Annotated in this window: 43 protein-coding genes (1 of these 43 running past the window's edge); 13 read left to right on the plus strand and 30 right to left on the minus strand. The window is 68.8% G+C overall.

From position 1 onward, the window contains the following. Nucleotides 1-406 precede the first annotated feature (406 nt). The 8 genes from ruvC to AC1DYK_RS25360 are packed head-to-tail and all read right to left on the minus strand — an operon-like array spanning nucleotide 407 to nucleotide 7,986. On the minus strand, nucleotides 407-955 hold the full coding sequence (gene ruvC / locus AC1DYK_RS25325; protein ID WP_478156946.1) for a crossover junction endodeoxyribonuclease RuvC: 549 nt from the start codon (nucleotides 953-955) through the stop codon (nucleotides 407-409). Between the two features lie 17 nt (nucleotides 956-972). Further along, entirely contained in the window at nucleotides 973-2,037 is a 1,065-nt protein-coding gene (locus AC1DYK_RS25330) for a phosphatidate cytidylyltransferase (protein WP_478168796.1), read from the minus strand. Next, entirely contained in the window at nucleotides 2,038-2,814 is a 777-nt protein-coding gene (locus AC1DYK_RS25335; RefSeq protein WP_478168797.1) for a lysophospholipid acyltransferase family protein, read from the minus strand. Between the two features lie 31 nt (nucleotides 2,815-2,845). Then, nucleotides 2,846-3,595 (minus strand): transglycosylase domain-containing protein, encoded by a 750-nt coding sequence (locus AC1DYK_RS25340; RefSeq protein ID WP_478168798.1) that lies wholly within the window; start codon nucleotides 3,593-3,595, stop codon nucleotides 2,846-2,848. Further along, nucleotides 3,592-4,437, minus strand: a complete 846-nt coding sequence (gene aroE, locus AC1DYK_RS25345) for a shikimate dehydrogenase (RefSeq protein WP_478168799.1) — start codon at nucleotides 4,435-4,437, stop codon at nucleotides 3,592-3,594. Before aroE ends, AC1DYK_RS25340 begins: the two co-directional genes overlap by 4 nt. A 13-nt stretch (nucleotides 4,438-4,450) precedes the next feature. Next, on the minus strand, nucleotides 4,451-5,305 hold the full coding sequence (locus AC1DYK_RS25350; RefSeq protein WP_478168800.1) for an energy transducer TonB: 855 nt from the start codon (nucleotides 5,303-5,305) through the stop codon (nucleotides 4,451-4,453). Further along, complete coding sequence (locus AC1DYK_RS25355; protein WP_478168801.1) at nucleotides 5,302-7,359, minus strand: ribonuclease catalytic domain-containing protein; 2,058 nt, start codon at nucleotides 7,357-7,359, stop codon at nucleotides 5,302-5,304. The genes AC1DYK_RS25350 and AC1DYK_RS25355 overlap by 4 nt, the downstream gene beginning before the upstream one ends. A gap of 36 nt (nucleotides 7,360-7,395) precedes the next feature. Continuing rightward, nucleotides 7,396-7,986 (minus strand): YqiA/YcfP family alpha/beta fold hydrolase, encoded by a 591-nt coding sequence (locus tag AC1DYK_RS25360; RefSeq protein WP_478168802.1) that lies wholly within the window; start codon nucleotides 7,984-7,986, stop codon nucleotides 7,396-7,398. Nucleotides 7,987-8,065: 79 nt separating this feature from the next. On the opposite strand from AC1DYK_RS25360, the gene rodA reads away from it, so the two are divergent. The 3 genes from rodA (at nucleotide 8,066) to AC1DYK_RS25375 (ending at nucleotide 12,377) form a co-directional block, all read left to right on the plus strand. Beyond that, complete coding sequence (gene rodA / locus AC1DYK_RS25365; protein WP_478168803.1) at nucleotides 8,066-9,220, plus strand: rod shape-determining protein RodA; 1,155 nt, start codon at nucleotides 8,066-8,068, stop codon at nucleotides 9,218-9,220. 376 nt (nucleotides 9,221-9,596) lie between these two features. Next, entirely contained in the window at nucleotides 9,597-11,057 is a 1,461-nt protein-coding gene (tldD, locus tag AC1DYK_RS25370) for a metalloprotease TldD (RefSeq protein ID WP_478091722.1), read from the plus strand. A gap of 201 nt (nucleotides 11,058-11,258) precedes the next feature. Continuing rightward, a complete protein-coding gene (locus AC1DYK_RS25375) occupies nucleotides 11,259-12,377 on the plus strand; it encodes a 3-deoxy-7-phosphoheptulonate synthase (RefSeq protein WP_478168804.1) in 1,119 nt (372 codons plus the stop codon). Between the two features lie 46 nt (nucleotides 12,378-12,423). Here AC1DYK_RS25375 and AC1DYK_RS25380 read toward each other — a convergent pair whose 3' ends face one another. Together AC1DYK_RS25380 and mpl are read right to left on the minus strand one after the other, a co-directional pair. After that, on the minus strand, nucleotides 12,424-12,924 hold the full coding sequence (locus tag AC1DYK_RS25380) for a cupin domain-containing protein (protein WP_478168805.1): 501 nt from the start codon (nucleotides 12,922-12,924) through the stop codon (nucleotides 12,424-12,426). Nucleotides 12,925-12,928: 4 nt separating this feature from the next. Next, nucleotides 12,929-14,332, minus strand: a complete 1,404-nt coding sequence (mpl, locus tag AC1DYK_RS25385) for a UDP-N-acetylmuramate:L-alanyl-gamma-D-glutamyl-meso-diaminopimelate ligase (RefSeq protein WP_478168806.1) — start codon at nucleotides 14,330-14,332, stop codon at nucleotides 12,929-12,931. A 67-nt stretch (nucleotides 14,333-14,399) separates the two neighbouring features. Between mpl and AC1DYK_RS25390 the strand changes: the two genes are divergently transcribed. The 7 genes from AC1DYK_RS25390 to AC1DYK_RS25420 all read left to right on the plus strand — a co-directional run bounded on the left by AC1DYK_RS25390 (nucleotide 14,400) and on the right by AC1DYK_RS25420 (nucleotide 20,985). After that, nucleotides 14,400-14,999 carry a hypothetical protein gene (locus AC1DYK_RS25390; protein ID WP_478168807.1) on the plus strand — a complete coding sequence of 200 codons (600 nt, stop codon included), beginning with the start codon at nucleotides 14,400-14,402 and terminating at the stop codon, nucleotides 14,997-14,999. Beyond that, nucleotides 14,996-15,532, plus strand: a complete 537-nt coding sequence (locus AC1DYK_RS25395; RefSeq protein WP_478156939.1) for a TlpA family protein disulfide reductase — start codon at nucleotides 14,996-14,998, stop codon at nucleotides 15,530-15,532. Before AC1DYK_RS25390 ends, AC1DYK_RS25395 begins: the two co-directional genes overlap by 4 nt. A 115-nt stretch (nucleotides 15,533-15,647) precedes the next feature. After that, nucleotides 15,648-16,109, plus strand: a complete 462-nt coding sequence (gene accB, locus AC1DYK_RS25400; protein ID WP_478168808.1) for an acetyl-CoA carboxylase biotin carboxyl carrier protein — start codon at nucleotides 15,648-15,650, stop codon at nucleotides 16,107-16,109. A gap of 72 nt (nucleotides 16,110-16,181) precedes the next feature. Beyond that, nucleotides 16,182-17,531: an acetyl-CoA carboxylase biotin carboxylase subunit gene (gene accC, locus AC1DYK_RS25405; RefSeq protein ID WP_478156937.1), complete on the plus strand. Its 1,350-nt coding sequence runs from the start codon at nucleotides 16,182-16,184 to the stop codon at nucleotides 17,529-17,531. Nucleotides 17,532-17,764: 233 nt separating this feature from the next. After that, nucleotides 17,765-18,655, plus strand: a complete 891-nt coding sequence (gene prmA, locus AC1DYK_RS25410) for a 50S ribosomal protein L11 methyltransferase (RefSeq protein WP_478168809.1) — start codon at nucleotides 17,765-17,767, stop codon at nucleotides 18,653-18,655. Between the two features lie 137 nt (nucleotides 18,656-18,792). Then, nucleotides 18,793-20,031, plus strand: a complete 1,239-nt coding sequence (locus tag AC1DYK_RS25415) for a zinc-ribbon and DUF3426 domain-containing protein (RefSeq protein WP_478168810.1) — start codon at nucleotides 18,793-18,795, stop codon at nucleotides 20,029-20,031. Between the two features lie 45 nt (nucleotides 20,032-20,076). After that, nucleotides 20,077-20,985 (plus strand): carbohydrate kinase family protein, encoded by a 909-nt coding sequence (locus tag AC1DYK_RS25420; protein ID WP_478168811.1) that lies wholly within the window; start codon nucleotides 20,077-20,079, stop codon nucleotides 20,983-20,985. A 199-nt stretch (nucleotides 20,986-21,184) separates the two neighbouring features. On the opposite strand, the gene AC1DYK_RS25425 is transcribed toward AC1DYK_RS25420, so the two are convergent. From AC1DYK_RS25425 to AC1DYK_RS25460, 8 genes are all read right to left on the minus strand, one after another. Continuing rightward, nucleotides 21,185-21,691: a histone H1-like DNA-binding protein gene (locus AC1DYK_RS25425; RefSeq protein WP_442284989.1), complete on the minus strand. Its 507-nt coding sequence runs from the start codon at nucleotides 21,689-21,691 to the stop codon at nucleotides 21,185-21,187. A 199-nt stretch (nucleotides 21,692-21,890) separates the two neighbouring features. Beyond that, nucleotides 21,891-23,117, minus strand: a complete 1,227-nt coding sequence (locus tag AC1DYK_RS25430) for a ribonucleotide-diphosphate reductase subunit beta (RefSeq protein WP_478168812.1) — start codon at nucleotides 23,115-23,117, stop codon at nucleotides 21,891-21,893. A 149-nt stretch (nucleotides 23,118-23,266) separates the two neighbouring features. Beyond that, nucleotides 23,267-26,191, minus strand: a complete 2,925-nt coding sequence (locus AC1DYK_RS25435; protein ID WP_478156931.1) for a ribonucleoside-diphosphate reductase subunit alpha — start codon at nucleotides 26,189-26,191, stop codon at nucleotides 23,267-23,269. A gap of 350 nt (nucleotides 26,192-26,541) precedes the next feature. Then, entirely contained in the window at nucleotides 26,542-27,153 is a 612-nt protein-coding gene (gene ampD / locus AC1DYK_RS25440) for a 1,6-anhydro-N-acetylmuramyl-L-alanine amidase AmpD (protein WP_478168836.1), read from the minus strand. A gap of 277 nt (nucleotides 27,154-27,430) precedes the next feature. Further along, entirely contained in the window at nucleotides 27,431-28,960 is a 1,530-nt protein-coding gene (locus AC1DYK_RS25445; RefSeq protein ID WP_478168813.1) for a sigma-54-dependent transcriptional regulator, read from the minus strand. A gap of 4 nt (nucleotides 28,961-28,964) precedes the next feature. After that, nucleotides 28,965-30,653, minus strand: coding sequence for a sensor histidine kinase (locus AC1DYK_RS25450; protein ID WP_478168814.1), 1,689 nt, complete (start codon nucleotides 30,651-30,653; stop codon nucleotides 28,965-28,967). Nucleotides 30,654-30,675: 22 nt separating this feature from the next. After that, the gene (locus AC1DYK_RS25455) at nucleotides 30,676-30,912 is read right to left on the minus strand and encodes a PP0621 family protein (protein WP_478168815.1); all 237 of its coding nucleotides are present in this window, start codon (nucleotides 30,910-30,912) and stop codon (nucleotides 30,676-30,678) included. Beyond that, nucleotides 30,909-31,718, minus strand: a complete 810-nt coding sequence (locus tag AC1DYK_RS25460) for a cytochrome C assembly family protein (RefSeq protein ID WP_478168816.1) — start codon at nucleotides 31,716-31,718, stop codon at nucleotides 30,909-30,911. The genes AC1DYK_RS25455 and AC1DYK_RS25460 overlap by 4 nt, the downstream gene beginning before the upstream one ends. A gap of 81 nt (nucleotides 31,719-31,799) precedes the next feature. On the opposite strand from AC1DYK_RS25460, the gene ffh reads away from it, so the two are divergent. Beyond that, nucleotides 31,800-33,185, plus strand: a complete 1,386-nt coding sequence (gene ffh, locus AC1DYK_RS25465) for a signal recognition particle protein (protein ID WP_478168817.1) — start codon at nucleotides 31,800-31,802, stop codon at nucleotides 33,183-33,185. A gap of 63 nt (nucleotides 33,186-33,248) precedes the next feature. On the opposite strand, the gene mdoH is transcribed toward ffh, so the two are convergent. From mdoH to AC1DYK_RS25500, 7 genes are all read right to left on the minus strand, one after another. Next, nucleotides 33,249-35,258: a glucans biosynthesis glucosyltransferase MdoH gene (gene mdoH, locus AC1DYK_RS25470; RefSeq protein ID WP_478168818.1), complete on the minus strand. Its 2,010-nt coding sequence runs from the start codon at nucleotides 35,256-35,258 to the stop codon at nucleotides 33,249-33,251. Between the two features lie 5 nt (nucleotides 35,259-35,263). After that, nucleotides 35,264-35,467 (minus strand): hypothetical protein, encoded by a 204-nt coding sequence (locus AC1DYK_RS25475; RefSeq protein ID WP_478168819.1) that lies wholly within the window; start codon nucleotides 35,465-35,467, stop codon nucleotides 35,264-35,266. A 195-nt stretch (nucleotides 35,468-35,662) separates the two neighbouring features. Further along, entirely contained in the window at nucleotides 35,663-37,000 is a 1,338-nt protein-coding gene (locus AC1DYK_RS25480; protein ID WP_478168837.1) for a sigma 54-interacting transcriptional regulator, read from the minus strand. 89 nt (nucleotides 37,001-37,089) lie between these two features. Next, nucleotides 37,090-37,734, minus strand: coding sequence for a hypothetical protein (locus tag AC1DYK_RS25485; RefSeq protein ID WP_478168820.1), 645 nt, complete (start codon nucleotides 37,732-37,734; stop codon nucleotides 37,090-37,092). A gap of 32 nt (nucleotides 37,735-37,766) precedes the next feature. Beyond that, on the minus strand, nucleotides 37,767-39,194 hold the full coding sequence (locus AC1DYK_RS25490; RefSeq protein WP_478168821.1) for a sensor histidine kinase: 1,428 nt from the start codon (nucleotides 39,192-39,194) through the stop codon (nucleotides 37,767-37,769). Beyond that, entirely contained in the window at nucleotides 39,194-40,531 is a 1,338-nt protein-coding gene (miaB, locus tag AC1DYK_RS25495; RefSeq protein WP_478168822.1) for a tRNA (N6-isopentenyl adenosine(37)-C2)-methylthiotransferase MiaB, read from the minus strand. Before miaB ends, AC1DYK_RS25490 begins: the two co-directional genes overlap by 1 nt. A gap of 146 nt (nucleotides 40,532-40,677) precedes the next feature. Further along, nucleotides 40,678-41,175, minus strand: a complete 498-nt coding sequence (locus AC1DYK_RS25500; protein WP_478168823.1) for a hypothetical protein — start codon at nucleotides 41,173-41,175, stop codon at nucleotides 40,678-40,680. A gap of 216 nt (nucleotides 41,176-41,391) precedes the next feature. Here AC1DYK_RS25500 and AC1DYK_RS25505 point away from each other — a divergent pair, with 216 nt between their 5' ends. Together AC1DYK_RS25505 and AC1DYK_RS25510 are read left to right on the plus strand one after the other, a co-directional pair. Beyond that, complete coding sequence (locus tag AC1DYK_RS25505) at nucleotides 41,392-42,621, plus strand: efflux RND transporter periplasmic adaptor subunit (protein ID WP_478168824.1); 1,230 nt, start codon at nucleotides 41,392-41,394, stop codon at nucleotides 42,619-42,621. Beyond that, nucleotides 42,618-45,758, plus strand: a complete 3,141-nt coding sequence (locus AC1DYK_RS25510) for an efflux RND transporter permease subunit (protein ID WP_478168825.1) — start codon at nucleotides 42,618-42,620, stop codon at nucleotides 45,756-45,758. The genes AC1DYK_RS25505 and AC1DYK_RS25510 overlap by 4 nt, the downstream gene beginning before the upstream one ends. 52 nt (nucleotides 45,759-45,810) lie before the next feature. Here the strand turns inward: AC1DYK_RS25510 and AC1DYK_RS25515 are convergent, their stop codons facing one another. The 5 genes in view from AC1DYK_RS25515 to AC1DYK_RS25535 are tightly spaced (at most 10 nt apart) and all read right to left on the minus strand, a layout consistent with a single transcriptional unit that may run on beyond the window. Beyond that, the gene (locus AC1DYK_RS25515) at nucleotides 45,811-46,770 is read right to left on the minus strand and encodes an alpha/beta hydrolase (RefSeq protein WP_478168826.1); all 960 of its coding nucleotides are present in this window, start codon (nucleotides 46,768-46,770) and stop codon (nucleotides 45,811-45,813) included. Then, nucleotides 46,763-47,569 carry an alpha/beta fold hydrolase gene (locus AC1DYK_RS25520; protein ID WP_478168827.1) on the minus strand — a complete coding sequence of 269 codons (807 nt, stop codon included), beginning with the start codon at nucleotides 47,567-47,569 and terminating at the stop codon, nucleotides 46,763-46,765. Before AC1DYK_RS25520 ends, AC1DYK_RS25515 begins: the two co-directional genes overlap by 8 nt. Beyond that, entirely contained in the window at nucleotides 47,566-48,288 is a 723-nt protein-coding gene (locus tag AC1DYK_RS25525; protein ID WP_478168828.1) for a 4'-phosphopantetheinyl transferase family protein, read from the minus strand. Before AC1DYK_RS25525 ends, AC1DYK_RS25520 begins: the two co-directional genes overlap by 4 nt. 10 nt (nucleotides 48,289-48,298) lie before the next feature. After that, the gene (locus AC1DYK_RS25530) at nucleotides 48,299-53,266 is read right to left on the minus strand and encodes an amino acid adenylation domain-containing protein (protein WP_478168829.1); all 4,968 of its coding nucleotides are present in this window, start codon (nucleotides 53,264-53,266) and stop codon (nucleotides 48,299-48,301) included. A gap of 2 nt (nucleotides 53,267-53,268) precedes the next feature. Continuing rightward, nucleotides 53,269-57,671: the 3' portion of an amino acid adenylation domain-containing protein gene (locus tag AC1DYK_RS25535; RefSeq protein WP_478168830.1), read on the minus strand. It continues 2,791 nt past the right edge of the window; the window shows 4,403 of its 7,194 coding nt (coding positions 2,792-7,194); its start codon lies off the right edge, out of view; its stop codon occupies nucleotides 53,269-53,271.

Here is a 57,671-nt window from a genome sequence, read left to right on the forward strand (position 1 = left end):
CCGCTGCGCTCCACTCAAACAGTCGCGAGCCCTGATCCGCGCACCGCTGCGCTGCTCGGCGGTGCCTCAACGGCCGGCCCGGGGCATACCGCCCACCGCCGTGGACAGGTTGGGGTTGCATTGGCGTTGGAGACGCCGCCGGTGATCGAACACCCCCCGAGCCCGGCATGCGGTGCGGGACGGGCGATCCCCTCTGCGCCGCTGAGGAGCGCAGCCTTTCGCGGATCAGGGCTCGCGACTGTTTGAGCCGAAGGCGAGTTTGAGCGAGACCCCGCGAAAGGCGAGCACCGCAAGGCAGCCCGAAGGGCCGGCGCAGTGGGGTCGACTGGCCCGTACCGCGTGCCGGGCGGGCATAGCAAGCGTGCACGTTCTCTTTCGAATACGCCCGTTGCCGTTGCCGTTGCCGCTACCGCGTCCGCCCGTCCCGATACCGCCCGCTGGTACTGCGCCCGAGCACGGTCGCCTGTCCCAGCCGCGCCAGCGAGGCGCCCACGTGCGCATGCGTGATCGCGATCCCCAGCGCGTCCGCGGCGTCGCTCCCGGGCAACCCGGGCAGGTGCAGCAGCCGCTTCACCATCTCCTGCACCTGCGCCTTGGCGGCCCGGCCATGTCCGGCCACCGCCTGCTTCATCTGCAGCGCCGTGTATTCCGAGACCGCGAGGTTGCGGGTCACCAGCGCCGTCAGGCAGGCGCCGCGGGCCTGCCCCAGCAGCAGCGTGGACTGCGGATTGACGTTGACGAAAATGATCTCCACCGCGGCCGCGTCGGGCTGGTAGCGGGCCGTGATCTCGCCGATGCCGTCGAACAGCACCTTGAGCCGCGCCGGCAGCTCGCCGGTGCCCAGGTGCCGCGTGCTGATGGTGCCGCTGGCGACATAGCGCAGCGCGTGGCCGTCCACGTCGACCACGCCGAAGCCGGTGGTCTGCAGTCCGGGGTCGATGCCGAGGATGCGCATGCGTCGGGTCCGGGCCTTCAGGCGTCGAAGTACCAGCGCACCGCGTGGAAGAACACGGGCGCCGCGAAGCAGAGGGCATCGACCCGGTCGAGCAGGCCGTTGGCGCCGGTCACGCCGACGCCGCGCCGGCCCCAGTTGGGAATGCCGCGGTCGCGCTTGAGCGCCTTCATCACGAGATGCCCCATCGAGCCGGCCACGCAGGCGATCAGCGACACCGCGAGCGCCTGGCCGAATTTGAAAGGCGTGATGAAGGAGAACAGCGCCCCGACCACGCTCGCGATCGCCATGCCGAGCGCCCAGCTGGTCCAGTTGAAGCTGCGGCTCACGTGCGGCGCGAAGGGCTCCTGCATGAAGAGGCGGTGCCGGATCGCGCCCAGCCAGCCCGGGGGCTGGGGCGGTGGCGGCGCGCCTTCCGGCGGCATCGCCTTGCGCCGCGAGACCAGGTGCTGCACCAGCATGCAGGTCTGGACCACGAACACCAGGAAGAACACCAGGAAGGCGCTCTTGCCCTCGTAGCCCGGGAACGACAGCAGCAGCAGCGCCGGCACGTGGCTCATGCCGTAGACGCAGACCATGATGCCCCACTGCAGCTTGGCGTTGCGCTCGAGGAAGTGGCTCGGGTCGTCGGCCAGCGCGCTCACCACCGGGATCGCGAGGAAGACGTAGACCGGGATGAACACCGTGAAGAGGTTGAAGTGTGCGGTCGCGACGAGCCAGAACTGGATCGGCAGCACCACGAAGAAGGCCAGGATCAGGCTTCGGTGGTCGCCGCGCCGGGTCGGCGACAGGGTGATGAACTCGCGCAGCGCCAGGAAGGCGATCAGTGCGAACAGCAGCGTCGCCACGGTCTCGCCCAGGGCCCAGCCGATCCAGAACACCACCGCCATGAACCAGGTGGTGCGCAGCAGCGTGCGGAAATGGTGCAGCTCGCGCTGCCAGATCTCGTCGTGGACCGGATTGCGGCGCTCCCTGAAGCTCAGCATGAAGGCCACCGTGCTGACGATGACGAGCAGACCGAAGACGATCACGAACAGCGCTGCGACCTGGTGGGTCGGAGAAAGGTTGCGCAGGTACTGGTTCATCTAGACATCCCGCAGCGCGACCACCGCTGCGCGCGCCCGGTCGAGGAAGGGGCGGCGCTCCTCGCCGTCTTCGAGGCGGATCGGCGCGCCGAAGGTGACCGAGCACAGGATCGGCACCGGCACCACCTCGCCCTTGGGCATCACGCGCTGCACGTTGTCGATCCAGGCCGGCACCAGCACCGCCTCCGGGAACAGCTGGGCCAGCGTGAAGAGGCCCGACTTGAACTTCTGCGGCTCGCCCGTGTGGCCGCGCGTGCCCTCGGGGAAGATGATGATCGAGTCGCCGCTCTGCAGCGCCTCGATCAGCGGCTGCAGCGGGGCGAGCGCCTCCGCGCTGCCCGGGGGGGCGGGAGGCGGCTCGGGTGCGGGCGTTGGCCCGGGTTCGGGCATCGGCTGCAGCAACGGCATCTCGAGCTGCGCGGCATGCCCCGGCGCGTCGTCGAACGATGGCTCGATCCGCTCGGCGGGCGGTGCCGTGGGCGGCACCGTTGCCGCGCCACCGCCGCGCTCCACATAGATCGCGTTGAACACCTCGGTCGTGATCCAGCGCTTGAACGGCGTGTTGGCCCAGTAGTCGCGCGCCGCGATCGGCCGCGTGATGCTGCGTAGCTCCTCGGGCAGGGCGGCCCAGATCATGACCAGGTCGAGATGGCTCTGGTGGTTGGCGAAGTAGATGCGCTGCTCGGCCTTGGGGGGACAGCCCCACCAGCGCGCCTGGGCGCCGGTGAGCAGCCGGATCAAGGCCAGCAATCCCCACCCCGTGAACTTTGCAAGCATGTTGCCGATGATACGGGCCGGGTGCCGCGGCTCAGGGCAGTTCTGCGGACGGCATGCGCGCGGCGATCGTGCCCGATCGGCTCGCAAGATAGGCCGAGCCTTGCCGGCGCTCGAAGAATTTCGGGCTTGGGAGCATCACCGCGAGACGCGCCGCCTCTTGCGTGCCGAGCCGCGAAGCAGGCTTCCTGAAGTAGTGCTGAGCGGCAGCCTCGGCACCGAAGATGCCTTCGCCCCATTCGACGTTGTTGAGGTAGATCTCGAGGATCCGCTCCTTCGACAGCAGCACTTCGAGCGCGGTGGCCAGCACCAGCTCCTGGCTCTTGCGCAGCATCGTGCGCTCGCCCGAGAGCAGCAGGTTCTTGGCCAGCTGCTGCGTGATGGTCGAGCCGCCGCGCAACTGGGCCGGGCGCGGCTCCTTGCCGCGGGCGCGCAATTGCGCGGCGCGCCTTGCGGCGATTTCCTCGGCCTTGGCATTGCGTTGGCGGGCGCGCTCGATCGCCTCCCACTCCACGCCCTGGTGGTAGACGAACTCGCTGTCCTCGCTGGCGATCACGGCGCGCTTGAGCGAGTCCGAGATCTGGCTGTAGGGCACCCACTGCTGGCGCCATTCGCGTTCGCCGTTGCTGCGCCCCCGGGTCGCGAGCTGCCAGGCTTCGGAGCGCTGGAACGCGGTCGACTGGGGGTCGATCACCGCCATCGCGGCAATCCGCAGGATGAAGAAGAGCTGCAGCGCGAAGGCTGCGATCAGCACGCAGCCGAACCAGCGCAGAACGGCCCTCACCGGGCCTCGACGAGAGCGCGCAGTTCGGCCAGCACCGGTGCGGTCGGCGGCCGCACGCCGCGCCAGATCTCGAAGGCCTCGGCCGCCTGCTCGACCAGCATCCCGAGTCCGTCGCGCGGCACGGCACCGTGGGCGCGCGCCCAGTCCATGAAGCCCGCCGCGGCCGGCCCGTACATCATGTCGACCGCCAGCGCGCCCGGCTTCAACACGCTGGCCGCCACCGGGACCTCGCCGCCGGCCAGGCTCGAGGCCGTGGCATTCACCAGCACGTCGAAGCGGCCCGGCACGCCGTCGAGCGCCTGTGCCTCGAGCGTGACGTGGTGCTGCAGCGCCAGCGCCGCGTGGCGCTGCACCAGCGCGATCGCCTTGGCCAGCGTGCGATTGGCCACCACGACCCGGCGCGGGCCGGCTTCCAGCAGCGGCCCGAGCACGCCGGCCGCGCCGCCGCCCGCGCCCAGCAGCAGAAGTTCGCTGCCTGTGAGCACAACGCCCGCGTGGATCCGGATGTCGTTGACCAGGCCGATGCCGTCGCTGTTGTCGCCGTACACGCCGTCGTCGCGAAAGCTCAGCACGTTGACCGCCTTCGCCAGCGCGGCGCGCGGCGTCAGGTGCTGACACAGCGCGGCGGCCTCGAACTTGAACGGCACCGTGACGTTGCAGCCGCGCGCCGTGCCTGCGGCATCGGCGCGGAAGGCCGCCACCGCGCCGGCGAAATCGTCGAGCGGCGCCAGCCGGCGGCCGTAGTCCAGGGCCTGGCCGGTCAGTTCGGCGAAGCGCGCATGAATCCAGGGCGAGCGGCTGTGCTCGACCGGATGGCCCATCACGCAGTACAGGTCGGTCATGTCGGGTTGCTCGTTATCTGGACGAGAGCTGGGTCTCCAGCGTCTCGTCGCGGGTGAACTTGAAGCGCGAGGGCAGCACGATCTGGTCGGTCTGCCGGCGCATCGCGTCGGTGAACTTGCCGAAGCCGCCGATGCTGCGCACGATCGCCTGCGCGCGCCGGTCCAGCGTCCGGTCGCCCGAGCTCTCGACGATGTCGGTCGAGAGGATCTTGCCGTCGTGGTTGACGGTCACCATCATGGTCAGTTCGCCGTACAGCTTCTTGCCGGCGGCCTCGGGGAAGTTCTCGGTGCCGCGCACCTCGATCTTGCGGCGCAGCGCGTCCACGTAGGCCGCATAGGCCGCCTCGCGCGTGGCCGGGCTGATGTAGCGCTTCTTGGGCCGGGCGTTCTCCTCGTTCACGCGGCGTTCGATCTCGGCCAGCAGCTCGACCAGCTGGCGCCGCTTCTCCTCGCGCGCCGCGGCTTCGCTCGGGTTGCCCTGGGCGCGCGGATCGGGCACCGGCATACTGGCCAGCTGCTGCTTGATCTGGGCCAGCAGCATCATCTGCTGCTGCTGCATCGCCTCGACCTGGCGCTGGGCGTCCTCCGTCGCGTCGCCGATCGCGGTGAAGGTGGACGGCGGCAGCGGGCTGGTGGCGCGCCCGCGGTCGAGGTCGCCGCCGCCGGCCAGCGAGGCCTGGGCGATGGCCTTGGCCTTGTCCGGGCGCTCGTTGCTCCTGGCGTTGACCAGGATCACCTCGAGCGGCGTCTCCTTGAAGACGCGGTTGAAGGACTCCGGGTCGACGATGCGGACCGCCAGCAGGACCGCGTGCGCGACGATCGACACGCCGAGCGCGATCTGCAGCGTGCTGAGGTCGCGCAGGTTCATGCCGGCGCGTTCTCCGGTGCGGCCTCGCTGTCGGCCAGGTCGACAGCGATGGCGATCGGGCCGGCGACTTCCTCGTCCTCGCCGCTTTCGTCCTCGGCCTGCGCATCGGCGGGCGCGGCATCGAGGCGCTCGATGACCGTGCCGTGGACGTCGAGCGCGATCTCGTCGACCTCGCCGAGCCGCACGCGCACCCGCGCGCCGCGCTGCAGCCCCTGCGTGCCGGTCACCATGAGCACCAGCGGCAGCGTGTCGGCCCGCGCCAGCGCGCCGTTGGGCACGTCCTTGATCAGCGTGGCCTCGAGTTCGGTGATGCCCTGCTGCTGCAGGTACTTGAGCGTCCAGAAGCGCTCCATGCCGCCCTGGTGCGCGTTGTAGGTGCTGTAGGCGGCGTCGAAGCCCGACAGGATCGAGAACAGGTCGGCGTCCTTGGGCTTGAACGGCGCCGCCAGCGCGGCGGTCTTGCCGTGGCGCGCGGCCGCGATGATCTGCCACTGGTTCACGAGGTCGGTGTAGCGGCGCAGCGGCGAGGTGCTCCAGGCGTAGCTCTTCACGCCGAGGCCGGCGTGCGGCAGCGCCCGCGTGCCCATGCGCACCTTGATGCCGGGCGCCAGGCTGGCCTGGCTGCGGTAGAGGCCGGGTACGCCGAGCTCGCCGAGCCAGCCGCCCCAGCTGCTGTTGGCCAGGATCATGGCCTCGGAGACGATCAGGTCCAGCGGCGCGCCGCGCTGGCGGGTGCCGATCTGCACCGGCTCGTTGCCGGTCGGTTCGCCGTCGTTGCCGACCAGGCGGAAGGTGTAGTCGGGCCGGCTGAAGTTCTCGGGCTTGCCGCGCACCACCTCGCGCTGCGCCTTCAGCTGCTTCGCCAGCCGGAACAGGAAGGACAGCGGCGCGCGCAGCGGGGCCAGCATCGCGGGCGTTTCCGCGGCGCCGGCCGAAGCGTCTTCCAGCCAGGGCTGGGTGATGACCGTGTCGAGCTGGTCATGGCGCAGGTTGGCGACGATCGGCACCCGTTCGAGCCGGGTTTCGGTGCCCTTGAGCGCCAGCGTCTGCTCGTCGAAGGTCGCGTAGAGCGAGACCGCCGGGCAGTCACGCCCTTCCTGCAGCGTGTAGGCCTCGACCACGTGGTCGGGCAGCATCGTGATCTTGTGGCCCGGCATGTAGACGGTCGACATGCGGGCGCGCGCCACCTGGTCGATCGCGCTGCCGGGCACCAGGGCCAGCCCCGGCGCCGCGATGTGGATGCCGACCACCACCGTGCCGCTGCCAAGCCCCTGCACCGAGAGTGCATCGTCGATCTCGGTGGTGTGCGAGTCGTCGATCGAGAAGGCCTGCACGTCGGCCAGCGGCAGTTCGTCGGCGATGACCGGCGGCTGCAGCGACGGGAAGCCGGTGCCCTTGGGGAAGTTCTCGAACAGGAAGCGGCGCCAGTGGAACTGGTAGGCCGAGTCGATGGCGCCGGCCTGCTTCAGCAGCTCGAGCGGCGGGCGCTGGGTGGCGCGGGCGGCATCGACGACGGCCTTGTATTCGGGCGCGTTCTTGTCGGGGCGGAACAGGATCTTGAACAGCTGCTCGCGCACCGGGGCCGGGCAAACGCCGGCGGCCAGCTGGCCGGCCCATTCGGTGATCTGGGCCTGCACGAGCTTTTTCTTCTCGATCGCGGCCAGCGCCTGCTGGATGATCTCGGCCGGCGCCTTCTTGAAGCGGCCCTTGCCGGCGCGGCGGAAGTAGTGTGGCGCCTCGAACAGGGCCAGCAGCGCCGCCGCCTGCTGCACCAGCGTCGGACGGGCCTGGAAGTACTCTGTGGCCAGCTCGTCGAAGCCGAATTCGCCCTCGGGCGCGAACTCCCAGGCCAGGTCGAGATCGACCGTGGCCGCGAGCGCGCGGCCCTCGGCGATCAGCTCGGCCGGCGAGGGTTTCTCGAAGCGCAGCACGATGTTGGCGCCCTTGACCTTGACCCGCTTGCCGGTCTCGAGCTCCACCTGTGCCGAGGCTTCGGCCTCCGACAGGACGCGGCCGCCCAGGTATTTGCCGGCTTCTTCGAACAATACAAACATGGGGCGGATTCTCCCATGCGCGGCTGCGGCGGGCCGTCAGGCCGGTTCGATGAAGGCAAGGACCTCGTCCAGGTGCTGCGTCTCGAAATCCGACAGGGCATGGTCGCCGCCCTCCAGGATCTTCAGCCGGCTGCCCGGATAGCGGTCCGACATGTCGCGCCAGTCGAGCACCTCGTCGCCCTTGGCGATGATCGCGAACACCTGCTCGGGCCGGTCCAGCGGCCCGACCTCGAGCGCGCGCAGCTCGCCGATGTATTCGGGCCGGAAATGGAAGTGCTCCGCCGGATCGTGCCAGAGGGTCTGATCGCCGATGTGGCGCACCAGGTCGCGCGCCGGGTCCACCGCCGGGTTGAGCAGCACCGCCCGGCAATAGGTGGTGGCTGTCACATAGGTGGCATAGAAGCCGCCGAGCGAGGAGCCGACGACCGCCATCGAGCTGCGCGGCCAGCCGGCGATGCCACCCATCACGAGCGCGATCGCCTCGCGCGGCGAAGGCGGCAGCTGCGGGCACCACCAGTGCAGGTTCGGGTGCTGGCTGGCCACGCGCCGGGCCATCTGGCTGGCCTTGGTGGACCGGGGCGACGAGCGAAAGCCGTGCAGATAGAGCAGGTGGGTGGTGGGCGGCATGTCGCGATTATCCGGAACTCGGCCGAAAATGGCCCCTGGAGCCCGTCGGCGAGGCTCCGGGCGTCGATAATCGCGGCCCATGTCGGCCGTCTTCCATCAACCTTCGCTCGCGCGGCGCCTGTTGCCCGTGTTCCAGGGCTTCGACGGTTTTCTCGCCTTTGCCGTGCTGCTGCTGGCCTGCGCCGGCATGCTGACCATGTATTCGTCCGGCTACGACCATGGCTCCCGCTTCGTCGACCACGGTCGCAACATGCTGCTGGCCGGCTTCATCATGTTCGTGGTGGCGCAGGTGCCGCCGCAGCGCCTGATGACGCTGGCGGTGCCGATCTACACCTTCGGCGTGGCGCTGCTGGTGGCGGTGGCGCTGTTCGGCATCACCAAGAAGGGCGCCCAGCGCTGGATCAACGTCGGTGTCGTGATCCAGCCCAGCGAGATCCTCAAGATCGCGATGCCGCTGATGCTGTCCTGGTGGTTCCAGCGTCGGGAGGGGCAGCTGCGGCCGCTCGACTTCGTCGTCGCGACGGTGCTGCTGGCGGTGCCGGTCGGCCTGATCATGAAGCAGCCCGACCTCGGCACCGCGCTGCTGGTGCTGGCCACCGGCCTGTCGGTGATCTTCTTCGCCGGCCTGTCGTGGAAGCTGATCGTGCCGCCGGTCCTGATCGGCATCGTCGCGGTGGCGCTGATCGTCGGCTTCGAGTCGACGCTGTGCGCCAACGGTTTCGACTGGAAGATCCTGCACGAATACCAGAAGCAGCGCGTCTGCACGCTGCTGGACCCGACCAAGGACCCGCTCGGCAAGGGCTTCCACATCATCCAGGGCATGATCGCGATCGGCTCGGGCGGCCTCGGCGGCAAGGGCTTCATGCAGGGCACGCAGACGCATCTGGAGTTCATTCCCGAGCGCACCACCGACTTCATCTTCGCGGCCTACTCCGAGGAGTTCGGGCTGGCCGGCAATCTGGCGCTGATCGCGGCCTTCATCTTCCTGATCTTCCGCGGACTGGCGATCGCGCTCGATGCGCCGACGCTGTTCTCCCGGCTGCTGGCCGGCGCGGTCACGATGATCTTCTTCACCTATGCCTTCGTGAACATGGGCATGGTGAGCGGCATCCTGCCGGTGGTGGGGGTGCCGCTGCCTTTCATCAGCTATGGCGGCACGGCCATGGTCACGCTGGGGCTGGGGCTGGGCATCCTGATGTCCATCTCCCGCGCCAAGCGAATGATGCAGAGCTGACCCCCAGGTTGGCTCACTGCGTGTAGCCGCCCACCCCCTTTCAGGGGGCGCAGTCAGCGGCCCGGCAAAGCCGGTTCCGCGGCAGCCCCCGAACAGACGCGCCGCGCGCAGCCGTCGAACAAACACAGCGCCAGTATTCACCGGCCGGCGCAGCCCGGCCCGTTGGTGAAACACCGCGGAACCGGCTTCGCCGGGCCGCTGGTGTTGCCCCCGGTAGGGGGTGGGCGCCCCGACACGAAGTGCGGGGCAACCTGGGGGCGAGCAACAGTGCCACCGCGGAACCGGCTTTGCCGGGCCGCCGGTGTTGCCCCCGGCAGGGGGTGGGCGCCCGGACACGAAGTGCCGGGCAACCTGGGGGGGAGCCTAGAATGTTCTGATGATTTCCCGCGAACCCACCATCGAGCGCCTCGCCACGGCGCAACAGCTCCTGCTCACGCCCTTCGGCCTCGACGAATCGCACCTCTCGCGTGCGCTCGCGGAGATCAAGGCGCACCAGGTGGACGACGCCGACCTCTACTTCCAGTACACCCGCAGCGAGGGCTGGAGCCTCGAGGAGGGCATCGTCAAGACCGGCAGCTTCAGCATCGACCAGGGTGTCGGCGTGCGCGCGGTCAGCGGCGAGAAAACCGCCTTCGCCTATTCGGACGACATTTCGGAAGCTTCGCTGCTCGATGCCGCGCGCACGGTGCGCAGCATCTCGGCCGCCGGCAAGACCGCGCGGGTCAAGGCGCCGACGCGCAAGATCGCGGCCAGCCGCTCGCTCTACAACGGCGTCGACCCGATCTCGACGCTCGACAGCACCGCCAAGGTCAAGCTGCTCGAGAAGGTCGAGCAACTTGCGCGCTCGCGCGACCCGCGCGTGGCCCAGGTCATGGCCGGCCTGGCGAGCGAATACGACGTGGTGCTGGTGGCGCGCGCCGACGGCACCCTGGCCGCCGACGTGCGGCCGCTGGTGCGGCTGTCGGTGACGGTGATCGCTGAGCAGAACGGTCGCCGCGAAGTCGGTTCCGGCGGCGGCGGCGGCCGTTTCGGCCTGGCGTACTTCGATGACGAGCACATCGCGGAATATGTGGACCAGGCCGTCAAGTCGGCGCTGACCAACCTCGATTCCCGGCCCGCGCCGGCGGGCGAGATGACGGTGGTGCTCGGCCCGGGGTGGCCGGGCATCCTGTTGCACGAGGCTATCGGCCACGGGCTCGAAGGCGATTTCAACCGCAAGGGGTCGAGCGCCTTCTCGGGGCGCATCGGCCAGCGCGTCGCGGCCAAGGGCGTCACGGTGCTCGACGACGGCACCATCGCCGACCGCCGCGGTTCGCTCAATGTCGACGACGAGGGCAACGCGACCCAGCGCAACGTGCTGATCGAGGACGGCATCCTCAAGGGCTACATCCAGGATTCGCTCAACGCCCGGCTGATGAAGGCCAAGCCCACCGGCAACGGCCGCCGCGAGAGCTACGCCCATGCGCCGATGCCGCGCATGACCAACACGTACATGCTGGGCGGCGACCGCGTCCCCGCGGAAATCGTCGCCAGCATCAAGAAGGGCCTCTACGCCACCAACTTCGGCGGCGGCCAGGTCGACATCACGAGCGGCAAGTTCGTCTTCTCGGCCAGCGAGGCCTACTGGGTCGAGAACGGCAAGATCCAGTACCCGGTGAAGGGCGCGACGATCGTCGGCAACGGCCCCGACGCGCTCACGCGGGTCACGATGATCGGCAACGACATGGCGCTCGATTCGGGCGTCGGCACCTGCGGCAAGGAGGGCCAGAGCGTGCCGGTCGGCGTCGGCCAGCCAACGCTGCGCATCGACGGATTGACAGTCGGCGGAACGGCCTGAGCATTTCCTGTGCTAAAGTTGCCGTCCATGTCTGCCTCCCGCGCTTATTACTTTGCCTTCTTTTGGTTCCCGGTTTCCGGCGGACGAGAGGCGCGCGCGTAAAGCAAGCAGACAAGCAGAACCTCCCAGAACCGCCGGTGCCACAAGCCCGGCGGTTTTTTTATTGCCTCACGAAATCCAGACCTCTCCAAGGAAGCACAGATGAGCACGAAAGCCGCCCCGCCCAGCGACACCTGGTATGCGAACGTCGAAAAAACCAGCAGGACCGACGACGAACGCATCAAGGACATCACTGTGTTGCCTCCCCCCGAACATCTGATCCGCTTCTTCCCGATCGCCGGGACGCCGGTGGAATCGCTGATCACCGGCACCCGCCACGCGATCCACAACATCATGGCCGGCAAGGACGACCGGCTGCTGGTGATCATGGGCCCCTGCTCGATCCACGACCCGGCCGCCGCGCTCGACTACGCGCGCCGCCTGAAGGCCGAGCGCGAGAAGTACGCCGGCACGCTCGAGATCGTGATGCGGGTCTATTTCGAGAAGCCGCGGACCACGGTGGGCTGGAAGGGCCTGATCAACGATCCCTACCTCGACGAGAGCTTCCGCATCGACGAGGGCCTGCGCATCGCGCGCCAACTGCTGATCGACATCAACCGCCTGGGCCTGCCGGCGGGCAGCGAGTTCCTCGACGTGATCTCGCCGCAGTACATCGGTGACCTGATCTCCTGGGGCGCCATCGGCGCCCGCACCACCGAGAGCCAGGTGCACCGCGAACTGGCCTCGGGCCTGTCGGCGCCGATCGGCTTCAAGAACGGCACCGACGGCAACATCCGCATCGCCACCGACGCCATCCAGGCGGCGGCGCGCGGCCACCATTTCCTCTCTGTGCACAAGAACGGCCAGGTGGCGATCGTGCAGACCAAGGGCAACAAGGATTGCCACGTGATCCTGCGCGGCGGCAAGGCGCCCAACTACGACGCGGCCAGCGTCGCGGCGGCCTGCAAGGACCTCGAGGCCGCCAAGCTGCCGCCCAAGCTGATGGTCGACTGCAGCCACGCCAACAGCAGCAAGCAGCACCACAAGCAGATCGACGTCGCGCGGGACATCGCCGACCAGATCGCCGGCGGCAGCCACAGCGTGTTCGGCCTGATGGTCGAGAGCCACCTGAAGGCCGGGGCGCAGAAGTTCACGGCGGGCAAGGACGCGATCTCGGCGCTGGAATACGGCCAGAGCATCACCGACGCCTGCCTGGGCTGGGAAGATTCGACCCAGGTGCTGGAGCTGCTGGCGCACGCGGTCAAGAAGCGCCGACGCTGAACGTCGGCCGCCCGGTGGCGGCCCGGCGCCGGTCTGGATCAGGGGATCAGATCAGCGCCGCCAGATCGGGCCAGTGGTGGCGCAGCAGCGCCGCCTCGTCGCCATCGGGCCGCATGAAGGCGAAATCGTCGAAGTCGAAGCCCGGACCCACGGTGCAGCTCACCAGCGTGTAGTCGTCGCCCGCCGCTGCCACGATCGGCCGTGCTGCCTGCCACTGGCCGGCCGGCACGGTGTGCTGGGGCCGCGTGCCGTGGACGTCCACCGGTCCGAGCCGCAGATGAGCGGGCGGTGTACGCAGCGCCGCATCGCTGGTCCACAACGCCAGGGGTGCGCCCTCGAGGTGGATCCAGACCTCGTCGGACTGCGCCCGGTGCCAGCGCGAGTGCTGCTGTGCTTCGAGCAGGTAGTAGATGGTGGTGAGCGCATCGCGCGCCGGCCGTCCGTCGGCCGGCAGCACCTGCGCGGCCGAGCGGAACATCTCGCGGAACCAGCCGCCCTCGGGGTGGGGCTGCAGCTGGAGGGTCTCGATGAGCTGGCGGGCGCGCATGGCCTCATTCTCGCGCGCGGAGAGCGGAAATGAGCTTTTCGTGCACGCCGCCGAAGCCGCCGTTGCTCATGCAGACGATGTGATCGCCGGCGCGTGCCGCCGCCGCCGCCTGCGCGACCAGCGGATCGATGGCATCCGCCACCTGGGCCCGGTCGCCCATCGGCGCCAGCGCCGCCGCTGCGTCCCAGTCGAGACCGCCGCTGTGGCAGAACGACAGGTCGGCCGCCTCCAGACTCCAGGGCAACTGGGCTGCCATGGTGCCGAGCTTCATGGTGTTGCTGCGCGGCTCGAAGACCGCAAGGATGCGATCCTGCTTCCGGCCGGCGGCATCGAGCTTCTGGCGCAGGCCGTCGAGCGTGGTGCGGATCGCGGTCGGGTGGTGCGCGAAATCGTCGTAGACCGTGATCGTTCCGGGGGCGCGCTCCACGCTGCCGCGCAGTTCCATGCGCCGGCGCACGTTGCGAAAGCTCGCCAGGGCATCGGCCGCGGCCGCGGGCGCGACGCCCACATGCTCGGCGGCCGCGATCGCCGCCAGGCCATTCATCTGGTTGTGCAGGCCGGACAGCGCCCATTCGACCCGGCCCACGCGCTCGCCCCGGCGCAGCACGTCGAAGGCATCGTGCGGGCCCGAAGCCTGCCATTCGCCGCCGGCGCCGAAGCGCGCGAGCTCGCTCCAGCAGCCCTGGGCCAGCACGCGCTGCAGGCTCTCCTCGGTGGCGTTGACCACCACCCGTCCCTGGCCCGGGACCGTGCGCACCAGGTGATGGAACTGCCGCTCGATCGCCGCCAGGTCGTCGAAGATGTCGGCGTGGTCGAACTCGAGGTTGTTCAGGATCGCTGTGCGCGGGCGGTAGTGGACGAACTTGCTGCGCTTGTCGAAGAACGCCGTGTCGTATTCGTCGGCTTCAATCACGAAGGGAGCAGCCACATCCGCGCCCAGCCGCGCCGAAACGCCGAAATCCAGCGGCACGCCGCCGACCAGGAAACCGGGCGCCCGACCGGCGCGCTCGAGGATCCAGGCCAGCATCGAGGTGGTGGTGGTCTTGCCGTGAGTGCCGGCGACGGCCAGCACGTGCCGGCCCTGCAGCACGTGCTCGGCCAGCCATTGCGGCCCGCTGGTGTAGGCGGCGCCGGCGTCGAGGATGGCTTCCATGAGCGGGAACTTCGGCCCGCCGTCGGTCTGCCGGACGCGGGAAACCACGTTGCCGACCACGAAGATGTCCGGCTTCAGGGCCAGCTGGTCGGCGCCGAAGCCCTCGATCAGGTCGATGCCGAGCGCCCGGAGCTGGTCGCTCATCGGCGGATAGACGCCGGCGTCGCAGCCGGTCACCCGGTGGCCGGCTTCGCGCGCAAGTGCCGCCACACCCCCCATGAAGGTGCCGCAGATGCCGAGAATGTGAATGTGCATCGGTCGATTCTAGGGATGCGCAGGGGCCATCCGTTTGCAAGCGGCGCAGAGCGGGCAAAATGGTCCGATGGACACGTCGAAGCAGGAAATCGCCGCCGTCGCGGCCCGCCTCGTGGTCGAGGAGGGGCTGGAATACGGGCCCGCCAAGCGCCGTGCGCTGCGCGACCTCGGGTTGCCCGTGCGCACCGCGCTGCCGAACAACGATGAGGTCGAGGCCGAAGTCCGCGACTACATCCAGCTCTTCTGCGCCGATACCCAGCCGCAGGAGCTCCACGCGCTGCGCCTGCTGGCGCTCGAATGGATGGAACGCATGGCGCAGTTCCGGCCGCACGTCGGCGGCGCCGTCTGGCACGGCACGGCGACCCGGTTGTCCGACATCTACATCCAGCTGTTTTGCGACGACTCCAAATCGGCCGAGATCGCGCTGATCGATCACCACGTGGACTACGAGCCGCGCATGGTCACCGGCTTCCACGGCGAGCAGGTGGAGGCGCTCAGCGTGCATGCGGCCAGTCGGGCGCTGGGCGAGGAGATCGGGGTCCACCTGCTGGTCTACGATCTGGACGACCTGCGCGGAGCGCTCAAGCCCGACACCCAGGGGCGTGTGCCGCGCGGCAACCTCGCGGCATTGCGGCGCCTGATGGAAAAAGAAAAGGATGGTGGATGAGTTCGAACCCTACACGCCGTGGCTGGCTCTACGGTGGCGTGGCTGCAGTTGCGGCCGCCGCCGGGATCGGCGGCGCCTGGTGGCGGCAGCATCGGGACGAAAAGGGCGACGGGAAGCGGCTCGACGAGGCGTTCTGGGCGCAGCGTTTCGAGCGGCCCGAGGGTGGGGAACTGCTGTTCGAAGGGCTTCGCGGCAAGCCCCTGGTGCTCAATTTCTGGGCCACCTGGTGCCCGCCATGCGTCGAGGAAATGCCGGTGATCGACGCTTTCTTCCGCGAAATGCGCGGCAACGGCTGGCAAGTGGTGGGTTTGGCCATCGATCAGCCCAGCGCGGTGCGCAAGTTCCTGCTCAAGACGCCGGTCAGCTATCCGATCGGGCTCGCCGGCCTGCAAGGCACGGAGCTGGTCAAGCAACTGGGCAATACTGCGGGTGGCCTGCCCTACACCCTGGTGGTGGATTCGGGCGGCGCGGTCGTCGCGCGTAAAATGGGCCAGCTCGACGCCGGCGACCTGCAGTCGTGGCGGCGGGCCTAGTTCGCGGCTAGAATCCAGCCCCTACAAATCCGGTAGTTGGCGTTGAAACGCCGAAATAACCGGATCTTCAGGCGAGTTAAATTCAAATGACCGGCAAAGCCGGCGCTGGAGTCCCATGGATCTACGCAAGCTCAAGACACTGATCGACCTGGTGTCCGAATCCAATATTTCCGAGCTGGAAATCACCGAAACCGAGGGCAAGGTCCGCATCGTCAAGGGCGGCATCGCGGCGCCGGTTCAGTATGTGCAGACGCTGGCAGCGCCTGCAGCGGGCCAGCCTGCCGCTGCGCCGGCCGCCGCTGCCGCCGCGCCCGCTGCCGCTCCGGTGGAAGCCGTGGTCACGGGCCATGCGATCAAGTCGCCCATGGTCGGCACCTTCTATCGCTCGTCCAGCCCCGGTGCCCCGGCCTTCGTCGAGATCGGCAGCCAGGTCAAGGAAGGCGACACCGTCTGCATCATCGAGGCGATGAAGATCCTGAACGAAATCGAGGCCGACAAGTCCGGCACCGTCACGCAGATCCTCGCTGAGAACGGCCAGGCGGTCGAATACGGCCAGCCCCTGTTCATCATCGAGTGACCATGTTCAAGAAGATACTGGTCCCGAACCGGGGTGGTCGCGCGTTGGCGCGATCGAGCCGCGAGGGCGCTCATGTTTAAGAAAATCCTAGTCGCCAACCGCGGGGAGATCGCGCTGCGCATCCAGCGCGCCTGCAGCGAACTCGGCATCAAGGCCGTGATGGTCTATTCCGAGGCCGACCGCGACGCCAAGTACGTCAAGCTGGCCGAAGAAGCGGTGTGCATCGGCCCGGCCTCTTCGTCGCAGAGCTACCTGAACATGCCCGCCATCATCTCGGCGGCGGAAGTGACCGACTCGGAAGCCATCCACCCGGGCTACGGGTTCCTGAGCGAGAACGCCAATTTCGCGGAGCGCGTGGAACAGAGCGGCTTCCAGTTCATCGGCCCATCGCCCGAGTCGATCCGCATCATGGGCGACAAGGTGTCGGCCAAGCAGACCATGATCAAGGCCGGCGTGCCCTGCGTGCCGGGTTCCGAGGGCGAGCTGTCCGACGACGCCAACACCAACAAGCGGATCGCGCGGGCGATCGGCTACCCGGTCATCATCAAGGCAGCGGGCGGTGGCGGTGGGCGCGGCATGCGCGTGGTCCACACCGAGGCGGCGCTGGTCAACGCGATCCAGATGACCAAGGCGGAAGCCGGCGCGGCCTTCAACAATCCGGCCGTCTACATGGAGAAATTTCTCCAGAACCCGCGCCACATCGAGATCCAGATCCTCGCCGACAAGCACAAGAACGCGGTCTACCTGGGCGAGCGCGACTGTTCCATGCAGCGGCGCCACCAGAAGGTGATCGAGGAATCCCCGGCACCGGGCATCCCGCGCAAGCTGATCGAGAAGATCGGCGAGCGCTGCGCGGCCGCCTGCAAGAAGATCGGCTACCGCGGTGCCGGCACCTTCGAGTTCCTCTACGAGAACGGCGAGTTCTACTTCATCGAGATGAACACCCGCGTGCAGGTGGAGCATCCGGTGACCGAGTTCACCACCGGCATCGACATCGTGAAGACGCAGATCATGGTGGCGGCCGGCGAGAAGCTGCCGTTCACCCAGCGCCAGATCGAGATGCGCGGCCACGCGATCGAGTGCCGCATCAACGCCGAGGATCCGTACAAGTTCACGCCCTCGCCGGGCCGCATCACGATGTGGCATCCGCCGGGCGGACCGGGCGTGCGGGTCGATTCGCATGTCTACACCAACTACTTCGTGCCGCCGAACTACGACTCGATGATCGGCAAGATCATCGTCTACGGCGACACGCGCGAACAGGCGATGGCGCGCATGCGTACGGCGCTGAACGAGACGGTGATCGAAGGCATCCAGACCAACATCGCGCTGCACCGCGAACTGATGGTGGACGCCAAGTTCATGAGCGGCGGCACCAACATCCACTACCTCGAAGAGTGGCTTGCTTCGCATAAGAGGTGATCTCCCCCAGGTTGGCTCACTGCGTGTAGCCGCCTCGAGTCGCTGCCAGAGGCAGCGGCTCTTCGGGCCGTCCAAGCCTGCGTCGGCAGGCTTGGAGCCGCGGCCCTCAGCCCCCTCGCCGGGGGCAACACCGGCGGCCCGGCGGAGCCGGTTCCGCGGTGTTCCACGAGGGGGCTTCGCTTCGCTTGCCGGATTGCTGCTCGGGGCGCAGTGGAAAACTGAGAGGAATTGCTGTGTTCGAACTACGCCTGCTGGCACCTGAAGACCTGGTCGAGACGGTCAGCGACGCGCTCGATGCGCTCGACGCACTGAGCGTGTCGGTCGAAGATGCCGATGCGCAGACCGATGCCGAGCAGGCCCTGTTCGGCGAACCGGGCATGCCGCCGCCCAAGGACGGCTGGCAGCGCTCGCGGGTGATCGCGCTGTTCGCCACGGAGGCGCTGGCGCGCGAAGCGGCGGCGCTGCTCGAGGCGCAAGACTTCTTCGCCGAGTGCCGCCTGCTGGGCCTGGCCGACGTGCCCGAGCAGGACTGGGTGCGATTGACGCAGTCGCAGTTCGCGCCGGTCGAGATCACGCCCGAGTTCTGGATCGTGCCGACCTGGCACGAACCGCCCGCGCAAGCCCGCCAGGTGATCCGGCTCGACCCGGGGCTGGCGTTCGGCACCGGCACCCACCCGACCACCCGCATGTGCCTGCGCTGGATCGCCACGCGCGGCACCCTCGCGGGCCGGCGCGTGCTCGACTACGGCTGCGGCTCCGGCATCCTGGCGATCGGCGCGGCGAAGTTCGGCGCGCTCGACATCGACGCGGTGGACATCGACGAGGCCGCGGTGGAATCGACCCGGCTCAATGCCGAGGCCAATGGCGTTGCCTTGAAGGCCGGCCTCCCGGAGGCTGCCGCCGGCCGCTACCAGATCGTGCTTGCGAACATCCTGGCGACGCCGCTCAAGGTGCTCGCGCCGCTGCTCTGCGGCCACGTCGCGCCGGGCGGCGAGCTGGTGCTGGCCGGCATCCTGGAACGGCAGGCCGACGAGCTGAAGGCGGCCTATGCCCCCTACGCGGCGCTCGAGGTCAGCGACAGCGAGGACGGCTGGATCCTGATGACGGCGAAAGCCCAGTCATAGGCCGGCGAAGTCCGGGGCCTCTTCGTGAAACACCGCGGAACCGGCTTCGCCGGGCCGCTGGTGTTGCCCCCGGTAGGGGGTGGGCGGGCTACACGCAGTGAGCCCAACCTGGGGGCGAGCAATACAATCCCGCCTCGATGAGCCTTGTCACCCGCTGCCCCGCATGCGACACCACTTTCAAGGTGGTGCGGGATCAGCTGCGAATCTCCGATGGCTGGGTGCGCTGCGGACGCTGCAGCCAAGTGTTCGATGCGACCGTCGATTTGCAGGAGGCGCCGGACGCCCGGCCCTCGGCGTCGGTCCCGGTCCCGATGCCGATGCCGATGCCGATGCCGATGCCGGCACCTGCGTCCGAGGCGCATTCCTTGCAGGCCGAGCCCGAGCCAACGGCCCCGCTCGACGCTGCCGATGAAGACAAGCCCGGCATTGCCGACACGGACTTTTTTGACGACGAACAGGAGTCGGGCCCGGCACCGCTCGCCGAGCCTGCGGCCTTCACCGGCGTGGTTGCCGACGTGTCGTGGCCCGATCCGGACTCCCTGCTGCTCGGCGACGAAGGCCGCATCGCGGTGCGCCCTCCCGTGCCGCCGCCGCTGTCGTTCCCGGACATCGACCTCACGCTGCCCTCGCGGCCCGCGACGCCGGCCGGCGATGCCGCGCCGCTGCAGTCTGACGACTCCGGGCATGCCCAGATGCAAAAGGCGTTGCGCCGCGCGCGCGTCAAATCCGCCAAGATCGCCAAGGCGAAGGCCAGGGCGCGAGGGGATGCCGCGGCCGATGTGGCGCCGATGGTGCTGGCCGCGAGCGAGTCCGAGCCGACCGCTGCTGCGGCTGTGCTGCCCGAGCCCGCGCCGACCTTCTTCGGCGTCGACGAAGCCTCCTCCTGGTGGCGCCGTGCCGCAGTCCGGCGCTCGCTGTTCGCCACGGCCGTGTTGGCGGCCTTGCTTCTGCTCGTCCAGGTGCTGCACCACGAGCGCGACCTGATCGCCGCGCGCCAGCCCGCCTTGCGCCCGCTGCTCGAGACGCTGTGCCGTGTGACCGGCTGCGAGCTTTCGGCGCTGCGGCAGATCAACGACATCAAGCTCGACGGCGCCTCGTTTGCGCGCGAGAAGAGCGGCGACGGTTTTCAGCTCAACTTCACGCTGCGCAACGCCGCCGCCGTGCCGCTCGCGATGCCCGCGGTCGAGCTGTCGCTGCTCGACACGCAGGAGCGGGCCGTGGTACGGCGCGTGCTCATGCCTTCCGAGTTCGGCGCGCCGGCGGTGCTGCCTGCACGTGCCGAGCGCGCGGCCTCGCTGTCGCTCGAGCTCGGCGGCGCCGAAGCCGCATCGATGCCGCCGGTCGCCGGCTTTCGCATCGAGGCGCTCTATCCCTGAGCGATCCGACCCTTCAGTTTCTTTTATCCAACCAGTGGCTCATCCATGGCAGCAGTGATTTGCGGTTCCCTCGCGTTCGACACCATCATGACTTTCGAAGGGCGGTTCGCGGACCAGATCCTTCCGGACCAGTTGCACATCCTGAACGTATCCTTCCTGGTGCCCGGCCTGCGGCGCGATTTCGGCGGCTGCGCCGGCAACATCGCCTACAGCCTCAACGCGCTGGGCGGTACGGCGTTGCCGATGGCAACCGTCGGCAGTGACGGTGCCGATTACCTCGAGCGCCTGCGCACGCTGGGCATCAGCACCGAGTTCGTGCGGCAGGTCGAGGACACCTTCACGGCCCAGGCCATGATCATGAACGACCGGGACAACAACCAGATCACGGCCTTCCATCCGGGCGCGATGCAGCAGGCCCACATCACGCGCATTGCTGCGCGCGAGGACATCCGGCTCGGCATCGTGGCGCCCGACGGCCGCGAGGCCATGCTGCAGCACGCCGAGCAGTTCCAGGCGGCCGACATCCCCTTCGTCTTCGATCCGGGCCAGGGCCTGCCGATGTTCGACGGCAAGGAGCTGGCGCATTTCGTCGAGCTGGCGAGCTGGGTCGTGGTCAACGACTACGAAGGCAAGATGCTGTCGCAGCGCACCGGCTGGAGCCTGGCCGAGATCTCGAAGCGGGTGCGAGGCCTGGTCGTGACGCTGGCCGCCGAAGGCTGCGAGGTCTGGATCGGGGGCGAGCGCGAGCACGTGCCGGCGGTGAAGCCGGCGGCGGTGATCGAGCCCACCGGCTGCGGCGATGCCTGGCGCGGCGCGCTGCTGTTCGGCCTCGAGCAAGGCTGGTCGCTGGCACGCTGCGCGGCGCTCGGCAATCACCTGGGTGCGCTCAAGATCGCGCAACGCGGCCCGCAGAACTACCAGGTGGACCGCGAGGCCCTGGGCCTGGCGGCCTGAGCAAGGCCATTCCGGCGCCCAAAAGAAAAGCCCGACACCCGACGCGGCGTCGGGAGGCTCAATGAAAAAGCCCGACACCCGACGCGGCGTCGGGAGGCTCAATGAAAAAGCCCGACACCCGACGCGGCGTCGGGAGGCCCAATGAAAAAGCCCGACACCTTGCGGTGTCGGGCTTTTGCCTTCAAGGCCGCTGAAAAACTCAGGGCTTGCTGGCCGTCGGGAACGGCCACGCAGCCTGCGGGTTCAGCGTCGTCTGCGCAGCAGGGGCAGGCGCTACGGCAGCCTTGGCAGGCGCCTTTGCGGCCTTCTTGGCAGCAGGCTTCTTGGCGGCAGGCTTGGCAGCGGGCTTCTTCGCGGCTTTCTTGGCAGCGGGCTTCTTTGCCGCAGCCTTTTTCGCCGGCGCCTTCTTGGCGGGGGCCTTCTTCGCAGCGGCCTTCTTGGCCGGCGCCTTCTTGGCGGCTGCCTTCTTGGCAGGAGCCTTCTTCGCCGGGGCCTTCTTCGCCACTACCTTCTTGGCAGGAGCCTTCTTCGCCGGTGCCTTCTTGGCGGCGACCTTCTTGGCCGCTACCTTCTTCGCCGGAGCCTTCTTGGCCGCGACCTTCTTGGCCGGCGCCTTCTTGGCTACGACCTTCTTGGCGGGAGCCTTCTTTGCCGGAGCCTTCTTTGCAGCGGCTTTCTTAGCCGGCGCTTTCTTTGCAGTTGCCATTTCTATTTCTCCTTGATCAAGTTGAAAAAATCAACCTTTTGAAGCACTCCACGCATGTTGGTCAGCGTGAAGCGATTCATGGCGTTGGAACGGTTTCCAGCACCATGAACACCTGCACCCTCAGCGATGCCGCACTCTCCGGTGCGGTGTGTCGATGAGAGTTATTTCTGGATGCACTTTGTTTTTTATCGGAAGAGATTCAATCCCAGGAGAGCGCACCGCCCGACTGGTACTCGATCACGCGGGTTTCGAAGAAGTTGCGCTCCTTCTTGAGGTCGATCATCTCGCTCATCCAGGGGAACGGGTTTTCCTCGTTCGGGAAGAGCGTTTCGAGGCCGATCTGCTGCGCGCGCCGGTTGGCGATGTAGCGCAGGTAGCCCTTGAACATGGAGGCGTTCATGCCGAGCACGCCGCGCGGCATGGTGTCCTCGGCGTACTTGTATTCGAGCTCGACGGCCTTCATGAAGAGGGCCTTGATCTCGGCCTTGAACTCGGCCGTCCAGAGATTCGGGTTCTCGAGCTTCAGCTGGTTGATCAGGTCGATGCCGAAATTGCAGTGCATCGACTCGTCGCGCAGGATGTACTGGTACTGCTCGGCGGCGCCGGTCATCTTGTTCTGCCGGCCCAGCGCCAGGATCTGCGTGAAGCCGACGTAGAAGAACAGGCCTTCCATCAGGCAGGCGAAGACGATCAGCGACTTGAGCAGGGTCTGGTCGGTCTCGTGCGTGCCGGTCTTGAAGTTCGGATCGCTGATGGCGTCGATGAACGGGATCAGGAACTGGTCCTTCTCGCGGATCGAGGCCACTTCGTTGTAGGCGTTGAAGATCTCGCTCTCGTCCAGGCCGAGCGATTCGACGATGTACTGGTAGGCGTGCGTGTGGATCGCTTCCTCGAAGGCCTGGCGCAGCAGGAACTGGCGGCATTCGGGCGCCGTGATGTGGCGGTAGGTGCCCAGCACGATGTTGTTGGCGGCCAGCGAGTCGGCGGTGACGAAGAAGCCGAGGTTGCGCTTGACGATGCGGCGCTCGTCCTCGGTCAGGCCGTTCGGGTCTTTCCAGAGCGCGATGTCGCGCGTCATGTTCACTTCCTGCGGCATCCAGTGGTTGGCGCAGGTGGCGAGGTATTTTTCCCAGGCCCACTTGTACTTGAACGGCACCAGCTGGTTGACGTCGGTCTGGCCGTTGATGATGCGCTTGTCGGCGGCCTTGACGCGATGCGTCGCGGGTGCAGCTTGCGTGGCCGGAGCCGGACGCACCGCCGCGCCGTCATCGAGCGTGCGTGCGGCGAGGGGCGCTTGAGGGGCAATTTGCGAAGTCGGGAACTCCGACGAGCGGGCGACTGGCGCGCCGCTGTTCGATGGGTGCCGCAGTCCTTGCTGCAGATCCTTTGGCAAGGAGGGCTTGACTTCTTCGTCCCAGGTCAACATAGAAAAATCCAATGCTCAAATTATGTGAGCAACGATGTGAGTTGCAAAGTGCTCCTCACGTCGCGCTTCAATTATGTGGTCGTTATGTTGTTCGCATGCATCGCAATTTGTCGGTCGATGCCGCGAACCACCACAACTTCACGCCGACATCACTGGCAAGCTTCGCAGGTCGGATCGTCGACGCCGCAGAACGCGATGTCGGTGGCGGGCATCGAACTCAGTTGCGCTTGCGCTGCGAGCGCCGCGGCTTCGAGCGCGCTCATGCCCGACGGCGCATCGCTGCCGCCCGAGGACACCGCGTTGAGGCGGCCCGATTGCACGGTCGATTTCTCGGCGTGCGTCGCGCTCTGCGTACGCAGGTAGTAGGTGGTCTTGAGGCCGCGCAGCCAGGCCAGCTTGTAGGTGTCGTCGAGCTTCTTGCCCGATGCGCCGGCCATGTAGATGTTGAGCGACTGCGCCTGGTCGATCCACTTCTGGCGCCGCGAGGCCGCTTCGACCAGCCAGGTGGTCTCGATCTCGAAGGCCGTGGCGTAGAGCGCCTTGACGTCCTGCGGCACGCGGTCGATCGGCCGCAGCGAGCCGTCGAAATGCTTCAGGTCCATCACCATCACGTCGTCCCACAGGCCCAGGCGCTTGAGGTCGCGCACCAGGTAGTGGTTGATGACCGTGAACTCGCCCGACAGGTTCGACTTGACCGAGAGGTTGCCGAAGCAGGGTTCGATCGAGGCGTCGACGCCGATGATGTTGGAGATGGTCGCGGTCGGTGCGATGGCCACGCAGTTGGAGTTGCGCATGCCGTCGGCCTTGATCTTCTGGCGCAGCGCGTCCCAGTCGAGCGTGGCCGAGCGGTCGACCTCGACGTAGCCGCCGCGGGCCTTCTCGAGCAGGTCGAGGGTGTCGGGCGGCAGGATGCCCTTGTCCCACAGCGAGCCCTTGTAGCTCGAGTACTTGCCGCGCTCGCGCGCCAGGTCGGTCGAGGCCCAGTAGGCGTGGTAGCAGATCGCTTCCATCGATTCGTCGGCGAACTGAACCGCTTCCTGCGAGGCGTAGGGGATGCGCAACTCATAGAGCGCGTCCTGGAAGCCCATCAGGCCGAGGCCGACCGGGCGATGGCGCAGGTTGGAGTCGCGCGCCTTCTTGACCGCGTAGTAGTTGATGTCGATCACGTTGTCGAGCATGCGCATCGCGGTCGAGATGGTGCGCTGGAGCTTGGCCTGGTCGACCTTGCCGTCCTTCAGATGCTGCAGCAGGTTGACCGAGCCGAGGTTGCAGACCGCGGTTTCGGTGTCGCTGGTGTTGAGTGTGATCTCGGTGCAGAGGTTCGACGAATGGACCACGCCGGCATGCTGCTGCGGCGAGCGCACATTGCAGGCGTCCTTGAAGGTGATCCAGGGATGGCCGGTCTCGAACAGCATCGTGAGCATCTTGCGCCAGAGGTCCGAGGCCTGCAGCGTGCGGCTGGGCGTGATCTCGCCGCGCGCGGCCTTTTCTTCGTAGGCCACGTAGGCGGTCTCGAAGTCGAGTCCGAACTTGTCGTGCAGGTCGGGCACGTTCGACGGCGAGAACAGGGTCCAGGTGCCCTTTTCCATCACGCGGCGCATGAACAGGTCGGGGATCCAGTTGGCCGTGTTCATGTCGTGGGTGCGGCGGCGGTCGTCGCCGGTGTTCTTGCGCAGCTCGAGGAATTCCTCGATGTCGAGATGCCAGCTTTCCAGGTAGGTGCAGACCGCGCCCTTGCGCTTGCCGCCCTGGTTGACCGCGACGGCCGTGTCGTTGACCACCTTGAGGAAGGGCACCACGCCCTGCGATTCGCCGTTGGTGCCCTTGATGTGGCTGCCGAGCGCGCGCACGCGGGTCCAGTCGTTGCCCAGGCCGCCGGCGAACTTCGACAGCAGCGCGTTTTCCTTGATCGACTCGTAGATGCCGTCGAGGTCGTCGGGCACGGTCGTCAGGTAGCAGCTCGACAGCTGCGAGCGCAGGGTGCCGCTGTTGAACAGGGTCGGGGTGCTCGACATGAAGTCGAACGAGGACATCACTTCATAGAACTCGATGGCGCGGGCTTCGCGGTCGATCTCGTTGAGCGAGAGGCCCATCGCGACGCGCATGAAGAAGGCCTGCGGCAGCTCGATGCGCGACTTGCGCACGTGCAGGAAGTAGCGGTCGTAGAGGGTCTGCAGGCCGAGGTAGTCGAACTGCAGGTCGCGCTCGGGCTTGAGCGCAGCGCCCAGGCGGGCGAGGTCGAACTGCTGCAGCTTCTCGTCGAGCAGCTCGTTGTCGACGCCCTTCTTGATGAACTGCGGGAAGTAGTCGGCGTAGGCCTGGGCCCGTTCGGCCAGCGGTACTTCGCGGCCGATCACTTCCTTGAAGATCGTGTGCAGCAGCAGGCGGGCGGTGGCGAAGGTGTAGTCGGGGTCCTTCTCGATCAGCGTGCGGGCGGCCAGGATCGAGGCCTTGTAGACCTCGTCCAGCGGCACACCGTCGTAGAGGTTGCGCATGGTCTCGGCCACGATCGGGCCGGAGGTGATGCTGTCGCCCAAGTTGGTGCAGGCGGACTCGATCAGGCTCTTGAGCTCGTTGAGGTCGAGCGCGACGCGCTCGCCGCGGTCGAGCACGTGCAGCGTGGACACCGCGATCGGCGCGTCCTGCTCGCCCTGCTTGCTGCGCTCCTGGGAGCGGCGTTCGCGGTAGAGCACGTAGGCGCGCGCGATCTCGTGGTGGCCGCCGCGCATCAGGCCGAGCTCGACCTGGTCCTGCACGTCCTCGATGTGGAAGGTGCCGCCGCCCGGACGCGAGCGCACCATGGCGCGCACCACGGCCTGGGTCAGGGTGTCGACCGTCTCGCGCACGCTGGCCGAGGCCGCGCCCTGGGTGCCGTGCACCGCAAGGAAGGCCTTCATCATCGCGATCGCGATCTTGTTCGGCTCGAAGGGAACGACCGCGCCGTTGCGGCGAATGATCTGGTAGTGGGCCAGCGCATCGCCGGCGGGCGAGCCGGCGACGTCGCGCTGCTGCGGCGTCGAGGAAGCAGCGTGGGAGGCGCGGGGGGCGGAGGGGGTGTTCAGGGCAGTTTGCATGCGAATCCTCGGTTGGCAATTCTTGTTGGGGCGGCGGTGCCAGCGCGGCCATGGTTTTTGGCGTCGGGCGCCGGGCAGGGCACACTATATCTAGGGTCTCGTGGGGCTACAACCCACTAGATGTAGTGTTTTCGACAATTTTCAATGAATGTGAACCAGGGCGAGCAGGCGTCGGATCGCGCGTCTGCCCCATGGCCAGTGAAAGACGTTATCGCAGTCCGCGACAGCCGGGCGTTTCAGCCGCATTTGGGCTTGGAAACCGCATGGTTGCTGAGCTTGAGCGCTTGCGTGGGTGCCGATGCCGCGTCGCATCGACGACGCATCGCACCCCGCCACCCGATTGAAAAAAACTAGCGGGCCATCGCGGCCGGGGGGAACATCGCCCGATTCCAGCCGAGTTGGCGCTGCAGCAGGTGCCAGTCGAAGCCGGCGCCCGGGTCTTCCTTGCGGCCCGGCGCGATGTGTTCGTGGCCGGCGATGAAGCCGATGGCATGGCGCTGCGCGATCGCCGGGCACAGGCTGGTCAACGTTTCGTACTGGGCGCTTTCGAACGGGCCGCCTTCGATGCCCTCGAGCTCGATGCCGATCGAATCGTCGTTGCAGTTCGCGCGGCCGCGCCACCAGGATGCGCCGGCGTGCCAGGCGCGGTCGTCGCAGCCGACGAACTGCCACAGCTCGCCGTTGCGCCGCACATAGAAGTGCGCCGAGACCTCGAGACCGCGGATGCTGTCGAAATAGGGGTGCGCATCCCAATCGAGGCGGTTGGTGAAGAGTTGCTGGACTTCGTCGCCGCCGTAGCGTCCCGGTGGCAGGCTGATCGAATGCAGCACGATCAGGTCGATGTGGGCGCCGGCCGGACGCGGCCCGAAGTTGGGCGAGCGCAATTGCCGCGCGAATTGATACCAGCCGTCCCGCCAGAGGCCGGTGGCCGCTTCGGGCTCAGGTCGGCGCCGGGCCGCCAGAGCGGCGAGGTCCGCGCTTCGCACGGACGGGCGGCCTGCAGCGTCCCCCTCGGGGGGCAGCGACCCACACGCAGTGGGGGAGCGTGGGGGCTCAGTCTCAGTCTCAGGCCGGCGCCGGGCCGCCCCAAGGCGGCCTGCGGCCCCCTCGGGGGGCAGCGACCCACTCGCAGTGGGGGAGCGTGGGGGCTCAGTCTCAGGCCGGCGCCGGGCCGCCCCAAGGCGGCCTGCGGCCCCCTCGGGGGGCAGCGACCCACTCGCAGTGGGGGAGCGTGGGGGCTCAGTCATCACCGAGGGCATTGGCGTCGTCGCCGTTCGGTGTCGCGATGCCCAGGCGCGCGATCCGGTAGCGGATCTGCCGCAGGCTGAGCCCGAGCCGGTTGGCCGCGGCGGTGCGGTTGAATCCGGTCTCCTGCAGCGCGCGGATCAGGATCTCGCGCTCCTGCTGGTCGAGGTAGCTCTGCAGGTCGTTCGGCACCGCGGGCGCGGTTCTCGACGCCGGCGCGGCGCCGGTGGCGGGCGCCGCCGCGTACGCCGGCGGCGCCGGTTCCGACAGCAACGGTTCGGCCAGCAGCGCCGTGCTGTCGACGAAATCGAGGTGCAGCATGTCGCCGTCGCTCAGCGCCACCGCGCGGTGCAGCAGGTTCTCGAGTTCGCGTACGTTGCCGTTGAGCGGGTGCTCGGCGAGCCGCAGCAGCACCTCGGCCGACAGCGTCGGCACCGGCATGTCGGCGTCGCGCCCGATGCGTGCCAGCAAGGCCTTGCACAGCGCCGGCAGGTCGCCGCGCCGTTCGCGCAGGGCCGGCACCGCGATCTCGATCACATTGAGGCGGTAGAACAGGTCCTGCCGGAAACGGCCGGCCTGCACCTCCGCGTGCAGGTCCTTGTGGGTGGCGCTCACGATGCGGACGTCGACCGCGTCTTCCTGGGTCGAACCGATCGGGCGCACGCTGCGCTCCTGGATCGCGCGCAGCAGCTTGGACTGCATCGCCAGCGGCAGGTCGCCGATCTCGTCGAGGAACAGCGTGCCGCCGCGCGCGGCCTGGAAGTAGCCGTCGCGGTCCTGGGAGGAGCCGGTGTAGGAGCCCTTGCGGGCGCCGAAGAATTCGGCCTCGAGCAGGTTCTCCGGGATGGCGCCGCAATTGACCGCGACGAAGGGGCCGTCGCTGCGCTGGCTGCAGGCGTGCACGGCCCGCGCGACCAGTTCCTTGCCGGTTCCGGATTCGCCGCGGACCAGCACCGGCGCCATGCCGCGGGCCACCTTGGCGATGCGCGCCTTGACGACGCGCATCGGCTCCGAGTCGCCCACCAGGCGCTCGAGCGCGGCCGCGCCGCCGCTGCCGACCGTGCTCGCGATCTTGGCGCCGTCGTCCGCCCGCTCGTCGACGGGGCGCACCGCGCGGGCGTTCGCGAGCTGCGCCGTGGCCTGCACCGCGGAAGCCACCACGGCCCGGAACTGCTTCAGGTCGACCGGCTTCGTCAGGTAGTCGAAGGCGCCCGCCTTGAGGGCCTCGACCGCGTTCTCGGCCGAGCCGTAGGCCGTCATCACGACGCAGCGCTCGCCGCGCTGGTCCTGCTGAATGCGCAGCAGGATCTCCATGCCGAGGCCGTCGGGCAGGCGCATGTCGGTGATCACGGCATCGAAGCGGCCGGCTTCCAGGTGCTGCGAAGCCTCGGCGACACTGCCCGCGGCCTGCACCCGGTAGCCCTCGCGCAGCAGCGTGAGTTCGTAGAGCGTGCGCAGATCGGGCTCGTCGTCGACGACGAGGATCTGGGCGGGGCGCGGGGTGGACGGGTGCGGGGTGCTCACGCCGCTATTGTGTCAGCCGGGTCTCGGCGGCGGCAAACGCAATGGAGAACTCGTTGCCCTCGGGGCCGCCCGGCGACAGTGCGCGGCGTTCGTAGCCGATCGTCGCGCCGTGCCGCTCGCACAGCTCCCGACACAGGAACAGGCCCAGGCCGCTCGAGCGGCTTTCGGACGAGAAGAAAGGCTCGAACAGGTGGCGCTGCACCGCGGGCTCGAGCGGCGCGCCGTCGCTCCAGATCTGCAGCGTGGCCCGGCCGCTGGGGCTGAGCCGGGTGGCCACCTGGATCGAGCCGTCGCGGTCTCCCGCATAGCGCGCCGCATTGTCGAGCAGGTTGACGAGGATGCGGCGCAGATGCTCGACATCGAAGCGCACGGCGCTGTCCGGGGCACCGAGCGCCAGCAGGACGCCCTGGCGCTGCGCCTGCAGCACCCATTCTTCGGCCAGCGCGCGCACCGTCGGATCGAGGGCCACCTGTTCGCCGAGCGGCAGCACGCGCTGCTGCCGGGCCCGCGCGACATCGAGCACGTCGTCGACGATGCGCGACAGGCGCTGCGCGTTCTGCTGGACCATGGTCGTCAGCTGCCGGTGCCCCGGGTCGACCAGGTCCTCGGCCAGCAGCGCGCTGGCCTGGGTGATGGCGGCCAGCGGGTTGCGGATCTCGTGCGCCACTGCGGCCGACATGCGGCCCATGGCGGCCAGCTTCTCGGTGCGGATGCGGGCCTCGAGTTCGCGCAGGTCCTGCAGGAACATCACGCAAAGGCCCTCGGACTGGGGGTCCGGCGAGCGGGTCAGCCGCGTGCGCACGCGGACCTCGCGCGCGGCGCCCTGGGCCTGGGCGACGGGGATCTCCTTCGACTGCGGCGTGCGGCGGGCGAACGTCTGGCGCGCCAGCTCGGCCAGGGAGACCCAGGCCGGATGGGCGCTGAGCGTGAAAGGCACCTCGAGGTCGGCCAGGCCCTGGCCCAGGATCGCGTCGGCGGCCGGATTGGCTGCGTGGACCTGGCCCTGCGAATCGAGCACCAGAACGCCTTCGCTGAGGGTCTCGATCACCAGGTCGTTGACCAGCGCGTGCATCTGCGCCGCGCTGCGGCTGTGCTGGGCCAGCGCCTCTTCGCGCGTGAGCCGGCGCGCCATCTCGTGGGCGAGCAGCGCGACCACGAACAGGCCGGTGCCGGTCAGCGCCGCCTGCACGAAGCGCGGCGAGGTGTCGGACGGCTGCTCCAGCCAGTACCAGGCCGCATGGCCCAGCAGCAGCAGCGTGGCCGCCGCGGTGGTGCCGAGCCCGACGGCACCGGTGCCCAGCACGGCGCCCATCAGGACCGGCAGCGCGAACAGCGGCGAGTAGTTGATGCTTCCCACCTGGAGCACCTGCAGCGCGGTGAAGATGACCAGGTCGACGCCGATGGTGGAGAACCAGGCGCGGCCCAGGCCGCGCAGCAGCTGGAACGGCGCAAAGCGCGCGGCCAGCAGCGCCGCCACCAGGTAGCCCGTGCACAGCGCGACCGCCACCGGTTGCGGCGTCTGCCCGAGCGCCAGGGCCACGGCCTGCAGCAGCAGCAGCACCGCGGCCACGAAGCAGCGCGCGGCCACGAAGCCGCGCCACAGGCGCAGCAGCGCGGTGCTTTGGCCGCTGAATCGTTCGAGCGAACTCCAGTCGGTCGCCGGTTCGCCCCGGGCGCGCAGGAACGCGGTCATGCCTGGCGCGCCGGGCGGGAGTTCATTTCTTGCCGGCTTGGCGATGCGCCGGGCTGCAGTACACGGCGCCATCGGGGCCGCTGATCGCATCGGCGGCGGGCAGGTGGAGGCCGCAGTGCGCGCAGCGCACCATGGCCTGCGGCGCACCGACGGCCGGGGGCTTGCTCGGCGGCGGACGCGACTGCATTTCCTCGCGCCGGTTCTTGCGCCAGAGCCAGATCGCGATGAAGACCACCGCGAAGACGAGCAGGTATTTCATGGGTTTGCGCGCGTCAGCACGACTTCAAGCACGAAGCGCGAGCCGACGTAGGCCAGCAGCAGCAATGCCGAGCCCGCGTAAAGCACGCGCCGTGCGGTGCGGCCGCGCCAGCCGAAGCGCGCGCGGCCGGTCAGGAGGATCGCGAAGGTGAGCCAGGCCAGCACCGAGAACACGGTCTTGTGGTCCCACTTCCAGCCGCGCGCCGTGCCGCCGTACAGCGTCTCGCTGAACAGCAGCCCGGCCAGCAGCGTGGCCGACAGCAGGACGAAGCCCGCGGTCACGAAACGGAAGGTGAGCCGCTCCATGGTCAGCAGCGGCACGCCGCCCTGCGGCTCGGCGGCGAGCCGGATCTGCTTCTCGGCCCGCGTCATGAGCCAGGCATGGACCACTGCGGCGCCGAACAGGCCGTACGAAGCAATGCCGAGCGCGAGGTGCAGCGGCAGCCATGGCGAGGCCGAGACATGCAGCGGCGTGCCGGGGAACAGCACCGCCAGCAGCACCGCGGCCGCGCCCAGCGCCGCGAGCGCGCGCCGGACCTTGAGCTGCGGATAGAGGCTGCTTTCGATGGCGTAGACCGTCAGCACCAGCCAGGCCGTGACCGAAATGGCCGGGGCAAAGCCGAAGCGCGGGCCTCCGCCGACCAGCCCGGCGCCCAGCGTCAAGGCGTGCAGCAGCCAGGCCAGCACCAGCATCCACTGGGTCGAGGAACGGCTGAGCCGGGCGGCGGCGGCGGCAGTGACGCCATAGGCGGCGGCGGTGGCGATGCCCAGTGCCACGCCGAGCGGGGAGGGGATCGCTAAAATCATCGGCTGGAGTTTAGCTTCTCGCCTTCTGCGGAAGCCCGCCGCTCCCGTCTTCATACCGGTCCCGTCCAGCGGGAAGCATCCATGGCCAGCGCCCTCACCGAAAAATTCACCCGCCTCGTCAAACAGGTCAGCGGCCAGGCCCGCATCACCGAAAGCAATGTCCAGGACATGCTGCGCGAGGTGCGCATGGCCCTGCTCGAGGCCGACGTCGCCTTGCCCGTCGTGCGCGATTTCGTCGCTCGCGTGAAGGAAAAGGCGCTCGGCCAGGAAGTGCTCGGCTCGCTGAAGCCGGGCCAGGCGCTGGTCGGCATCGTGAACCGCGAGCTGGCCGCCACCATGGGCCAGGGCGTGGCCGACATCAACCTGGCGGCCCAGCCGCCGGCCGTGATCCTGATGGCCGGCCTGCAGGGCGCCGGCAAGACCACCACCACCGCCAAGCTGGCCAAGCACCTGATCGAGAAGCGCAAGAAGAAGGTGCTGACGGTGTCGGGCGACGTCTACCGGCCGGCCGCGATCGAGCAGCTCAAGACCGTGACCAAGCAGGCCGGCGCCGAGTGGTTCCCGAGCACGCCGGACCAGAAGCCGCTCGACATCGCGCGCGCCGCGCTCGATCACGCCAAGCGCCACTTCTTCGACGTGCTGCTGGTCGACACCGCCGGCCGGCTGGCGATCGACGAGGTCCTGATGACCGAGATCCAGCAGCTGCATGCGGCGCTCGACCCGGTCGAGACGCTGTTCGTGGTCGACGCGATGCAGGGCCAGGACGCGATCAACACCGCCCGCGCCTTCAAGGAGGCGCTGCCGCTGACCGGCATCATCCTGACCAAGACCGACGGCGACTCGCGCGGCGGCGCCGCGCTGTCGGTGCGCCAGGTCACGGGCGTGCCGATCAAGTTCGCCGGCGTCAGCGAGAAGATCGACGGCCTCGAGGTGTTCGACGCCGAGCGCCATGCCGGCCGCATCCTGGGCATGGGCGACATCGTCGCGCTGGTCGAGCAGGTCACGGCCGGCGTCGACGTCGCGGCGGCGCAGAAGCTGGCGGCCAAGGTCAAGAGCGGTGCCGGCTTCGACCTCAACGACTTCCTCGGCCAGCTGCAGCAGATGAAACAGATGGGCGGGCTGTCGAGCATCCTCGACAAGCTGCCGGCCCAGATGGCGGCCAAGGCGACCGAGGCCGACATGACCCGGGCCGAGCGCGACATCCGGCGCAAGGAGGGGATCATCAACAGCATGACGCCGCTGGAGCGCCGCAAGCCCGAGCTGCTCAAGGCCACGCGCAAGCGCCGCATCGCCGCCGGCGCCGGGGTCCAGGTCCAGGAAGTGAACCGGCTGCTCAACGAGTTCGAGCAGATGCAGGGGATGATGAAGAAGATGAAGGGCGGCGGCCTCATGAAGATGATGAAGCGCATGGGCGGCATGAAGGGGATGCCGCCGATGGGCGGAGGCGGCGGGATGCCGCGCTTCTGAGCACGATCGTTTCGACCATGAAAAAACCGCCCGAGGGCGGTTTTTTCATGGGGGACGAGAGGCTCAGACTGCCGCCGGGCGGGCCAGCCGCAACGCGTGCATCCAGGCCCTGCGCAGCACGGCCGGCGAGCGCGACTCCTCGGGGATCAGCAGGAAGCCGCGGTCGCGCAGCGCATTGCCGAGCGCGATCTGGCTGGTCAGCACCGTCAGCGGGATCGCCAGCAGCAGCGGCAGGCCGACCGGCATCAGCCAGGTCAGCGCGCTGGCATCGATCAGCGCGATGCCGACCGCCAGCGCGGCGATCACCAGGGTCATCGGCGCCAGCTGCTGCAGCGCGATGCGCCACGGCACGGCGGCCGCTTCGCGCGGGGGCGACTTCCAGTCGAGCTTGAGGCCGGTCAGGGCGACGACCACGAACAGCGAGTGCGCGAGCATCCGCACCGGCGCCTGCACGATGGCCAGCGCGCTTTCGAGCAGGGCGCTCTTGAGCAGGCCGCCGATGCCGCCGAACTGGCGCTGCTCGCCGCGCAGCACGACCGCCACGATGCCCAGCACGCGCGGCAGGAACAGCAGGCACAGGGTCCACAGCCAGAGGCCGGCCAGCTCCATCGGCATCGCGAGCCAGTGCTCGACCACGCTCGAGCCGCTGAGCCACAGGGCGGTGCCCAGGGTCAGGAAGGCCAGCCACAGCGGTGCCGAGGCATAGGCCATGGTGCCGGTGACGAACATCGCGCGGTGCACCGGATGCAGGCCGGGTTCGGTCATCAGGCGGGCGTTCTGCAGGTTGCCCTGGCACCAGCGGCGGTCGCGCTGCAGTTCGGACAGCAGGTCCGGCGGCTGCTGCTCGTAGCTGCCGACCAGGTCGGCCACCAGCCACACGTGGTAGCCGGCACGGCGCATCAGCGCGGCCTCGACGAAGTCGTGCGACATGATGCCGCCCGACATGCCGCCGGAGCCCTTGATCGGCGCCAGCGCGCAGTGCTCCATGAAGGGCTGGACGCGGATGATCGCGTTGTGGCCCCAGTAGTGCGACTCGCCGAGCTGCCAGAACTGCATGCCGAGCGTGAACAGGCGGCCCGTCATGCGCGAGGCGAACTGCTGGGCGCGGGCGTGCAGCGTGACATGGCCGATGGCCTGGGTCGCGGTCTGGATGATCCCGGCCGTCGGGTTGGCTTCCATCAGCTTGACCATCGAGGTCAGGCAGTCGCCGCTCATGACGCTGTCGGCGTCGAGCACCACCATGTAGCGGTAGTCCTTGCCCCAGCGGCGGCAGAAGTCGGCCACGTTGCCGGCCTTGCGGTGCGTGCGGCGGGTGCGCAGGCGGTAGTAGACCTCGACCTGGGGCTGGCTCGGGTTGTTCGCGTAGTTGAGGGCCAGCGCGGCGCGCAGGTCTTCCCAGGCGGCGCGCTCGGCGGCGGCGATCTCGGGCGTGTAGCTGTCGGACAGCACGAAGACGTCGAACTGCTGTGCGTGGCCGGTGGCGGCCACCGATTCGCAGGTCGCGCGCAGGCCGGCGAACACCGTCGACACGTCCTCGTTGCAGATCGGCATGATGATCGCCGTGCGCGCTTCGGGGTTCATCGGGTGGTCGGCCACCTGCTTGCCCGACAGCGCGTGCTTGTCACCGCGCACCGAGACGTAGAAGCCCATCAGCGCGGTCACGAAACCGGTCACGACCCAGCCCGACAGGACGGCGTAGAGCGCGATCTGGCTGTATTCGAGCCACAGGTTGTCGTAGTCGGGCTGGACACGGGCGAAGAGCGTGCCGGCGATCACGGTGCTCAGCAGCGTCAGCGCCGTGAAGGCGAAGCGTCGCTGGGCGGCCGCGCGCTGCCAGGGCTGCTGGATGCCGGTCGCGGCCCTGGGGGCGGCTGCCTTGCCGGCGCCGAGCTTGACCAGCAGGGCGGTGCCGATGCTGTTCCAGAAGCCGCGCCAGGGGCGCGGCGTCATCGAGCCCCGGTTGATCGGGGGGGCCGTCACGGAGTTGGGGTGGCGTTCCTCGCGCAGCGGGCTGCGGTGCGAGAAATCGGCTTCCGCCAGCAGCTTCGCCTGGACGTACAGATGGGGCTTCACGTGCTTCAGCCCCGTTGCTTGTCGAGGGAGGGCGTGTCGCCGATTGCCGGAAAGCGCTTGAACACGCTTTCGGGCGCGATGCTGCCGGCGCCCGCCAGGGCAGCCAGCGAATGACCCGCGGCGCGGGGCCGCGAGAGGGAAAACTGCTTTTGACGCAGGCCGTCGCGCTGCGGACGCAGTGCGAAAGTGGGGCTGGTGAGTGCTGTCATGCCTCTACAGGGGCAAACCCTGTGCCAGCCCGGAAAAACCCTTTGAAATCAATCGCTTGGACTGATTTTTCGGTTTTTCAGGGGGGTGGGCGGCCAGAACCGCGGCCAAACCCCCCGAATTTGTCGCCTGGGCCCGACAGCCACCGAGCCTGACTGACAAAACCCAATCAAATCAACAACTTGGCGTGTCGCTGGTCAGCGACCGCTTTCGCTGCCCGGTGACGCGGCGTCGGCCTTGAAGTGTCCCGGCGTGAGTTCGTGCTTCTGCAGCAGGCGGTAGAACTCGGTCCGGTTGCGGTCCGCGAGGCGGGCCGCGTCGGCGACATTGCCGTCGGTCAGCTTGAGCAGGCCGACCAGGTAGTCGCGCTCGAAGCGCTGCTTGGCCTCGGCGTAGGTCTGGACCTCGACGCTCGGCACCCGCAGGGCGCGCTGCACCAGGGCCAGCGGGATCAGCGGCGAGCTCGAGAGGGCGCAGACCTGCTCGACGACGTTGAACAGCTGGCGCACGTTGCCGGGCCAGGAGGCGGTGGTCAGTGCCTTCAGCGCCTCGGGCGCGAAGCCCGACAAGCGCTTGTTGTACTTGGTCGACAGCCGCTGCAGGAAGTGGTTGGCCAGCAACGGAATGTCCTCGCGCCGCGCCGACAGCGGCGGCAGGCTCAGTGTCACGACATTGAGGCGGTAGTAGAGGTCTTCGCGGAACTGTCCGGCCTCCATCGCGGCATCGAGGTCGCGGTGGGTGGCCGAGATGATCCGGACGTCGACCGCGATCGACTGGCTGGCGCCGAGCGGCCGCACCGCGCGCTCCTGCAGCACCCGCAGCAGCTTGACCTGCAGCGCCGGCGGCATGTCCCCGATCTCGTCCAGGAGCAGGGTGCCGCCGTCGGCCTGCTGGAACAGGCCCTTGTGGTTGGCGACCGCGTCGGTGAAGGCGCCCTTCATGTGGCCGAACAGCTCGGATTCCAGCAGCGCTTCGGGGATGGCGCCGCAATTGACCGCCACGAAGGGCTTGTCGGCGCGCGCGCTCGCGCGGTGGATGGCGCGCGCCAGCACCTCCTTGCCGGCGCCGCTGTCGCCGCGCAGCAGCACGCTGGCATCCGACTTGGCGACCATCCTGGCCTCGGCCAGCAGCTCGGCCATGCGGTTGCTGCGGCTCACGATCTCGGCGCGCCAGCTTTCGTCGCCGGCCTTGCCGGGCGTGGCGGCCGGCGCGCCCAGGGCCAGCGCCTGGCCGATCTTTTCGAGCAGCTCGCGGGCGTCGTAGGGCTTGGTGAGGTAGGTGAAGACGCCGCGCGCCGTGGCCTCGACGGCGTCGGGAATGGTGCCGTGCGCGGTCAGCAGGATCACGGGCAAGGTCGGATGGCGCTTGCGGACCTCGTCGAACAGCGCCAGGCCGTCGCGGCCCGGCAGCCGGACGTCGCTGAGCACGAGCTGGGGATGCTCGATCTCGAGCTGGGTCAGCGCCGATTCGGCCGAGGTCACGGCCGTGACCTGGTAGCCGGCAGAGGTGAGTCGCATCGACAGCAGGCGCAGCATGTCGGCGTCGTCGTCGACCACCAGCAGGCGGGCGCCGCGCGCCGGCGCGTCGGGCGGCAGCTTCGGGGGCGGCGACGATGGCGTGCTGCTCACGGGGCGGCTTTCGGCATCGTCGGGGCCGTGGCCGGCGCCGGACGCGCAAAGCTGCGTTCGATCGCCCGCAGCGCCTCGATCCGGTCGTTGAGCTGGTCGATGCGCCGCTGGCTGTCGCGCAGTTGCTGCGCCTGCTTGTCGCGGTCGTCCTCGACCTTGCGCTGCTCCGTATATCGCGCCGCCAGGGTACGGGCCAGCGGCTGAAGCGGCTGGGCGTCAGCCGAGGGATTGGCGGTCACGCGCTGCAGCAGGCCGATGGCGCGCGCAAGGTCGGCCGACGAGCGGGTCTGGGCCAGCACGATCGCCATCTGCATCTGGACCGCGGGTGTCTCGACCAGATCGCCGAGCCGGTTGAGCTCGGCCGCGAGTTCGGGTGGACCGAGCGGGCGCACCTTGTCGGCATAGGCCAGCGTGGCGCCCACCGGACCCTGGGTCCATTGGGTGAAGAGGCCCGCGGGCTGCGTCGCGGGCGCCAGCGGCTCGGCCTCGACCGGGGTGATCGCCGGCGGCGCGGGCGGCGGGGTGACGGCCACCGCGACCGCCTCGGCCGGCGGCTTGCGAGGGACGGCGCAGCCGGCCAGCAGCAGCGGCACGACGAAGGTCATGGCGGCGGCGGATCTGCGAAAGATCGGAGAGAACATGAAACTAGGAAAAGGCGCGTGGGCGATGGATTTCAGGCGGAGCGCGGCAGCGCGATGCGGAATCGCGCACCCGGCCCCTCCGGCAGCAGCGTGACGCGGCCACCATGGGCTGCAATGTACTCCTGCACGATCGAAAGGCCGATGCCGGTGCCCTTGACCGAATGCTGGGGCTGTCGTTCGCCGCGGTAGAAAGGCTCGAAGACCCGGTCGCGATCGCCCTCGGCGATACCCGGGCCGGCGTCGGCGATGTCGATCTGCGCGGTGTCGGCGGTGCTCGACACCGTGATCGTGATGGTGCCGCCGCGGGCCGAGAAGCGGATCGCGTTCGACAGCAGGTTGGCCAGCGCGGTGCCGAGCTTGACCGGGTCGACCACCACCGAGATCGGCTCGCCCTCGGCGCGCACGGTGAGGCCGTTGGCCTGCCATTGCAGCCGCTGGGCCTCGATCTGCTCCTCGACCAGCGGCAGCAGCGGCGTGCGCTCGCGGCGCAGCTCGCGGGCTTCGAAGGCGGCCGCGTTGAAGCGCAGCAGGGCCTCGATCTGGCCCTGCAGCGCGACCGTGTTCTGCTGCAGGATCTGCGTCACCTCGTGCTGGGCCGGATTAAGCGCGCCGGTCACGCCGTCCTCCAGCAGCGAGACGCCTTCGCGCAACGCGGCCAGCGGGGTCTTGAGTTCATGGGAGACGTGTCGCAGGAACCGTGCCTTGTCGGCGTCGAGTTCGGTCAGCCGCAGCCGCAGCCACTCGAGCTGCTGCGACACCCGCCGCACGTCGGCCGGGCCGTGGATGTCGATCGGCACGTCCAGCCGGTTCTCGCCGAGCCCGACGATGGCGCGCTCGAGCCGCTTGAACGGCCGTGCCAGCCAGACGCCGAAGGCCAGCGCCAGCGACACCGCCAGGGCGCTGGCGGCGATCACCAGCCGCATCAGCCGCTTGCGCGCGGACTCGATGCGCTGCGCGAGTTCGTTGTTCTGGGTCTCGATCAGGAACTGCGCCTGTTGCGCGATGTTGGTGTTGAGGGCGTCGAGCTCGCGGAACTGCGTGGCCATCGAGCTCTCGCGCGCCAGCGAGGTCTCGGGCGCGCCGCTCATGAGGCCCTGGATCACCTCCAGCTGCTCGCGCCACCGGTCGGGGCCGTCGGCGCCCAGGCCGTTGGCGGACAGCCGTCCGAGCACCTGGCGGGCGTCGCGCGCAGCGTCGTCGAAGCGGCGCCGCAACACGGCGTCGTTGAGCACCAGCGATTGGCGGCCGGCGCGCTCCATCGCGGCGCTGCGCTCGGCCAGCGACTGGGCGGCGCCCGATAGCGTGAGCGCGCGCGCCGCGGCATCGCGGCTCTGGGTCATCAGCACGTCGTACTGGAACACGGCGCGCAGGGCGACCCCCACCAACAGCGCGGTGATCAGCAGGAACGCGAACAGCAGCAACTGCTGGAAAGAGCCGCGCGCCGCAGTCAGTTTCGCCATCAGGCGACCGATTCGGCCGTCACGACCTCGCCGCGCAGCGTGTAGGCCAGCGAGCGCGTGATGCGCACATCGATCATCTGCCCGACCAGCCGGGCGTCGCCCTCGAAGTTGACCACCCGGTTGCACTCGGTGCGGCCCATGAGCTCGTGCGCGTTCTTGCGCGAGGCGCCTTCGACCAGCACCCGCTGCACGCTGGCGACCCGGCTTTCGCCGAAGCGCCGGACGTTGCCGTCGATCACGGCCTGCAGCTGCTGCAGCCGCGCCAGCTTGACCGCATGCGGCGTGTCGTCGTGCAGCGCCGCCGCCGGCGTGCCGGGCCGCGGACTGAAGATGAAGCTGAAGCTGGCGTCGAAATCGAGGTCGTCGATCAGCTTCATCATCTTGCCGAAGTCCTCGTCGGTCTCGCCCGGGAAGCCGACGATGAAGTCGCTGCTGAGCGCGAGATCGGGACGGATCGCGCGCAGCTTGCGCACCGTGCTCTTGTATTCCATGGCGGTGTAGCCGCGCTTCATCGCCATCAGGATGCGGTCGCTGCCGTGCTGCACCGGCAGGTGCAGGTGGCTCACGAGCTGCGGCACGCGCGCATAGGCGTCGATCAGCCGCGCGGTGAACTCGTTGGGGTGGCTGGTGGTGTAGCGGATGCGCTCGATGCCCGGGATCTCGGCGATGTACTCGATCAGGGTGGCGAAGTCGGCGATCTCCGCCGTGTCGCCCATCCGGCCGCGGTAGGCATTCACGTTCTGCCCCAGCAAGGTGACCTCGCGCACGCCCTGCTCGACCAGCCCGGCGACCTCGACCAGCACGTCGTCCAGCGGCCGGTTGATCTCCTCGCCGCGGGTGTAGGGCACCACGCAGTAGCTGCAGTACTTGGAGCAGCCTTCCATGATCGAGACGAAGGCGGTGACGCCCTCGACGCGCGCCGGCGGCAGGTGGTCGAATTTCTCGATCTCGGGGAAGCTGATGTCCACTTGCGGTCGGCCCTCGCGCTCGCGCTGGGTCAGCATCTCGGGCAGCCGGTGCAGGGTCTGGGGCCCGAAGACCACGTCGACATAGGGCGCACGCGCGATGATCGCCGCGCCCTCCTGGCTGGCGACGCAGCCGCCGACGCCGATCTTCACGCCCTTGGCCTTCAGGTGCTTGACGCGGCCGAGGTCGGAGAACACCTTTTCCTGCGCCTTCTCGCGCACCGAGCAGGTGTTGAAGAGGATCAGGTCGGCCTCGTCCACGTTGGTGGTCGGTTCGTAGCCTTCGGCGGCGCGCAGCACGTCGGCCATCTTGTCCGAGTCGTACTCGTTCATCTGGCAGCCGAAGGTCTTGATGAAAACTTTGGGGGTCATGGGGCTCTCCCTCGAGATAAGGATGTCACTGACTCGGCCGGGCGCTTCGCGGGACACCGCGGAACTGGCTCCGCCAGGCCGCTGGTGTCGCCCCCGGCGAGGGGGTGGGCGGCTACACGAAGTGAGCCAACCCGGGGGTGAGCGATCTACTGCCCGTATCTGGGCAACTGGTCGAACGGCGTCTTGCCGTCGTCGCGCGGGCCGCTGTCGGCCACGAAGGGCCAGAAATTGAGCAGCGGCTTTTCGGCCGAGGCCCGCTTGGCCCGGGCCTCGTCGGGCGACAGGATCCAGACTTCGCGCACCAGGCCTGCGGCGTCGCGGGTGTAGTTCACCAGCAGGTTCTGGCCGGTGATCGAGGCCGGCATCACCAGCATGCGGTCGGCGCTGCGGATGCGGGCGCCGGGCGACAGCCGCTCGGGCTGGCCATCGAGCTGGATCTCGGGCGCATTCACGACCATGAAGCGGCCGCGCAGGGTGCCCGGAGGGAAATTGCGTCCGCCGTTCGCGGCCTCGTTCTGGGTCGCCGAAGGCTCGACGAGCTGGGCCGCGGCGTCGCCGCCGAAGAGGGCGACGGCGGGCGCGATCAGCAGGGCGGCCAGTGCGATCAGAATGGGCGATGTTCGGGGCGATGTGCAGCGATTCATGGGGTATATCCAGAGGCTGTGGAGCGCGAATTCTAGCGGCCAGGGGCGCCAAGAGCAGCCACCGGAAGCCACCGACCGTGCCATTCTGCCTGGCCGCTTTACATTTCTTTACGGCAGATGTGGGCTCTTTCTGCGCGCCGCTGCTCCAATAGTTGCCGCCGCCAGAAAAGTGCGAGCCGCCGGCCCCACGATCCCTCAGATGCCACCTGGAATCCCATGAAGAAGAATCTCGTTCTCGTCCTGTCGGGTGTGCTGGTCGTCGCCGCCGCGGCGGGCACCTGGTGGTGGTCGGGCGCCAAGACGCGCAGCGCCGCGGCCACCCAGGCCGCCGCCCCCGGCGCCCCGGCCCTGGTCACCCTGGCGGCCGCGCAGCGGCAGAACGTCCCGGTCACGGTGCAGGTCAACGGCAGCGTGGTGTCCCTCAACAGCGTGGACCTGCGGCCGCAAGTGACGAACACGGTGCGCGAGGTGCACGTGAAGGAAGGCCAGTTCGTCAAGGCCGGCCAGCTGCTGTTCACGCTCGACGACCGCCCCGACCAGGCCAATCTCGCCAAGGCGCGCGCCCAGCAGCAGCGCGACGAGGCCATGCTGGCCGACCTGGAACGCCAGTACAAGCGCAGCCAGGACCTGGTGGCGCAGGCCTTCATCGCCAAGAGCGCCGCCGATGCGACGCTGTCGCAGCTGGAGGCGCAACGCGCCGCCGTGGCGGCCGACCGGGCGGCGGTGCAGTCGGCCCAGGTGGCCCTGGGCTACGCGACGCTGCGCGCGCCGATCGCCGGGCGCATCGGCGCGGTCAACATCTATCCGGGCACGCTGGTGCAGCCCAGCCTGTCGCTGGTCACGATCACCCAGCTCGACCCGATCGCGGTGAGCTTCCCGGTGCCTGAAGGCAAGCTGCAGGATCTGCTGACGGCGGCGCGCGAGCACACGCCGGTCGAGGCGCTGGTGGCCGGGCGCAAGGCACCGCTGTCGGGCACGCTGAGCTTCGTCGACAACACGGTCGACCCGTTGATCGGCACGGTGCGTGCCAAGGCGGTGTTCGACAACGCCGACCAGGCGCTCTGGCCCGGCCAGTTCGTCGAGACCCGGGTGACGGTGCGCACGATCGAGAATGCGACCGTGCTGCCGGCCTCGGCGCTCATGATGCTGGCCGACGGCAGCTCGGTCTACGTCGTGGATGCCGAGCGCAAGGCCGCGCGGCGCAAGGTCGAGGCCGTCTACAACTTCGGCACCCAGGTCGTGGTCCGCGGCGTCGAGCCGGGCGAGCAGGTGGTGATCGAGGGCAAGCAGAACGTGCGGCCGGGCGGCAAGGTGCGGGTCGACGCGCCGCCGGCCCCGCAGCAGAAACAGCAGCCCGGCAACGCGGCGCCCGGGCCCTCGCCGGGCAGTGCGGCCTCGGTCGCGCCGTCCAGCGCCAGCGTCGTCGCGGACCGGGAGCGCACATGAACATCTCCGAGCTGTGCATCCGTCGTCCCGCGATGACGGTGCTGCTCTCCGCCGCGGTGGTGGTGGTCGGCATCTTTGCCTATTTCCAGATCCCGGTCGCGGCGCTGCCGAGCTACAACACGCCGATCATCAACGTCTCGGCGCAGCTGCCGGGCGCCAGTCCCGAGACCATGGCCTCGTCGGTCGCGCTGCCGCTCGAAAAGCAGTTCTCCACCATCCCGGGCCTGCAGACCATCAGCTCGGTCAACACCCAGGGCGTGACCTCGGTCACGCTCGAGTTCGTCAGCACGCGCGACATCGACGCCGCCGCGGTCGACGTCCAGGCCGCCTTGCTGCGAGCCCAGCGGCAACTGCCGACCGAACTGACCCAGCTGCCGTCCTATCGCAAGGTCAACCCGGCCGATGCGCCGGTGCTGTTCATCGCGATGGTGTCGAACTCGATGACGCCGGCCGAGCTCAACGACTATGCCGAGAACCTGATCTCGCCGACGCTGTCGACCATCGACGGCGTGGCGCAGGTGGCGGTCTACGGACAGAAGCGCTTCGCGGTCCGCATCAAGGCCGACGCCGACCTGCTCAACGCGCGCAACATCACGCTCGACGAACTTGCAAATGCGGTGCGCCTGGCCAACGCCAACACGCCGGTCGGCGTGCTCGACGGCCCGCGCCAGACGCTCACGATCCAGGCCAACGCGCAGATGCTCAAGGCCGCCGACTTCGCCAAGCTGATCGTCGGCCAGCGCAACGGCGCGCCGGTGCGCCTCGATGAGGTGGCGACCATCGAGGACAGCTTCGAGTCGGTCAAGACCGCGAGCAGCTTCAACGGCCAGAGCTCGATCTCGCTGGCGGTGCAGCGCCAGCCGAACGCCAACACGGTGCAGGTGGTCGATGCGGTGCGCGCGCTGATGCCGCGCTTCAAGGAGGAGCTGCCGCAGTCGGTCGAGATCAACATGGTCAACGACCGCTCGCTGTCGATCCGCGAAGCCGTGCACGACGTCCAGCTGACGCTGCTGGGCACCATCCTGCTGGTGGTGCTGGTGATCTTCCTGTTCCTGCACCGCCTGGTGGCGACGCTGATCCCGGCGCTGACGATCCCGATCTCGCTGGTCGGCGCGGTGGCGCTGCTCTATGCCTTCGGCTACAGCCTGGACAACGTCTCGCTGCTGGGCATCACGCTGGCCGTGGGGCTGGTGGTGGACGACGCCATCGTGGTGCTCGAGAACATCATGCGCTACGTCGAGAAGGGCATGGAGCCTTTCGCCGCCGCGCTGCGCGGCGCCCGCGAGGTCGGCTTCACGATCATCTCGATCTCGATCTCGCTGGTGGCGGTGTTCATCCCGATCTTCTTCATGCCGGGCGTGATCGGGCTGCTGTTCCACGAATTCGCGGTGGTGGTGGGGCTCGCGGTGATGGTCTCGGCGGTGGTCTCGCTGACGCTGGTGCCGATGCTCGCGAGCCGCCTTCTCAAGCACACGCCGCACAGCGGCACGCCCGATCACGAAGAAGCGCATCCCGAGCCGGGCACGGCGATCGGGCGGGCCTTCGAGCGCGGCTATCGCCGGGTGCATGGCGGCTACATGCGCACGCTCGACTGGACGCTCGCCCATCGTCCGCTGATGCTGATCGTCGCGGGCTCGACCTTCGCGCTCACGGCCTGGATGTTCATCACCATTCCGAAGGGCTTCTTCCCCGAAGAGGACATCGGCCAGATCCAGATCACGACCGAGGCCGCCGAGGACATCTCCTTCCCGGCCATGAAGGCGCTGCAGGACCGCGTGGCCGCGGCGCTGCAGGAGGATCCGAGCGTGGCCTATGTCAACTCCTTCATCGGCGTTGGCGGGCCGACCGCGACCCAGAACTCGGGCCGCCTGTTCGCGGTGCTGAAAGCGCGCAGCGAGCGCCCGCCGATGCCGCAGGTGCTGGAGTCGCTGCGCAAGCGCTTCCGCGAGATCCCGGGCATCGCGGTCTACATGCAGCCGGTGCAGAACCTGCGCCTGGGCGGCCGCCAGAGCAAGGCGCGTTTCCAGTACACGCTGCAGAGCGTCAACGCCGGCACGATGGGCGTGTGGGCCGACCGGCTGATGGAGAAGATGCGCGCCGACCCGGTGTTCCGCGACGTCACGAGCGACTCGCAGAACCGCGGCCTGCAGGCCACGCTCGACATCGACCGCGACAAGGCCGGGGTGCTCGGCGTCGCGGTCGGCGACCTGCGCACCGCGCTCTACAACGCCTATGGCGACCGCCAGATCGGCAGCATCTACGGCGACAGCAACACCTACCAGGTGATCCTGTCGGCGGCCGATGACGACCGCCGGTTCGAGGAGGACATGTCGCGGCTGTCGGTGCGCAACAAGGCCGGCCAGCTGGTGCCGCTGTCGGCGTTCTCGACCGTCAAGCGCACCGTGGGACCGACCGCAGTCAACCACCAGGGCCAGTTGCAGGCGGTCACGGTGTCGTTCAACCTGGCGCCCGACGTGCCGCTGGGCAATGCCACCGCGAAGATCGATCAGTTCAAGGCCGAGCTGAAGATGCCCGAATCGATCATCACCAGCTACGGCGGCGACGCGGCCGTGTTCCAGAGCTCGCAGTCGAGCCAGGCGGTGCTGCTGGTGCTGGCGATCCTGGTGATCTACGTGCTGCTCGGAGTGCTCTACGAGAGCTACATCCATCCGCTGACCATCCTGGCCGGGTTGCCCTCGGCAGCGGTGGGCGCGCTGCTCTCGCTCAAGCTGTTCGGCTTCGACCTGACCTTGATCGCGACGATCGGCATCCTGCTCCTGATCGGCATCGTGAAGAAGAACGCCATCATGATGATCGACTTCGCGCTCGCCGCCCAGCGCAGCGAGGGCATGAAGCCCGAGGACGCCATCCGCGAGGCCTGCCGGCTGCGCTTCCGGCCGATCCTGATGACCACGCTGGCCGCCATGATGGGCGCGCTGCCGCTCGCGCTGGGCCTCGGCGCCGGCGCCGAACTGCGCCAGCCGCTCGGCGTGGCAGTGGTCGGCGGCCTGATCTTCTCGCAGGTGATCACGCTCTACATCACGCCGGCGATCTATCTCGCGCTCGATCGCTACAGCGGCAGCGGACCGCTGCAGGAGCTGCCGGACGAAGCCACGACGCACGCCGCGCACGCCTGAGGCGTCACTGGCGAGCGCGCAGCAGCCCCCGATGAGGGGCCGCTGTCGGCGATCAGGCCGCCGTGTTTTCGAGCGCCGGCATCGCGGCCGACGGCACCTGTCGCGTCGCGACTGCGTTGGCGATGCTGCTGGAGTTTGCCGGGCTGGACTGCCGGCCGTCGCCGTGGATGACGCGCAAAGCCCAGTCGCAGACCTCGTTCATGAAGGTCTGCTGGCTGGTCTGCATGATCAGTCCGTGATCGATCTCGCGAAAGAACCTGTACTCGACTTTGCGCGCAAATGCCTCTTGGGAGAAGGGGCCGAGCTGGTCGAGCTTCCTGTCCTTCACGTGGACGGTTCCGGTGTAGATGAGCAGCAGGGCGACGTTGCGCTCCGCCAGTTGGTTCATCGACCGACAGAAGTATTCGGGCGAGTCTTCCACGGCCTCCGTCGCGAAGATGCCCGACCCTGCTGCCGAAGCCGGCGTCGCGGGCTTGCGCAGCAGGGTGCGTTTGGCCAAGCGCATCGCGAGACCCAGCAGCGAACCCAGGGTCGCATCCGCCAGCGCCCGGCGCGCACTGCGTTCAAAGCGCGCGCGGCGCCCCGGGAAGGCGTAGCCGTCGAACATCAGCAGGCCCACCACGCGCGGGTCCGCGACGCTGAGAACCAGTCCGTTGAAGGCCCCGGAACAGAGTCCAATCACGATGAAGCGGTGGACGCCGAGCATGGTTCCGACCAGGTTCATTGCCGCCTGCAGGTCGAGCCTGGCCTGGGTCCGGAAGTGCTCCGTTCCGGTCGCCGGCCGGCTGTCCCCCAGGCCCGCCAGATCGATGCGGATGCTGCTGATGCCACGGGCGGCCAACTGTCGCGCCAGCTTCACGTTGCTGCGTCGAGGGCCGATGCGATGGATGGCGCCCATGTTGAACATCAGGCACGCGACCGGGGCACACTTGCCGTCGCCCGGCGTCGTGACAATGCCGATCAGCGAGCCGTCGGGTCCGAATTGGACGGGAGTCTCGTTGTAGTCAGTCATTGATTTCTGCCAGCAGGCGTTGCAGCGCCTCGGCGGGGACCATGGCGCTGTTGGGGAACGGATCGGATGTCCAGATCAGCGAGTGCTGGAACGGCGCAGCCTTGACTTTCGCATCGCGCTCGGCTTCTGCGTGCGCCCACTGCAGGGCCAGATTGTCTTCGGGCTTCGCCAGCACCACGGTCTCGTGGGTGCCGGTCAGCCGCAGCGACTGAGGCGTCAGCCCGCGCAATTGATCGCGCAGCGCCGGCGAGACACCGAAACCGATCAGCTCGTCGGTGAAGGATTCACTGTCGTCCCTGAGGCGACGGCGCCAGGTGCGATCGGCAATCCAGTAGGATTGTTCGAGCGCCGCGACATGGTTCTCCCTCAATTCGTTGAAGTAGCGCGCGCCGTCCACGATCGGATCCCACAGGATCAGCCGCGATGGATCGCAGCGGCCGCTGCGTGTCGCCATCGTGGCCACCGTGGCGCCGAGACGGGAGCCGAGCCACACGATGCGCCTCGGGGTCGTGAGCCGGTGCAATTCCTCATGCGCCGTGCAGACGTCGCGTCGCCAGCCTTCCAGCTCGCCGTCGATGTCCTCGCCGGGTGAATCGCCGGTGCCATAGGGGTCGAAGCGCAGCACCGCGATTCCGGTGCGCGCGAGCCGATCCGACAGCACGCGGAAGAGGCGGTGCGAACGGACCACCTCCTGTCCGAAGGGGGCGCAAATCAGGACCGCGATCCGGCCCTCGCGCTCGGGTGGATGGAACAGGCCGAACAGCCGCCGCGCGGGTGGGCCAAAGAGCATCGGGGTCATGTGTACAACTCTAATTCTTGAAACGGCGGATGCGTCGGTTCGATGGCGTCGACCGCGAGCATGCGGGCGGCGGCGCACACCAGGCCTTCGCCGCCGTCGAAGGATGCGAGCGCCAAGCGCGCCAGTCCGTCTTCGACGGGGATCAGCACTTCCCGCGTCTGCAGCGGGTCGAGGCCGACTTCGAAACTGCGCGTGTCGATGCTGAGGCCCAGGCCCGTGGCCTTGAGGCAGGCTTCCTTGCGGGTCCAGCAGACCAGGAAGGCCCGGTCGCGCCGCTCGGGCGGCAGCGCCGCCAGCGCCAGCCGCTCGGCGTCCGTGAAGTGGGCGCAGGCCAGGGTGTCGGCGTCCGGCATGGGCCTCAGCAGTTCGAGATCGACGCCGATCTCGGCCTTGTCGCTGATCGCGATCAACGCCACCGCCTGGCTGTGGCTGAGGTTGAAGTGCACGTCGGTCGGCTCGGCCAGTGCCGGCTTGCCGAAAGCCCCGGCCGTGAAGTCCAGCATGGCGCCAGGGATGCCGGTGTGCATGGACAGCAGACCGCGAAGCGCGGCATGGGCGGCGATGAAGCGATGACGGTCGCGCGCGAAGACGAAACGGCGCGCGCGCTCCCACTCGTCGTCCGACAAGCAGGCCGCATCGGCCGGCGTCGGCGCGGTGTCGAGGTCGACGCGCCACAGCAGAAGACCGTGCGCCGTCGAGGGAAGGTGCAGCATGGACATGGCTTTTTCTTCAACCTTTGCGGCCCCAGCCCGAGAACACTCGCCCCAGAAGCCCGCGCCGGGAGTCACGCTCGACGGGTGCTTCGACCGGTGCGTCGACCGCTGTTTCGAACGGTGCTTCGAGCGCCGTGCCGGCGGCCGCCGAGGCCAGTTGCCCCAGCGTCTCGAACACGTAGCGCCGGGGTTCGACGCGAAAGCCCATCACCTGCTCGGCCTGCTGGATCACGCGCATCGCGAGCAACGAATCGCCGCCAAGGTCGAAGAAGACTTCGTTGGCGCTGATGTCGTTGACGTCGATGCTCAGCGCGCTGGCCCAGATCTGCGCCAGCCGCGCCTGCTCGGGCAGCAGGAGACTCTGCTGCGCAGCGGGGCGCACCGTCTCGGCGGCTGCCGCCACGGCGGTTGCCGGCGCTTCGCTGTCGGAGGCGAGACGCTGCAGGTAGAGCGCGCTCGGCGAATCGACGGGTGCGACGATCTCCCCGAGCGTCTGTTCCGGGTGGTCGACCACCCGCTGCAGCAGTTCGACGTAGCGTTCCTTGAATGCAGCACCGGTTTCGCCGAGGTAGATGTCGGCGTTGTAGATGACGGCCCCTTCCAGCCCGCTGACCTTGTCCATCAGCCAGATTCCGAGGTCGTCGGTCGCGCCGCTTTGCGTGAGAGGCAGCTGACGGTCCGCGAGCTCGCCGATGGCTGACGGTCGCTCACGTGCGTCCTGGAAGGAGAACAGCGCCTGGTAGAGCCCGTTGCCCTGCGCGCGCTCGGCGAACTCCGGCTCGTTGACCAGCCGCTCGAAAGGAATCTGCTGATAGCTGGTCACCGACAGGAACTCGGCCTTGACGTAGCGCAGGAACTCGCCGAAGGAGGTCGTTGCGTCGACCTGGAACGACAGCGGCAGCAGGTTGTTGAAAAAGCCCATCACGGATTCGAGTTCCGGCGCCTCTCGCACCCGCGTCGGCGTTGCGATCACGATCGACGGGCTGCGCGCGATGCTGCTGACCATGAGGATGAAGACGCCGAGCGTGAGCATGTTGAGCGACAGGTCGTGGCGACGCCCAAGTTCGCGCAGGCGTTCGCTGAGCGCCTGGTCGAGGCGGATCCCTTGCGAACTGCCTAGGCCGCTCATGCCGGCGCGGCGTGGCATGTCGGTGCGCAGCGCCTTCGGCATCGGAGAGTTCGCGAAGCGCTCCTTCCAGAAGTGCAATTGCGCTGCGGCTTCGGGCGTGTCCAGCCAGCGCGCGTACCACGCGGCGTAGTCGCCGTGGGTGACCTCGAGCGCCGACAGGCCGTGGGGCTCGCCGCGCACCAACGCACCGTAGATCGTGCTCAGCTCGGCTTGGAGAATGTCGAAGGACCACCCATCCCAGACCACATGGTGCGGCACGAAGACGAATACATGGTCGTCCGCGGCCATCCGGAACAGGGTTGCGTTGAACAAGGGCCCCCGGTGGATATCGATCGACCGGTCGGCCATTTCGCGCATGTGCTCGCGCAGGGCGGCCTCTGCCTGCTCGGCCGGCAGGCCGCCGAGGTCGACCACCGGAAGCTGGTAGTCGAGTTGCTCGGCGATCAGCGCGACCGGCTTGCCGCTCGCCGGATCGATACCCATCGAGGTTCGCAGCGTGGGCTGCCGTTCGATGATCGTCGCGAATGCGGACCTGAATTTCTCCAGGTCCAGCGCCCCGCCCAGCCGGTGGGCCGAGGGCGCGTTGTAGGTTGAGCGGCCGGGGTGCAGCTCCTCCAGGAAGCGGATCCGCTCCTGCATCGGCGTGAGCGGTGCGACGCGGCGTCCGGGCAGGTGTGCGATGGCCTCGCGACGCGGCGCGCCGGTGCCGCTCATGCTGTCGATGGCCGCGGTCAGCCGTTCCACGGTAGGTGCCTCGAACAGGGTCCGCAGCGGCACCACGATGTCGAACTCGCGGCCGAGCAGCGTGGTCAGCCGTGCGGCCAGCAGCGAATGGCCACCGAGCGCGAAGAAGTCGTCGTGAATGCCGATGCCAGGAAGGCTCAAGACCTTTTCCATCGCTTCGAGCACGCGCGTCTCGCGCGCGTTGCGAGGCGCCACCCGGGCCGCGGCGCCGGCGGCTGACAGCCCTTGCGGCGCCGGCAGCGCCTTGCGGTCGGTCTTGCCGTTCGGCAGCAGCGGGAAGTTCTCGAGCGCGACGTAGTGCTGCGGCAGCATGTATTCGGGCAGGAAGGCGGCCAGGTGCTGTCGCAATGCGGCAGCCTCGGGCATCGGACCATTCGGCACCACGTAGGCGACGATGCGCACGTCGCCCGGCGAATCCTCGCGCGTCACGACCAGTGCACGCTCCACCGCGGGATGGTGCGCGAGATTGGACTCGATCTCGCCGAGTTCGATGCGGTAGCCGCGCACCTTGACCTGGTGGTCGGCGCGGCCCAGGCATTCGAGTACGCCGTCGCTGCGCCAGCGGCCCAGGTCGCCGGTGCGGTACCAGCGCTGTCCGGGATCGCCGGACGCGGCCACGAAGCGTTCGTCGGTGAGTTCGGGGCGGTTCAGGTAGCCCAGCGTCACGCCGCTTCCGGCGATGTAGAGCTCGCCTGTCACGCCCACCGGCAGAGGCTGGCGCTGCGGGTCGAGCACGTGGAAGGCGGTGTTCGCCACCGGCCGGCCGATCGGCACCGGCGCATCGACGGTGGTGACTCGATGGAAGCTGGACCAGACGGTGGTCTCGGTCGGTCCGTAGCCGTTCCACAATTGGCCGACGCGCGGCAGCAGCAAGGTGGCCAGGTCGGCCGGCAGCGGTTCGCCCGTGCAGACCGCGAGCAGGTCGGCGCTGCCCGGCCATTCAGCCTCGAGCAGCAGGCGCCAGGTCGAGGGCGTGGCGTCGATGAAGCGCACCTGGTGGCGCTCGATCAGCGCGCGCAGGCCCCCGCCGTCCATCGCCTGCGCCTTGTCCGCCACCACCACGCAGGCGCCGACGGTCAGCGGCATGATCACTTCGGACACCGCGATGTCGAAGGACAGCGTCGTGACCGCCAGCGTCGTGTGCGCGGCCGTGATGCCGGGCGTGCTGCGCAGGCTGGCGAGCAGGTTGACCACGGTGCGGTGCGGCACCCGCACGCCCTTGGGCCGGCCGGTCGAGCCGGAGGTGTAGATGACGTAGGCCACGTCCTCGGCACTGCCGACGGGCGTGGGCGCCGTGGCTTCGGGCGCCAGCGTATCGACGCGGACCACCGCGGCCGCTCCGGCTTCCCAGGACGGCGCGGTGGTGGCGTCGGCCACCACCAGGCGAAGTCCGGCGTCCTCAGCCATGAAGTCGAGCCGCTCGCGCGGGAAGGAGGGGTCGAGCGGCACATAGCCGGCACCCGATTTGAGGATGCCCAGCAACGCCACCAGCATCTGGGCGTCGCGCGCGCAGCACAGCCCGACCAATTGGCCGGGCGACACGCCGCGCGCGCGCAGCGCCTGCGCCAGCGCATTGGCACGCTGGTCGAGTTCGCGGTAGCTCATGCGCGTTTCGCCTGCGATCAGCGCGCAGGCGTCGGGGGTGGTCTCGGCCTGCCGCGCAATCAGCGCATCGATGCGTACCTGTGTATCGAAGGATGCGGTGGTGGCGTTGAAGGAGTCCAGCAGGGCGGTGTCCTCCGCCGTCGGGGCGAGCGCCGACGCCACCGGCAAGGCAGGTTGCTCGACGAAGCGCTCCAGCGCCGCGCGGAAGAGCCTGAGCCAGCGGCGCACAGTGGTTTCGTCGAAAAGCGCGGTGCCGTATTGCAACTCGAGGCGCAGCCCGGCGTCGGTCGGCACGACATTGAGGAAGAGCTCGAAGTTCTCGAAACGGCGCGGATTGGCAGCCGCCTGGGCCTGCAATCCCGGGAACAGGTCGGCGTCCGAACCGGGGTCGCGGTCCAGATTGATCATGATGCTCACCAGCGAAGGGCGGCTCGGGTCGCGCGGCAGCGGCAGTTTCTTCAGCAGGCTGCCGTAGGTCAGCGTCTGGTGCTCGAACGCGTCCAGCAGCGTGCTGGCGGACTGGCGAATCAGCGATTCCAGGGGCATCTGCGCGTCGACCGCAACCCGGATGGGCAGCAAGTTGACACAGTGACCCACGACACGCGGCATGTTGCTCACCGACTGTCCGGCCGCCGGCACGCCGATCACCAGGTCGTCCTGCTGCGAGAGCCGATGGACGGTTGCGGCGAAGACCGAGAACAAGGTCGCGAAGAGGCTGGCGCCGGAGCGGGCGCCGAGCTTGCGCACCGCATCCACCAGCGGCGCGGAGAGCTGTTCGTCGATGCGGCGCGAGGCGAAGCTGCGCAACGGTGCGCGCGGCCGGTCGAGCGGCAACTCCAGCACCGGCAGGTTGCTGCCCGAGAAACGCTCGAGCCAGAAGGCCAGATGGCCTTGCATGTCCAACGAGCCGGCCTCGGCGCTTTCCCAATTGGCGTAGTCGGCGTAGCTCGTCGCCGGCTCAAGGCCCGGTCCGGCGCCGCGCTGTTCGGCGTAGAGTCGACCCAGGTCCTCGCAGATCACCCCCCAGGACCAGCCATCGCAGACCGCGTGGTGTCCGGTCATCATCAGCACGTGTTGCTGGGGCGACAGCCGGTAGAGCGCAGCGCGGAAGAGCGGGCCGTTCTCGAGGTCGAAGGGCGCCTCGACCGCCTCGATGCGTGCAGCGGCCAGTTCCACCGCGGCGTCGCGGCTGCCCAGGTCGTGCAGCGCCATCTCGAAGGGACCGGCCTGCGCGATCATCAGCTGCATGCCATCGGCCGAGAAGCTCGCGCGCAGGGCATCGTGCCTCGCGACCACGCGCTCCATCGCGGCGCGCAGCGCATCGACGTCGAGCGGGCCGTCCAGGCGCAGGTCCATCGACTCGTTGTAGGCCAGCGAGGCCTGTGGGCTGAGCCGATCGGCCAGCCATACTTCGCGCTGCGCCTCGGTGGTCGGAATGACGCGCTCGAGCGCGCCGGCGGCGAAGGGATCGAACTCCTCTTCGAAGGAAACAGCGGTGTCGAGCATGGTCACATTTCCACCTTTACGAACTTGCCTGCGACATTCGGATCGGGAATGAACCAGGCCGGCTGGCCGTCCTTGTCGCGGCCCAGGCGGGCGTGCGGCACAGGTGGGTGCGCCGCATCGAAGGCGCCGCCGGCCCGCGCGGCGCGGCGCGGCAGCAGGTCGGCTTCCTGCATTTCGGCCACCGATTCCTTGAAGGCGGACTTGATGGTCGCGATGTCCTGCTGCGTGTGCGCGGTGGTCATGAAGCAGGGGAAGTTGTCCAGGATGTGCACGCCGCGGCTGCGCATCATGGCAAACAGCAGGTCCTGCAGCGGATGGTCCTCCTGCCAGCTCACGCGCCACAGCGACGAGAAGTAGTGGATCTCGATCGGTGCGCCCACCTCGCGGCAGAAGGAGCTGAGCTCGTCGGCCATGGCCGCCGTGTGCAGGTTGAGCTGGGTCTGCAGCTTGTTGTTGTCCTGCTTCAGGTGCTCGAGGGCCGCCTTGGATGCGGCGAGCGCGAGCGGATGCCGCACGAAGGTGCCGGCGAAATAGGTGACACCCACCGTCGGCACGGAGTCATCACCGTACTGCCAGGCGCCGCCGTCGAGCGCGTCCATGTAGGCGCGCTTGCCGGCGATCACGCCGACCGGGAAGCCGCCGCCGAGCACCTTGCCGTAGGTGGCGAGATCGGCGCGGATGCCGAAAATCGCCTGGGCGCCGCCCAGGTGCGAGCGGAAGCCGGTGATGACCTCGTCGAAGATCAGGCAGGTCTCGGACTTCTCCGTGATGGCCCGTACTTCGCGCAAGAACTCGCGCGGCTGGAAGTCGGGCCGGCGGCTCTGCACCGGCTCGACGAGCACGGCGGCCAGGTCGTCGGCGTTGGCGCGAATGTATTCGAGCGCTTCCGGGGTGCCGTAGTCGAGCACCCGGACGTCGCCGAACATGCCCTGCAGCACGCCCGGCGCCGCCGACATGCCCTTGGCATTGCGGCCGGCGCGCACCAGCACCTCGTCGAAGGTACCGTGGTAGGAGCCGGTGAAAAGCACCACGGTGCTGCGGCCGGTGACGGTGCGGGCGATGCGTATGGCCGCCATCACCGCTTCCGAGCCGGTGTTGCAGAGGCCGGCGCGGTCGAAGCCGGTGAGCTCGCACAGCAGCCGGGTGACGTCGGCGGCCAACGGATGCTGCGGGCCGATCTCGTAGCCCAGGTCGAGCTGCCTCTTCACCGCCTCGTTGATGAAGTCCGGCGTCCAGCCGAAGAGGTTCATGCCGAAGCCGTTGAGGGTGTCGACGTACTCGTTGCCGTCGATGTCCCACATGCGCGAACCCTTGGAGCGCTCGATCACGATCTGGTAGGTGATCTCCTTCGTCGCCGGACGGAAGCCGTTGACCACGCGCGGGTCGGCCATGTGGGGCCGGTTCTGCTCGGTGAAGGCCTTGCTCTTGCGGGTGCGTTCCACGTAGCGGCGCATGAAGGCGGCCAGACGCGCCTTCTGGCGCTCGGTCGGTTCCTTGCTCTGCGTGTGGATGCGCGCGATCGCGCCGAAGGCCTTCTTGACGTCGTACTTGGGTGCGACGACGGCCTCCTCGGGCTCGGGATTGGACGCCGTGGCCGCGGCGGTGGCCATGGGCGTGGGTTGCTCCACCGCCGGCACCGGCAGCACGGGGCTGACCGGAACCATTGGCGCCGCCGACAGCAATGCGAGTTGCTGTTGCATCAATTGCATCTGTTGCGCGATGACCTGCTGCACGAGGCTGCCACCCGCCGTGGGCTGCATTGCCGGCAATGCCACGGCGGCAACCGCTGGCTGCTGTTGCGCCAGTGCGGGCTGCATGGCTGCGACCGGCGCCGCGGCGATCACGGGCGCTGCGACCGGGTCGGGCGGCAGCGTGACATCGAGGAATTCGGCCAGCGCGTCGAAGCTGCGATAGCTCTCCATCAGCTGCCGGAAGCTCAGGTTGACCTTGAAGGTCTTCTTGACCTGCATCGCCGCCTGCGTGAGCGTGAGCGAATCCAGGCCGATCTCGACGAAGGGCGCGGCGCCCTCGACATCCGCCATCCCGATGCCCGAGAGGTTCTCGAAAAGTTCGCGCAGTTGCGTGACGAGCGCGGCGCGGCGTGCGGGAGGTGCGGAAGTGGCGGCGGCTGTCATGGTCAACTCCGGAATCGAGGGGGGCGGTGGCACGGAAGGGGAAGCAAGCGACACGAGCGCCGGTGCCGTGGGTGCGACGGCAATGTCGACCCAGAAGCGCTTGCGCTCGAAGGGATAGGTGGGCAGGCGCACGCGATGCCTGCGGCCGCGTGTGTCGAGGGCGCCGAGGTCGATCTCGACGCCTTGCGTCCAGAGCCGTCCGGCGCCGAGGCGCCAGGCGGCGCTTTCGCCGGCCGGCTGGTCGGCCAGCAGCGCGGCTGCTGCTGCGGGCTGCACCTTGGTCGCATGCTGGCGCACCAGCGTCGCGAGCGTGTTGCGCGGGCCGATCTCGATGAACAGCGGGTGCGCGAGGTGTGCCTGCGCTTCGCGCACGGCGGGCGAGAAGCGAACCGTCTCGCGCAGGTGGCGTGCCCAGTAGCGTGGGTCGGTGGCTTCCTCGGCACTCAGCAGGTGGCCGGTGAGCGTGGAGTAGATCGGCAGGCCGGGGGCGGCGAGCGGGGTTTCGCGCACCAGCGCCTCGAAGGGCGCGACCGCCGCATCCATCATCGCGGAGTGGAAGGCGTGCGAGGTCTGCAGCGTCTTGGCGACGATGCCCTTGGCTTCGAGCGCGGCGCGCAGTGCTTCGATCGCATCGCTCGGGCCGGCTGCGACGCAGACGGTGGGGCCGTTGTCCGCCGCCAGCGAGATGTTGTCAGGCAGCAGCGGCAGCAGCTCGGCGGCCGCCATGCGCACCGAGAGCATGGTGCCCGCGGGCAGCGCCTGCATCAGCGCGCCGCGCCGGGCGACCAGCCGTGCCGCGTCGCCGAGCGACATCACGCCGGCCAGCACGGCGGCGGCGAACTCGCCGACGCTGTGGCCGATCATCGCGGCAGGCTTGACGCCGAGCGCCATCAGCTGGCGGGCCAGCGCGTATTCGAGCGCGAAGGTGGCGGGCTGCGTGACGGAGGTCGGGGCCAGCGCGGCAGCATCGTCCGCGAACATGCGCTCGCGAAGGTCGAAGCCGAGCAGGCCGCCGAAGCATTGGACGCAGTCGTCGAAGGCGGCGCGGAAGGCCGGGTCCTCGGCATGCAGCGTGCGGCCCATGCCGGCGTACTGGGCGCCCTGGCCCGGGAACATGAAGACCGGCTGCGGCAGCCAGGCGTTGAGCGCGGCCGCGGCGCGCCGCGGCGAGTCGGCGCTGCGCAAGGCGGCGATCGCCTCGTCGATCGATTCCGCGGCCACGACGGCGCGGTGTGCGAACTGCTTGCGCCCGACGCGCAGCGTGTGGGCAACGTCGGCCAGCGACAGGTCGCGGTGCGCGTCGAGGTGATCGGCCAGGCGCGCGGCCGCCGCGGCGAGCGCCGCCGGCGAGCGCGCCGACAGCGTGAGCAACTGCGCGCCGGTTGCGGGATCGGAAGCTGCACGCAACGGCGCTTCCTCGATCACCAAATGGGCGTTCGTGCCGCCGACGCCGAAGGCGCTGACGCCGGCCCGGCGCGGCGAGCCTTCGCGCGGCCACGGGCGCAGCCGGCTGTTGACGCGAAACGGCGTGGCGTCGAAATCGATGGCCGGGTTCGGCGCCGCGTAGTGCAGGCTGGCCGGAATCGCTTCGAAGTGCATCGCGAGCGCGGCCTTGATCAGGCCGGCCGCACCCGCAGCGGTCACCATGTGGCCGACGTTGCTCTTCAGCGAGCCGATGGTGCAGAAGCCGGTGTCGCTGGTGTGCGCGGCGTAGGCGCGCGTGAGTCCCTCGACCTCGATCGGGTCGCCCATCGGCGTCGCCGTGCCGTGCGTCTCGACGTAGGAGATGCTGCGGGGGGGTACGCCGGCCGACGCCAGCGCGGCCTCGATCACCGCGGCCTGGCCGTCCACGCTCGGCGCCGTGAAGCTGGCCTTGGCACCGCCGTCGTTGTTGACGGCCGCGCCGCGCAGCACGGCATAGATCGTGTCGCCATCGGCGATCGCGTCGGAGAGCCGCTTGAGCAGGACGACCGCCGCGCCGTCGCTGAAGACCGTGCCCTTGGCGCCGGCGTCGAAGCTGCGCGTGTGGCCGTCGGGCGACAGCATCGAGCCTTCGTTGTAGAGATAGCCGCTGCGGGGCGGGCAGGTGACCGAGGCGCCGCCGGCGAGTGCCATGCGGCACTGGCCGGTACGCAGCGCGAAGAAGGCCTGGGCGATCGCCACCAGCGAGGTCGAGCAGGCGGTGTGCACGCTGACCGCGGGGCCGGTCAGGTTCAGCCGGTTGGCCACGCGCGTCGTGATGTAGTCCTTCTCGTTGGCCAGCATCACCT

The organism is Variovorax sp. P2_H12, assembly GCF_056403395.1.

Bases quoted from the DNA above. Each gene is read 5' to 3' on its own strand.
- ruvC (WP_478156946.1), bottom strand. From the start codon at position 955: ATGCGCATCCTCGGCATCGACCCCGGACTGCAGACCACCGGCTTCGGC.
- AC1DYK_RS25330 (WP_478168796.1), bottom strand. From the start codon at position 2,037: ATGAACCAGTACCTGCGCAACCTTTCTCCGACCCACCAGGTCGCAGCG.
- AC1DYK_RS25335 (WP_478168797.1), bottom strand. From the start codon at position 2,814: ATGCTTGCAAAGTTCACGGGGTGGGGATTGCTGGCCTTGATCCGGCTG.
- aroE (WP_478168799.1), bottom strand. From the start codon at position 4,437: ATGACCGACCTGTACTGCGTGATGGGCCATCCGGTCGAGCACAGCCGC.
- AC1DYK_RS25350 (WP_478168800.1), bottom strand. From the start codon at position 5,305: ATGAACCTGCGCGACCTCAGCACGCTGCAGATCGCGCTCGGCGTGTCG.
- AC1DYK_RS25355 (WP_478168801.1), bottom strand. From the start codon at position 7,359: ATGTTTGTATTGTTCGAAGAAGCCGGCAAATACCTGGGCGGCCGCGTC.
- AC1DYK_RS25360 (WP_478168802.1), bottom strand. From the start codon at position 7,986: ATGCCGCCCACCACCCACCTGCTCTATCTGCACGGCTTTCGCTCGTCG.
- rodA (WP_478168803.1), top strand. From the start codon at position 8,066: ATGTCGGCCGTCTTCCATCAACCTTCGCTCGCGCGGCGCCTGTTGCCC.
- tldD (WP_478091722.1), top strand. From the start codon at position 9,597: ATGATTTCCCGCGAACCCACCATCGAGCGCCTCGCCACGGCGCAACAG.
- AC1DYK_RS25375 (WP_478168804.1), top strand. From the start codon at position 11,259: ATGAGCACGAAAGCCGCCCCGCCCAGCGACACCTGGTATGCGAACGTC.
- AC1DYK_RS25380 (WP_478168805.1), bottom strand. From the start codon at position 12,924: ATGCGCGCCCGCCAGCTCATCGAGACCCTCCAGCTGCAGCCCCACCCC.
- mpl (WP_478168806.1), bottom strand. From the start codon at position 14,332: ATGCACATTCACATTCTCGGCATCTGCGGCACCTTCATGGGGGGTGTG.
- AC1DYK_RS25390 (WP_478168807.1), top strand. From the start codon at position 14,400: ATGGACACGTCGAAGCAGGAAATCGCCGCCGTCGCGGCCCGCCTCGTG.
- AC1DYK_RS25395 (WP_478156939.1), top strand. From the start codon at position 14,996: ATGAGTTCGAACCCTACACGCCGTGGCTGGCTCTACGGTGGCGTGGCT.
- accB (WP_478168808.1), top strand. From the start codon at position 15,648: ATGGATCTACGCAAGCTCAAGACACTGATCGACCTGGTGTCCGAATCC.
- accC (WP_478156937.1), top strand. From the start codon at position 16,182: ATGTTTAAGAAAATCCTAGTCGCCAACCGCGGGGAGATCGCGCTGCGC.
- AC1DYK_RS25415 (WP_478168810.1), top strand. From the start codon at position 18,793: ATGAGCCTTGTCACCCGCTGCCCCGCATGCGACACCACTTTCAAGGTG.
- AC1DYK_RS25420 (WP_478168811.1), top strand. From the start codon at position 20,077: ATGGCAGCAGTGATTTGCGGTTCCCTCGCGTTCGACACCATCATGACT.
- AC1DYK_RS25425 (WP_442284989.1), bottom strand. From the start codon at position 21,691: ATGGCAACTGCAAAGAAAGCGCCGGCTAAGAAAGCCGCTGCAAAGAAG.
- AC1DYK_RS25430 (WP_478168812.1), bottom strand. From the start codon at position 23,117: ATGTTGACCTGGGACGAAGAAGTCAAGCCCTCCTTGCCAAAGGATCTG.
- AC1DYK_RS25435 (WP_478156931.1), bottom strand. From the start codon at position 26,191: ATGCAAACTGCCCTGAACACCCCCTCCGCCCCCCGCGCCTCCCACGCT.
- AC1DYK_RS25450 (WP_478168814.1), bottom strand. From the start codon at position 30,653: ATGACCGCGTTCCTGCGCGCCCGGGGCGAACCGGCGACCGACTGGAGT.
- AC1DYK_RS25455 (WP_478168815.1), bottom strand. From the start codon at position 30,912: ATGAAATACCTGCTCGTCTTCGCGGTGGTCTTCATCGCGATCTGGCTC.
- AC1DYK_RS25460 (WP_478168816.1), bottom strand. From the start codon at position 31,718: ATGATTTTAGCGATCCCCTCCCCGCTCGGCGTGGCACTGGGCATCGCC.
- ffh (WP_478168817.1), top strand. From the start codon at position 31,800: ATGGCCAGCGCCCTCACCGAAAAATTCACCCGCCTCGTCAAACAGGTC.
- AC1DYK_RS25475 (WP_478168819.1), bottom strand. From the start codon at position 35,467: ATGACAGCACTCACCAGCCCCACTTTCGCACTGCGTCCGCAGCGCGAC.
- AC1DYK_RS25480 (WP_478168837.1), bottom strand. From the start codon at position 37,000: ATGCTGCGCCTGCTGTCGATGCGACTCACCTCTGCCGGCTACCAGGTC.
- AC1DYK_RS25485 (WP_478168820.1), bottom strand. From the start codon at position 37,734: ATGTTCTCTCCGATCTTTCGCAGATCCGCCGCCGCCATGACCTTCGTC.
- AC1DYK_RS25490 (WP_478168821.1), bottom strand. From the start codon at position 39,194: ATGGCGAAACTGACTGCGGCGCGCGGCTCTTTCCAGCAGTTGCTGCTG.
- miaB (WP_478168822.1), bottom strand. From the start codon at position 40,531: ATGACCCCCAAAGTTTTCATCAAGACCTTCGGCTGCCAGATGAACGAG.
- AC1DYK_RS25500 (WP_478168823.1), bottom strand. From the start codon at position 41,175: ATGAATCGCTGCACATCGCCCCGAACATCGCCCATTCTGATCGCACTG.
- AC1DYK_RS25505 (WP_478168824.1), top strand. From the start codon at position 41,392: ATGAAGAAGAATCTCGTTCTCGTCCTGTCGGGTGTGCTGGTCGTCGCC.
- AC1DYK_RS25510 (WP_478168825.1), top strand. From the start codon at position 42,618: ATGAACATCTCCGAGCTGTGCATCCGTCGTCCCGCGATGACGGTGCTG.
- AC1DYK_RS25515 (WP_478168826.1), bottom strand. From the start codon at position 46,770: ATGACTGACTACAACGAGACTCCCGTCCAATTCGGACCCGACGGCTCG.
- AC1DYK_RS25520 (WP_478168827.1), bottom strand. From the start codon at position 47,569: ATGACCCCGATGCTCTTTGGCCCACCCGCGCGGCGGCTGTTCGGCCTG.
- AC1DYK_RS25525 (WP_478168828.1), bottom strand. From the start codon at position 48,288: ATGTCCATGCTGCACCTTCCCTCGACGGCGCACGGTCTTCTGCTGTGG.
- AC1DYK_RS25530 (WP_478168829.1), bottom strand. From the start codon at position 53,266: ATGCTCGACACCGCTGTTTCCTTCGAAGAGGAGTTCGATCCCTTCGCC.